This window comes from Brachybacterium sp. NPDC056505, from assembly GCF_042794925.1.
Lineage (GTDB): Bacteria > Actinomycetota > Actinomycetes > Actinomycetales > Dermabacteraceae > Brachybacterium > Brachybacterium kimchii.
On record NZ_JBHTSV010000020.1, the window covers coordinates 1 to 56517 of the forward strand.

Annotated in this window: 42 protein-coding genes and 2 tRNA genes; 24 read left to right on the forward strand and 20 right to left on the reverse strand. The window is 71.2% G+C overall.

From position 1 onward, the window contains the following. Positions 1 to 46 precede the first annotated feature (46 nt). The 3 genes from ACFQ53_RS11125 to ACFQ53_RS11135 are packed head-to-tail and all read right to left on the reverse strand — an operon-like array spanning position 47 to position 3410. Entirely contained in the window at positions 47 to 1771 is a 1725-nt protein-coding gene (locus ACFQ53_RS11125; protein ID WP_377859549.1) for an FAD-binding oxidoreductase, read from the reverse strand. Beyond that, positions 1771 to 2628: a lysophospholipid acyltransferase family protein gene (locus ACFQ53_RS11130; RefSeq protein ID WP_249478735.1), complete on the reverse strand. Its 858-nt coding sequence runs from the start codon at positions 2626 to 2628 to the stop codon at positions 1771 to 1773. The genes ACFQ53_RS11125 and ACFQ53_RS11130 overlap by 1 nt, the downstream gene beginning before the upstream one ends. 2 nt (positions 2629 to 2630) lie before the next feature. Further along, positions 2631 to 3410 (reverse strand): SDR family NAD(P)-dependent oxidoreductase, encoded by a 780-nt coding sequence (locus tag ACFQ53_RS11135; protein ID WP_377859557.1) that lies wholly within the window; start codon positions 3408 to 3410, stop codon positions 2631 to 2633. A 241-nt stretch (positions 3411 to 3651) separates the two neighbouring features. Here ACFQ53_RS11135 and ACFQ53_RS11140 point away from each other — a divergent pair, with 241 nt between their 5' ends. Both ACFQ53_RS11140 and ACFQ53_RS11145 read left to right on the forward strand, forming a co-directional pair. Then, complete coding sequence (locus ACFQ53_RS11140; protein ID WP_228357431.1) at positions 3652 to 5895, forward strand: HAD-IB family hydrolase; 2244 nt, start codon at positions 3652 to 3654, stop codon at positions 5893 to 5895. Between the two features lie 232 nt (positions 5896 to 6127). Next, the gene (locus ACFQ53_RS11145; RefSeq protein ID WP_377859561.1) at positions 6128 to 7246 is read left to right on the forward strand and encodes a hypothetical protein; all 1119 of its coding nucleotides are present in this window, start codon (positions 6128 to 6130) and stop codon (positions 7244 to 7246) included. Positions 7247 to 7396: 150 nt separating this feature from the next. On the opposite strand, the gene ppc is transcribed toward ACFQ53_RS11145, so the two are convergent. Then, a complete protein-coding gene (ppc, locus tag ACFQ53_RS11150; RefSeq protein WP_377859564.1) occupies positions 7397 to 10225 on the reverse strand; it encodes a phosphoenolpyruvate carboxylase in 2829 nt (942 codons plus the stop codon). Between the two features lie 781 nt (positions 10226 to 11006). On the opposite strand from ppc, the gene ACFQ53_RS11155 reads away from it, so the two are divergent. Beyond that, positions 11007 to 11432: a hypothetical protein gene (locus ACFQ53_RS11155; RefSeq protein ID WP_377859567.1), complete on the forward strand. Its 426-nt coding sequence runs from the start codon at positions 11007 to 11009 to the stop codon at positions 11430 to 11432. 544 nt (positions 11433 to 11976) lie between these two features. Here ACFQ53_RS11155 and ACFQ53_RS11160 read toward each other — a convergent pair. After that, a tRNA-Ser gene (locus ACFQ53_RS11160) sits at positions 11977 to 12065 on the reverse strand. A 162-nt stretch (positions 12066 to 12227) separates the two neighbouring features. Continuing rightward, a complete protein-coding gene (locus tag ACFQ53_RS11165; RefSeq protein ID WP_377859570.1) occupies positions 12228 to 12719 on the reverse strand; it encodes a peroxiredoxin in 492 nt (163 codons plus the stop codon). Positions 12720 to 12917: 198 nt separating this feature from the next. Here ACFQ53_RS11165 and ACFQ53_RS11170 point away from each other — a divergent pair, with 198 nt between their 5' ends. Continuing rightward, positions 12918 to 13640 (forward strand): alpha-ketoglutarate-dependent dioxygenase AlkB family protein, encoded by a 723-nt coding sequence (locus ACFQ53_RS11170; RefSeq protein WP_377859573.1) that lies wholly within the window; start codon positions 12918 to 12920, stop codon positions 13638 to 13640. Between the two features lie 95 nt (positions 13641 to 13735). Here the strand turns inward: ACFQ53_RS11170 and ACFQ53_RS11175 are convergent, their stop codons facing one another. Beyond that, on the reverse strand, positions 13736 to 14062 hold the full coding sequence (locus ACFQ53_RS11175; protein ID WP_249478725.1) for a helix-turn-helix transcriptional regulator: 327 nt from the start codon (positions 14060 to 14062) through the stop codon (positions 13736 to 13738). An 85-nt stretch (positions 14063 to 14147) separates the two neighbouring features. Between ACFQ53_RS11175 and ACFQ53_RS11180 the strand changes: the two genes are divergently transcribed. After that, positions 14148 to 15413, forward strand: a complete 1266-nt coding sequence (locus ACFQ53_RS11180) for a sodium:proton exchanger (protein ID WP_377859578.1) — start codon at positions 14148 to 14150, stop codon at positions 15411 to 15413. On the opposite strand, the gene ACFQ53_RS11185 is transcribed toward ACFQ53_RS11180, so the two are convergent. Together ACFQ53_RS11185 and ACFQ53_RS11190 are read right to left on the reverse strand one after the other, a co-directional pair. After that, a complete protein-coding gene (locus tag ACFQ53_RS11185) occupies positions 15376 to 16899 on the reverse strand; it encodes a lipase maturation factor family protein (protein ID WP_377859581.1) in 1524 nt (507 codons plus the stop codon). The two genes, ACFQ53_RS11180 and ACFQ53_RS11185, sit on opposite strands and share 38 nt — an antisense overlap. 117 nt (positions 16900 to 17016) lie before the next feature. Then, positions 17017 to 17739, reverse strand: a complete 723-nt coding sequence (locus ACFQ53_RS11190; RefSeq protein ID WP_377859584.1) for a M50 family metallopeptidase — start codon at positions 17737 to 17739, stop codon at positions 17017 to 17019. A gap of 278 nt (positions 17740 to 18017) precedes the next feature. Here ACFQ53_RS11190 and ACFQ53_RS11195 point away from each other — a divergent pair, with 278 nt between their 5' ends. The 3 genes from ACFQ53_RS11195 to ACFQ53_RS11205 all read left to right on the forward strand — a co-directional run bounded on the left by ACFQ53_RS11195 (position 18018) and on the right by ACFQ53_RS11205 (position 23889). Further along, complete coding sequence (locus ACFQ53_RS11195) at positions 18018 to 19562, forward strand: sodium:solute symporter (protein WP_377859587.1); 1545 nt, start codon at positions 18018 to 18020, stop codon at positions 19560 to 19562. 122 nt (positions 19563 to 19684) lie between these two features. Further along, positions 19685 to 22201, forward strand: a complete 2517-nt coding sequence (locus ACFQ53_RS11200; RefSeq protein ID WP_377859590.1) for an excinuclease ABC subunit UvrA — start codon at positions 19685 to 19687, stop codon at positions 22199 to 22201. Positions 22202 to 22446: 245 nt separating this feature from the next. Next, positions 22447 to 23889 (forward strand): sugar porter family MFS transporter, encoded by a 1443-nt coding sequence (locus tag ACFQ53_RS11205; protein WP_377859593.1) that lies wholly within the window; start codon positions 22447 to 22449, stop codon positions 23887 to 23889. A 94-nt stretch (positions 23890 to 23983) separates the two neighbouring features. Here the strand turns inward: ACFQ53_RS11205 and ACFQ53_RS11210 are convergent, their stop codons facing one another. The 9 genes from ACFQ53_RS11210 to ACFQ53_RS11250 form a co-directional block, all read right to left on the reverse strand. Beyond that, positions 23984 to 24856, reverse strand: a complete 873-nt coding sequence (locus ACFQ53_RS11210) for a Cof-type HAD-IIB family hydrolase (protein ID WP_377859595.1) — start codon at positions 24854 to 24856, stop codon at positions 23984 to 23986. A gap of 104 nt (positions 24857 to 24960) precedes the next feature. Next, positions 24961 to 25920 (reverse strand): phosphoglycerate dehydrogenase, encoded by a 960-nt coding sequence (locus ACFQ53_RS11215; protein WP_377859598.1) that lies wholly within the window; start codon positions 25918 to 25920, stop codon positions 24961 to 24963. Between the two features lie 59 nt (positions 25921 to 25979). Next, the gene (locus ACFQ53_RS11220; protein ID WP_377859601.1) at positions 25980 to 26654 is read right to left on the reverse strand and encodes a GntR family transcriptional regulator; all 675 of its coding nucleotides are present in this window, start codon (positions 26652 to 26654) and stop codon (positions 25980 to 25982) included. Positions 26655 to 26744: 90 nt separating this feature from the next. After that, positions 26745 to 27617 carry a dihydrodipicolinate synthase family protein gene (locus ACFQ53_RS11225; RefSeq protein WP_377859604.1) on the reverse strand — a complete coding sequence of 291 codons (873 nt, stop codon included), beginning with the start codon at positions 27615 to 27617 and terminating at the stop codon, positions 26745 to 26747. Continuing rightward, complete coding sequence (locus ACFQ53_RS11230; protein WP_377859607.1) at positions 27614 to 28714, reverse strand: Ldh family oxidoreductase; 1101 nt, start codon at positions 28712 to 28714, stop codon at positions 27614 to 27616. Before ACFQ53_RS11230 ends, ACFQ53_RS11225 begins: the two co-directional genes overlap by 4 nt. Continuing rightward, positions 28711 to 29973 (reverse strand): MFS transporter, encoded by a 1263-nt coding sequence (locus ACFQ53_RS11235; protein WP_377859609.1) that lies wholly within the window; start codon positions 29971 to 29973, stop codon positions 28711 to 28713. The genes ACFQ53_RS11230 and ACFQ53_RS11235 overlap by 4 nt, the downstream gene beginning before the upstream one ends. A 234-nt stretch (positions 29974 to 30207) precedes the next feature. Continuing rightward, positions 30208 to 31023 (reverse strand): amino acid ABC transporter ATP-binding protein, encoded by an 816-nt coding sequence (locus tag ACFQ53_RS11240; RefSeq protein ID WP_377859612.1) that lies wholly within the window; start codon positions 31021 to 31023, stop codon positions 30208 to 30210. Next, positions 31020 to 32585 (reverse strand): amino acid ABC transporter substrate-binding protein/permease, encoded by a 1566-nt coding sequence (locus ACFQ53_RS11245; RefSeq protein ID WP_377859615.1) that lies wholly within the window; start codon positions 32583 to 32585, stop codon positions 31020 to 31022. The genes ACFQ53_RS11240 and ACFQ53_RS11245 overlap by 4 nt, the downstream gene beginning before the upstream one ends. 172 nt (positions 32586 to 32757) lie before the next feature. Continuing rightward, positions 32758 to 35298, reverse strand: coding sequence for an ATP-dependent DNA ligase (locus ACFQ53_RS11250; protein ID WP_377859618.1), 2541 nt, complete (start codon positions 35296 to 35298; stop codon positions 32758 to 32760). Between the two features lie 104 nt (positions 35299 to 35402). Between ACFQ53_RS11250 and ACFQ53_RS11255 the strand changes: the two genes are divergently transcribed. The 10 genes from ACFQ53_RS11255 to ACFQ53_RS11300 all read left to right on the forward strand — a co-directional run bounded on the left by ACFQ53_RS11255 (position 35403) and on the right by ACFQ53_RS11300 (position 45989). Beyond that, a complete protein-coding gene (locus ACFQ53_RS11255; protein WP_377859621.1) occupies positions 35403 to 36413 on the forward strand; it encodes a Ku protein in 1011 nt (336 codons plus the stop codon). A 275-nt stretch (positions 36414 to 36688) separates the two neighbouring features. Beyond that, the gene (locus tag ACFQ53_RS11260) at positions 36689 to 37702 is read left to right on the forward strand and encodes a RimK family alpha-L-glutamate ligase (protein WP_377859624.1); all 1014 of its coding nucleotides are present in this window, start codon (positions 36689 to 36691) and stop codon (positions 37700 to 37702) included. After that, positions 37699 to 38610: a DUF1684 domain-containing protein gene (locus tag ACFQ53_RS11265; RefSeq protein WP_377859627.1), complete on the forward strand. Its 912-nt coding sequence runs from the start codon at positions 37699 to 37701 to the stop codon at positions 38608 to 38610. Before ACFQ53_RS11260 ends, ACFQ53_RS11265 begins: the two co-directional genes overlap by 4 nt. A gap of 143 nt (positions 38611 to 38753) precedes the next feature. Then, positions 38754 to 39884 carry an ABC transporter substrate-binding protein gene (locus tag ACFQ53_RS11270; protein ID WP_377859630.1) on the forward strand — a complete coding sequence of 377 codons (1131 nt, stop codon included), beginning with the start codon at positions 38754 to 38756 and terminating at the stop codon, positions 39882 to 39884. Next, positions 39881 to 40969 carry a FecCD family ABC transporter permease gene (locus ACFQ53_RS11275; protein WP_377859633.1) on the forward strand — a complete coding sequence of 363 codons (1089 nt, stop codon included), beginning with the start codon at positions 39881 to 39883 and terminating at the stop codon, positions 40967 to 40969. Before ACFQ53_RS11270 ends, ACFQ53_RS11275 begins: the two co-directional genes overlap by 4 nt. Continuing rightward, positions 40966 to 41778, forward strand: coding sequence for a heme ABC transporter ATP-binding protein (locus ACFQ53_RS11280; protein WP_377859636.1), 813 nt, complete (start codon positions 40966 to 40968; stop codon positions 41776 to 41778). The genes ACFQ53_RS11275 and ACFQ53_RS11280 overlap by 4 nt, the downstream gene beginning before the upstream one ends. After that, a complete protein-coding gene (locus ACFQ53_RS11285) occupies positions 41775 to 43031 on the forward strand; it encodes an alpha/beta hydrolase (protein WP_377859639.1) in 1257 nt (418 codons plus the stop codon). The genes ACFQ53_RS11280 and ACFQ53_RS11285 overlap by 4 nt, the downstream gene beginning before the upstream one ends. A gap of 113 nt (positions 43032 to 43144) precedes the next feature. After that, positions 43145 to 43768, forward strand: coding sequence for a biotin transporter BioY (locus tag ACFQ53_RS11290; RefSeq protein WP_377859642.1), 624 nt, complete (start codon positions 43145 to 43147; stop codon positions 43766 to 43768). Between the two features lie 233 nt (positions 43769 to 44001). Then, positions 44002 to 45054, forward strand: coding sequence for a CobW family GTP-binding protein (locus tag ACFQ53_RS11295; protein WP_377859645.1), 1053 nt, complete (start codon positions 44002 to 44004; stop codon positions 45052 to 45054). Positions 45055 to 45137: 83 nt separating this feature from the next. Next, the gene (locus ACFQ53_RS11300) at positions 45138 to 45989 is read left to right on the forward strand and encodes a helix-turn-helix transcriptional regulator (protein ID WP_377859648.1); all 852 of its coding nucleotides are present in this window, start codon (positions 45138 to 45140) and stop codon (positions 45987 to 45989) included. Here ACFQ53_RS11300 and ACFQ53_RS11305 read toward each other — a convergent pair. Further along, complete coding sequence (locus ACFQ53_RS11305; RefSeq protein WP_377859651.1) at positions 45899 to 47107, reverse strand: MFS transporter; 1209 nt, start codon at positions 47105 to 47107, stop codon at positions 45899 to 45901. The genes ACFQ53_RS11300 and ACFQ53_RS11305 overlap by 91 nt on opposite strands. A 143-nt stretch (positions 47108 to 47250) precedes the next feature. On the opposite strand from ACFQ53_RS11305, the gene ACFQ53_RS11310 reads away from it, so the two are divergent. From ACFQ53_RS11310 to ACFQ53_RS11335, 6 genes are all read left to right on the forward strand, one after another. Further along, on the forward strand, positions 47251 to 50640 hold the full coding sequence (locus ACFQ53_RS11310) for a GH92 family glycosyl hydrolase (RefSeq protein WP_377859654.1): 3390 nt from the start codon (positions 47251 to 47253) through the stop codon (positions 50638 to 50640). 215 nt (positions 50641 to 50855) lie between these two features. Further along, positions 50856 to 51656 carry a hypothetical protein gene (locus ACFQ53_RS11315; protein ID WP_377859657.1) on the forward strand — a complete coding sequence of 267 codons (801 nt, stop codon included), beginning with the start codon at positions 50856 to 50858 and terminating at the stop codon, positions 51654 to 51656. Positions 51657 to 51753: 97 nt separating this feature from the next. Beyond that, positions 51754 to 52617, forward strand: a complete 864-nt coding sequence (locus ACFQ53_RS11320) for a hypothetical protein (protein ID WP_377859660.1) — start codon at positions 51754 to 51756, stop codon at positions 52615 to 52617. Between the two features lie 301 nt (positions 52618 to 52918). After that, positions 52919 to 53827, forward strand: coding sequence for a hypothetical protein (locus ACFQ53_RS11325; RefSeq protein ID WP_377859662.1), 909 nt, complete (start codon positions 52919 to 52921; stop codon positions 53825 to 53827). A 339-nt stretch (positions 53828 to 54166) separates the two neighbouring features. Beyond that, a complete protein-coding gene (locus ACFQ53_RS11330; RefSeq protein ID WP_377859665.1) occupies positions 54167 to 55009 on the forward strand; it encodes a hypothetical protein in 843 nt (280 codons plus the stop codon). A 320-nt stretch (positions 55010 to 55329) separates the two neighbouring features. After that, entirely contained in the window at positions 55330 to 56211 is an 882-nt protein-coding gene (locus ACFQ53_RS11335; RefSeq protein WP_377859668.1) for a hypothetical protein, read from the forward strand. Positions 56212 to 56375: 164 nt separating this feature from the next. On the opposite strand, the gene ACFQ53_RS11340 is transcribed toward ACFQ53_RS11335, so the two are convergent. Next, positions 56376 to 56463, reverse strand: a tRNA-Ser gene (locus ACFQ53_RS11340). Between the last annotated feature and the right edge of the window lie 54 nt (positions 56464 to 56517).

A 56517-nucleotide genomic window follows, 5' to 3' on the forward strand; every position in this document is an offset into this window, starting at 1 on the left:
ACGGCGCATCATGCGCCGTCGGCCGCTCGTCATCGCGCCTCCGCCCTCAGGGGGTGACGACCTTGCCGGGGTTGAGGTTCCGGCCGGGGTCGTTCTGCGCGAAGAGGCCCTCGATGATGTGCTCGCCGAGCTCGCCGATGTCCTCGGTGAGCCAGGGCTGGTGCTCGGTGCCCACGGCGTGGTGGTGGGAGACCGTGGAGCCCAGGTCGACGAAGGCCTGCTGCACGGCGCGCTTGGCGTTGTAGTACTGCTCGAGCGCCTTGTCGGGGCTCGTGTACTTCAGGGCGAAGGTGAAGTAGAGGCAGGCGCCCGAGTGGTAGCTGTGGGACATGTGGCAGAACATGAAGCCGGGCAGTCCCTGCTTCCGCTGCGCCTCGTAGAACGCCTCGTAGACCTTCGCGTGGACCTCGTTGATGTTCGACCAGGTCGCGCCGGTGTCGCAGACGTCGCCGAACACCTGGTAGCTGAGCAGGAAGTCGCGCAGGTACGGGGTGTCGAACTTCTTCTGGTCGTAGATCGCACCCGGTCCGGCTCCGAGCGTGATGCCGCCCGCGCCCTTGACCAGCTTCTTCACGACGGACTTCTGGTGCTCGACGGTCTCCTTGGTGCCCTCGAAGCACACGTAGGAGATGCTCATCTCCTCGCTCGTGTCCCAGCCCTTGGAGCGCAGGTAGGCGAAGAGTCCGTCCTGCACCTTCGCGGCGACCTTGCCCTTGGTCGAGGTGGGCTCCTTGACCATGGCGAGGCTGAACTCGGTCTCGGGGCCGTCGGAGAGCCGCGTGAAGGTGGGCGAGACGTCGGTCGAGCGGGCGATCGCGTGCATGCCGCGGATGCCGTGCTCCCAGTCGGGGTACATGTAGGCGATGACCTGGCGCACCTGCGGCAGGCGGTGCACCTGCACGGTGAGCTCGGTGATGATGCCCATGCGGCCCTCGGAGCCCAGGATCATCTCGTGGACGCTCGGGCCGGAGTCGCGGCCGGGGATCGGGTTGGTGACGACGGTGCCCTCGGGGTGGACGACGCGCATGCCGCGCACGATGTCCTCGATGTCGCCGTACTTGTCGGACTGCATGCCCGAGGAGCGCGTCGCGGCCCAGCCGCCCAGCGTCGAGTAGGTGAAGGAGTCCGGGAAGTGGCCCATCGTCCAGCCCTCGGCGGCGAGCTGCTCCTCGAGGTCGGGCCCGTAGACGCCGGCCTGCACCCGCGCGAGACCCGCCGTGTCGTCGATCGAGAGCACCTGGCGCATGCGGCCCAGGTTCACGGTGAGCACGGGGCGCTGCTCGGCCGGGTCCGGGGTGACCGAGCCGGAGATGCAGGAGCCGCCGCCGTAGGGGATCAGCACGAGGTCCTTCTCGAGCGCCAGGCGCAGCAGGCCGGCGACCTCCTCCTCCGTGCCGGGGTAGACCACGGCGTCCACGAGGCGTTCGAAATCGCCCGAGCGCACGTGGAACAGGTCCGGGAGGGAGCGGCCGAAGGAGTGCAGCACGCGGTACTCGTCGTCCGTGCGCACGTTCGCCTCGCCCACGAGCCCCACGATCGCCTCGCGCTCGGCGTCGCCCAGGCGCCCCGCGGGCACCTCGTGATCGGAGAGCTCGGGGTCGTCGAACTGGGTGACCTGCTCGAGATCCACGCCGATCTTGTTCTTCGCCAGCGGCGCGAAGGCGGGCTTGTTGTCGAAGCGGAAGCGGACGTCGTCCATGCCCCAGCCCCACCACTTGTGCCGGGTGACGTCGGCCGCGGTGAGATCGGCTGCGGAATGCGATGCGGTCATCAGTGCTCCTCCCGGGGTCCCGTGCGGGGGCCCAGGATCTGCTCGTAGTTGCTGTCGTAGAGGTCGACCACGGCCGCGCGCACGCGCTCCATGTAGTCGACGACGGATTCGCCGTCGCGGGCCATCATCGGGTCGCCGAAGACGACGCCGACCGGCGGGCGGCCGGGCTTGGGCCAGCTGCGGCCCTTGGGCATCGCCTCGTGGCCGCCGACGAGGGCGGCCGGGATGATCGGGACGCCGACGCTCGAGGCGAGCGCCGCGGCACCGGGCTTGAACTCCCCCATGGTGCCGGTCTTCTGCCGCCCGCCCTCGGGGAACACGAGGATCGGGACGCCGCTGCGCAGCAGACGCCGGGAGAACCCGGAGTTCTTGCGCGAGCCGTCGCGGTCGATCGGGTAGGCGTTGAACAGGAGGCGCACGAACAGGCGCTTGTACCAGACGTGGAAGAAGTAGTCCGCGGCCACGCCCGTGGAGAGGTACCGGGCCTGCGCCCAGGGCAGCCCCTCGGCGAGCATGGGCGCATCGAGGTGGCTCGTGTGGTTGGCGACCAGGACGAACGGCCCGCGCACGGACTTCACGCGGCGCGCGGTCGTCACGGTCTGGGTGACGTTGGCGCGCACCAGGCCGCGGAACAGGCCGCGCTGGAGCACGAAGCGCAGGGCCGCGCGGGCGCGCGAGCGGTACTTGCGGGTGTCCTCGTCCAGAGGGTCCCAGCCGAGGCTGCGGAGGCGGGAGGAGAGGGACTGGTCGTGGCGCGGATTCTGCGCCGACCTGTCGGCCTTGGCGTGCTTGTCCGCCTTCGCGGGCTTCTCGGCCTTCGCGGGCTCGTCCGCCTTCTCCGGCTGGTTGCCTGCCATGCTCAGCGCTCCTTGCTGCGCCGGGAGCTGAGCAGCGAGCTGAGGCGGTGCACGAGCGGGCGCGGCAGCGAGCGCAGCAGCGCGGTGATGAGCTTCCAGCGGCCGCCGGGGATGCTCACGGCCTTCCCCTTGGCGACGTCCTTCAGGCCCTGCTCGGCGAGGTCGTCGGCGTCCAGCCAGAGGAACCCGGGGATCGAGGAGCCGCGGATGCCGGCGCGCTGGTGGAACTCGGTGCGCACCCAGCCTGGGGTGACGGCCGTGGACTGCACGCCGGTGCCCTCGAGCTGCACGCTCAGGGACTCGGAGTAGTTGGTCACCCAGGCCTTGATGGCCGTGTAGTTGTTCTGCGTGATGAAGGCGCTCACGGACGCGATGTTGATGATCCAGCCCTCGCCGCGCGCGCCCATTCCGCGCCCCGCGGCGCCGCCGAGCTTGAGGACGGCGCGCTGCATGACCTCGAAGCCGCGGTCGTGCTCGCTCAGGTCGGGATCCAGCAGCGAGGCGCGCACGGAGAACCCGGCGTTGTTCACGAGCACGTCGATCGCGGGGGCGGTGGTCGATTCGAGCCTGTCGGCGACCTTCTGCTGGTCGTCCCGATCGGCCAGATCGGCGACGAGGGTCTCGACCTCGACGCCGTGGCTCGTGCGCAGCTCGGCGGCGGCCTCCTGGAGGCGCGCGTCGTCGCGGGCCACGAGCACCAGGGCCACGCCGCGCCGGGCGAAGGCCCTGGCGAACGCCGCTCCGATGCCTGCGGTCCCACCGGTGATAAGGGCCCTGTGCATGCGGGCCACGATACATGGGCGCGGTGCTCCCACCGAGGCGGTCCGGGCCGTCGTGCGCGTCACGCGGCGGCGCGGACGACCTGTGGTGAAAGGCCCCATGCGCTACCGTCGGACGAGACCGTGCACGACGTCCGCCCGCGCCCCTGCGCGGTAGGGCACGCCCGCCGCGCCGGCGGGCGGAGGCCGGAAGACCCACCCGGCCGGGACGTCGGCCGCCCACCTGCATCTGAGGGAACACCGCATGTCCAACCCCACCCCGTCCCCCGAGCGCTCCGGCCCGCGCGAGATCCTGCTGACCGGTGTCACCGGCTTCCTCGGCCAGGCCGTCCTGCAGTCGCTCCTCGAGTACACCGATGACGTCCGCGTGACCGCCGTCGTGCGCGCGAAGGGGACGCTGACCGGTCGCAAGCGCCTCGAGGGCCTGCTGCGCAAGCCCGTGTTCTCCTCCTGGGCCGACCGCGTGGGCAAGGACACCGTGCGCGCGGCCTTCGACTCGCGCGTCGACGTGCTCGAGGGCGACCTCACCGCGATGCCGGCGCTCGACAAGAGCTACGACACGGTCATCCACTCCGCGTCCTCGGTGTCCTTCGACCCGCCGATAGACGACGCGTTCCGGACCAACGTCGGCGGCGCGCGCAACCTCTACCAGGCGCTCCTGGACTCCGGTCAGGACCCGCACGTCATCCACGTCTCCACCGCGTACGTCGGCGGCATCTCCAAGGGACTGCGCCGCGAGGGCCGGCTCGAGCACGGCGTCGACTGGAAGGCCGAGTTCGAGGCCTCCCAGGCGGCGCGCCAGCGCGTCGAGGCCGAGTCCCGTCGGCCCGAGAACCTGCGCACCCAGATGCGCATCGCCCGTCTGCGCGACGGCCGCATGGGACCCAAGGCCGTCGCCGCCGCCGCCGAGGAGGCGCGCAAGCAGTGGGTCGACGAGCGCCTCGTCGACTTCGGCCGCACGCGCGCGCAGTCCGTCGGCTGGACCGACATCTACACCTTCACCAAGGCGATGGCCGAGCGCGTCGCCGAGGAGATGTGGGCCGACGCCGGCCACCGCGTCTCCTTCGTGCGCCCCTCGATCATCGAGTCCGCGCTGCAACGCCCCTACCCCGGCTGGATCGACGGCTACAAGGTCGCCGACCCGCTGATCATGGCCTTCGGCCGCGGCCTCCTGCCCGAGTTCCCGGGCCTCGCCGACTCGATCCTCGACATCATCCCCGTCGACTTCGTGGTCAACGTGATCGTGGCGCTCGCGACCCAGGACGTCTCCCGCCGCGGCGACGACGCCTACTTCCAGGTCGCCTCCGGCGGCTCGAACCCGCTGCCCTTCCACGAGATGGTCGACGCCGTGCGCGGCTACTTCGTCGAGCACCCGCTGCAGGACGACGACGGCAAGGACATCGTCGTGCCCGACTGGACGTTCCCGTCCGTCGACCTCGTCGAGCAGCGCTTCCGGATGAAGGAGATCGCCACCAAGGCCGGTCAGACCGTCGTGTCCCGCCTGCCCGCGACCCGCCGCACCCGCGAGTGGACGACGACCCTGCACCGCAACGCCTCGGGCCTGACCACGCTGCGCAAGTACATCGAGCTCTACCGCCAGTACACGAAGACCGAGATGGTCTTCGACGACGCGAACACCCGCGCGCTGCGCGAGGAGCTGCCCGCCGAGTTCCTCTCGACCCACGACTTCGACATCACGAAGGTGGACTGGGTCGACTACTTCCGGAACCTCCACCTGCCCGCGGTCACGGAGCTCACCAAGGCGTACTCGCGCGGCCGCGCCGCCGTGCGCGCCCGCCAGAACCGCCCCGCGCCGGAGATGAAGGAGGCGAGCGACGCCCTCGCCGTCTTCGACCTGGACGGCACCGTGGTCGGCGCCAACATCATCCAGCAGTACCTCTCGGTGGTGCGCGCGACCAAGCCGGCCACCTCGTGGCCCGGGGAGATCGGCTCCCTGCTGCGCTCAGTGCCCTCCTACCTGCGGGCCGAGAAGCGCGACCGCTCCGAGCTGATCCGCCTGGTCAACCGCCGCTACAAGGGCTACCGCCGCGAGGAACTCGAGCAGCTGCTCTCCGGCAGCCTGGGCCGCTCGATCCGCTCCTCGATCCGCCCCGAGGCACTCGAGCTCATCGAGCAGCACCGCCGCGCGGGCCACCGCACCGTGCTGGTCACCGGGGCCCTCGACGTGCTCGTCGAGCCGCTCGCCGGTCTGTTCGACGACATCGTCGCCACCCGCATGGACGTCACCTCCGACGGCGTGATGAGCGGCTACCTCGCCACTCCCCCGGTGGTCGACGAGGCCCGCGCCAACTGGCTGCGCAAGTACGCCGACGAGCACGGCGCCGACCTCAAGAAGTCCTACGGCTACGGCGACTCCCATGCCGACGCCTCCTGGCTCGAGCTCGTCGGCACGCCCTCGGCGGTCTCCCCCGACCTGGGCCTCTACTCCGTCGCCAAGAAGAAGCGCTGGTCCATCCTCGAGTGGTGAGGCCGGGCGGGAGCGCCACCAGCGCGGCCAGCGCGGCCAGCGCGGCAGATTCCGAAGATATGACCGTGGCGAGCCAAATCCAGGTCGATGTGGCTCGCCACGGTCATTTCTTCTGTCCGCCATGCGCCGAGGCTGTGCGCTGACCGCTGCTCGCCGTTCCTCCCCATCGATGCTCTTCCACATTCCCGCTGAGGCCGCGCGATCCTCTGTGGTCGTCCACTACGGTCTGCGGATGGCCAGACGACGCGCTCCCGTACTCCCTGCAGGCGTCGTCCTGCCGCGTGGCGACTGGCTCGAGCTCGGAGTCCACACCAGGCGGCTCGCCTCCGACGAGTTCCGCCGCATCGTCCCCGGTTACTTCACGCTGGCGCGCGCTCCGGCATCGCTCTCCGAGATCTGCCGCGTCCTCCAAGCCAGCGTCTTCCCGTCCAGCCCTGTGACACACTCGACGGCCGCACTCCTGCAGGGCATCCCCCTGCCCAGCCAGCTGGAGGACGGCGTGGGACTGCTCAGCGCAGGGGCCGGGTTCGATGAGCGCGGTCGACCCGAGATCCCCTCGGCCATCAGCCCTGACCGGATCACGGATCCCTTCGCGGGTGTCGACGGACGCGGGGCCGGCTTCCCCCGGGTCCACCTCGCGGTGCCGCCGGGCACGTCCGGGCGCGCGCCCGGCGCGGCCGTCGTCGTCCATCGCACGGGTGGTATGAGCACCGTGGAGCGCGACGGGATCCTCATGGCCAGTCCGCTCGAGACTCTCCGCCAGCTGGGCGAGGTCCTGCCGGTCTGGGACCTGACAGCGGCGATCGACGCGTCCATCGGTCCCGGCGGCGTGCTCGAGCACCTCGGGATCGACGGAGTGCGGGAGTTCGCACTCTCCTCCGCTTGCGAGCACAAGCCCGGTGCGCCGGTCCCGCGCAGGGCAGCGGACCTCGCGCGCCCCTGCGTGGAATCGGTCGGCGAGACGCACATGCGCCTCATCGTCGCCGGCGCCGGCTTTCCCGAGCCCGTTCCGAACTTCGTGCGGGTGATCCCGGCGACCGGTCGTGCACGTCGACTCGACGGGGCTCTGCCGACGTGGATGATCGGGCTCGAATACGACGGGTCGTGGCGGAGGAGGTCCGCCCGTCAATGGGAGGAGGACCGCACCCGCGCGGACGATCTCGCCTCGGTGGGGTGGGAGCTGCGCAGGTTCACGCATCGCGACCGCCGGAATCCCACCGAGGCCCTCCTCAAGCTCCGCACCGCTCTCAGGCGGAAAGGAGCTCCGGTCCCCACGACGCGTCGGATCCGATCCTTCGCAATCGCCCTGCGACGGCTCCGGCCCGCACTGCTCTACGGACCGAGGACCTGAGAGCCGGCGCGGACGGGCACAGCGCGAGGTACGGATGTGCGCGCCCGAAGACGCGCGCTCGAAAATATGAGGGTGGCGAGCCAAAATGCGTCGGTTTTGGCTCGTCACCCTCACATCTTCACCGGGGTGCGCCGCTGTGCGACCCCCGACTCAGCCCGTGTTCTTCATCCCCGCGGCGATGCCGTTGATCGTGGTGAGCAGGGCGCGCTGGAGCTCCTCGGAGGGCTCCTCGCCGCTCTCGGCCACCGCGCGGAAGCGCTGCAGCATCGCGACCTGCATGTAGTTGATCGGGTCGAGGTAGCGGTCGCGCACGGCGAGGGTCCGCTTGAGGATCGGCTGCCCGTCCAGGAGGTCGAGCACGCCGGTGAGGCGCTCGACCTCGGCGACGGACAGCTCGTACTCCTCACGGATCCGCTCGAACAGCGGCCACAGGTTCTCCGGCACGAGCGAGTGCACGTAGTGGGCGGCGATGTCCATGTCGGTCTTCGCGAGCGTCATCTCGATGTTGCTGATGACGGTGCGGAAGAAGTGCCAGCTGCCCAGCATCTCGTGCAGGTCGTCCTCGAAGCCGACCTCGCGGGCCGCCTTGAGGCCCGAGCCGACGCCGAACCAGCCGGGGACGATCTGGCGGGACTGCGTCCAGCCGAACACCCACGGGATCGCGCGCAGGCCGTCGAGTCCCTTCTCCGAGGTGGTGCGCTTCGAGGGCCGCGAGCCGATCTTGAGGTCGCCCAGCTGCTCCACGGGCGTGGAGGTCACGAAGTACTCGGGCAGGTCCGGATCGTCCGCGAGGGTGCGGTAGCGGGCGAACGCCGCATCGGAGACGTGCTCCATCACCGCGCCGAAGCGCTCGAGCTGCTCGGGGGTGGTGCGCGGCTCGGTGTGCAGCGCCGTGGCCTGCAGGACCGCCGCGATCGTGAGATCGAGGTTCTCCCGCGCGAGCACCGGCAGCGTGTACTTGTCGGAGATGACCTCGCCCTGCTCGGTGAACTTGATGGTGCCGTCGAGCACGCCGTAGGGCTGCGCGAGGATCGCGTCGTACGTCGGACCGCCGCCGCGGCCGACGGAGCCGCCGCGCCCGTGGAAGAGGCGCAGGGTGACGCCGTGCCGTGCGGCGACGTCGCGCAGGGTGCGCTGGGCCTGGTGGATCTCCCACTGCGAGGTCACCACTCCGGACTCCTTGTTGGAGTCCGAGTAGCCCAGCATGATCTCCTGCCGGTCGCCGCGCAGCCGCACGATCTCGCGGTAGGCGGGATTGCTCAGCAGCTCCTCGAGGATCTCGCCGGCGTGGCGCAGCTCCTCGACGGTCTCCAGCAGAGGCGCGAAGTCGAGGTCCGCGCGCTTGTCGTCGGCGCTCGAGAGGTCGATGACGCCCGCCTCGCGGGCCAGCAGCGCGACGCCGAAGATGTCGTCGGCCCCATGGGTCATGGAGACGATGTACGTCTGGATGACGTCGGTGCCGTAGCGCTTGTGGGCGTTGCGGATCTCGGTGAACACGCGGTAGGTGCCGGCGGTCGAGTCGTCGAGGATCGAGTCCTCCTCGGCGAGGGAGGCCCCGTACATCGGCCGACGGCTCGTGAGCTCCGAGCCCAGCACCTGGCCGCGCTCGGCGCGGCTGAGCTCGCCGTAGGGACGGTCGAGCTCGCCGAGGCGGTCGAACATCGCGGCGAGCACGTCGTGGTGCTTCTCGGAGTGCTCGCGCACGTCGAGCGTGGCGAGGGTGAGGCGGATGCCGGCCAGCAGGTTCAGGGCGACGGCGATCGCCCCGTCGGCCGCGCGGCGGCCCTTGTGGCGGGACAGGGCGTCGCGCACCACCTGGACGTCGTCCAGGAGCTCGTCGGCCGAGAGGTAGTCGCGGCCGTGCACGTGGGCGGAGCCGTCGCGCATGCGCTCGCGGGTGTGCTCGAGCTTGGTGCGGATGGCGCCGAGCTTGAGCCGGAAGGGCTCGGCGGCGTACATCCGCTGCTGCTCCTCGTCGACGGAGCCGCCGGCCTCGACGTCGGCGTGGATCGAGGCCTGCAGGGCGTCGTCCTCGCCGATCAGGGTCGAGGACTCGGAGAGATCGGCGATGAGGTCGGTGACGATCTGCACCGACACGTCGATGGCGGCCTCCGCCTGAAGTCCGAGCACCTCGCGGGTGACGTCGGCCGTGACGTACGGGTTGCCGTCGCGGTCACCGCCCATCCAGGTGCCGAAGCGCAGGGGGACGGCGCGCTCGGGGAGGTCGGCGCCGTGGGCGCGCAGCTCCTCGCGCAGGTCGTCGATGAGACCCGGCATGGTGTGGCGGTAGATGCCGCGCAGGTAGTAGAGCGCGTTGCGGGACTCGTCCTGCGGGGTCGGCTGGGTGCTGCGCAACTCGTCGGTCTGCCAGAGCATCTCGATGAGCTCGGCGAGGTGACGGTCCTGGCGGCGGCGCTCGGGCGTGCCCTCCTCCGTCTCCTCGGCCAGCAGGTCCGAGACGTTGCGCAGCTTGGTGAGCACCGCGCGGCGCGAGGCCTCGGTGGGGTGAGCGGTGAAGACGAGCTCGATGTCGAGCGAGTCGACGGCCTGCTGCAGCGCCTCGGCCCCCAGGGTCTCGTGGATCTCCGCGACGGTGCGCGGGATCCAGGACTCGCTGGTCGGGTTCTCGTCGATCGCGCGGACCCGGTACAGCTGCTCGGCGGCGTTCGCGAGCAGGAAGTACTCGGTGAAGGCGCGGGTCAGCTCGGTCGCCTGCGTGTGCGGCAGCTCGGCCAGGCGCTTCTGGATGGCCTGCGCCTCCGCGGCGTCGCCGGAGCGCTTGGCCTCCTTGGTCTGTCGGCGCACGTCCTCGACGAGGTCCAGCAGGCCCTGGCCGTGCTGGTCGGCGAGCGTGCGCCCCAGCAGCGTGGACAGCCTGCGGACGGTCGCGCGCAACGGCGCATCGATGTGCGGATCATCGCTGACAACGGGGAACTCGCTGGTCAGCGTGGGAATATGGATGCCACCTGTGTCGGACACCAGGCCTCCTGCTCCTGCCTCGGCGCACGCCCGACGACAGCAGCCGACGGCCGTGTCGGCTCTGAACGGTCTGGGTAAGAGTACAGGCGCGTCCCGACAGGCGAGCAGTCGTCTCATCCGACGGGGCCGGGAGCGCCCGGACCGTACCCGACGGGCCAGGCGGACGTGCGTGGAGACCGGTGAGTCCGTCGGCGAGCCGGCCGCTCGCCCCGCGACGAAGCGAGGACCACCCCGTCTGACCGTCTCTTCGCCCCAGAAGCAATAGCGCTTCAGCTACCCGCACACGTGGGGCTGCGGATCTCGTTGATCTCCTGGATCGAGCGGACCTACCACCGGCGACGTCGTCAGGCACGCCCTGGTCGATTGGCCCCATCGAGGACGAGACCACCATGGACCAGACGATCAGTCTGGCGGCCTGCCCCCAGCTGACACCCGATCTCGCATGAGTCCCAGCCGGCGCAAGGGCAGCACGGAAATGGCTGACTTCCCGCCCGCAGGCACGAGGCGCCAAGAGGGACACTTCGGGCGGTGGCAGAACCACTCTTCAACCGTGCTATGGTCCACGCCACATGACAGCCGAGGGGGTTGAGTTCGATGCGAGGCAGGGTGGCCGTAGGGGCCATAACGCACTTTTCGCCGTGGCTTTGATGCCATTTTCGGCTTCAGCCGAGGGCACCGACAGCCACGAAAGCGACTCGACCATTTCCCCGCAAGAGGTCCCACCTTCGAAGACCAGTCGACTCATTAGCACGAAACGCGATCGTGTGCGGGTGACGCAACGATGATGCGACGGACAGGTAGGATATCGCTGCAGCTGATTGCGGCCACAGCGTGCACTCTCGCCCTGACGAACTGCGGCGATCGAGGACAGGATCAGCCGGATCCCCTCGCGATTGCCGATGTTTCCGGCAAGAGCATTGCGGAGGTGTCCGACCATGTACCATCCGACGCCACGCTCTTGGTGCAGCAACCGTCGATCGAGTCAAAGGACGCACCGCTCTACGATTCCTCCCAGCAGACATCGACGCGTTGGATTGTCCTCGCGGGCTGCAGCGACCAGAAGGATCTGGACAGTTCTGATTCCGTCGAAGTCTCGGTGATCCCGCAAGATGACTATGACAAGTCGATGAAGTCGCACGTGGCATCGGGTGACCTCGCAGACACCGTCACGTGCGACGGGCGCAAATATCATTCGGATCCTGCCTGATCAGCGCGCAACCATCCTGGCGGGCGCACGCCGTTGCGTATCCGGCGCTTGAGGCCAGGATGGTTTAGCAAGACCGACCCCAGTCGAGGCGGGGGCGCGGATTCTCGCGGCCGCGCGTGCTTGCCGCGGCGGCCGCCGCCCGGACGGACTCGTCGTCGACCACGGCGCTCGCGTCGCCGGTCAGACCGCTCTCAGCGCTCTCGTCCCCGGATGCACGGGTCTCAGTTCCACTTCGTGCCATCGCTCGATCATCGCGCGACGAATCTCGAGTGCGACGAGAACTGTCACTCCAGCAGACCCGTGGGTTCCAGGGGCCGCAGGAGGCCGTCGACGTCCGCGCGAGAGACGCGAACAGTGCAGCGCACCGCACGCTTCGGTGAGATGCGGTCGGCCGGCACCCGCCAGACAGGTCGGGTCGCGCCGGATCCCTGTCAATTTGAAGCAGGTCAGCGAGGGGTCATGAGCGCTGTCGCGAATCTCGTCGGGCACGACAAAAGGGCCACTGATCGGACGTTTCGCCTGATCAGCGGCCCTTTTCGACCGGCGGAGACGAGAGGATTTGAACCTCCGAGGCGGTTTTTGCCGCCTACTCCCTTAGCAGGGGAGCGCATTCGGCCGCTCTGCCACGTCTCCTCGCGCACCGGGTGCGCGGTGCGCGACCTGCGGCGTTGATCAGGAACGGATCGAGATCAGCGCTGCGTGCACGCAACGCCGTTCATCGTAGCGGAGGGCGTACGGGCCAGCAAAAGGGCCGACGGCGGATCGGGCGCATGTCACGTCCGCCGGCGCCCGACCTCAGAGCCCGAGCTTCGCCTGCAGGTCGGCGATCTGCTTGGGCGTGCCCACGCGGTACTTCACGTAGGTCAGCCGCCCCTCGGCATCGATCGCGAACGTGGAGCGGATGACGCCCTCGACGATCTTGCCGTACATGTTCTTCTCGCCGAAGGCGCCGTAGGAGCGCAGCACGTCCTTCGACTCGTCGCTCGCGAGCGTGTACGGCAGGCCCTGCTTCGCCGCGAAGGTCTTCAGGTCCTCGATGGCGTCCGGCGAGATGCCGACCACCCGGTATCCCTGGCCGGTGAACATGTCGTGGTGGTCGCGCAGGTCGCAGGCCTCCTTCGTGCACAGGGACGTGTTCGCCGCCGGGTAGAACCAGATCAGGGCGGGCGTGCCCCGGAGGTCGGTGAGGCTCACGCGGCCGCCGTCGGCGGTGGGCAGATCGAAGGCGGGGGCCATGTCGCCCACGGCGAGCTTCACGGGGCCGCCTGCGGCGGGGGTCGTCGGCATGAGGGCGTCTCTCCTGGGTGGTCGGGCCGACGGGTGGCACCGCCCTCGTGGACGGGCGGCGCGGGCGGCGTCGGCGGGGTCGCTCTGGTCCCGCCACTGTACGGAACCGGCGGGTGGCACGACGGGCGCGGAGGCGCCGTCGGTCCGGACCGAGGGGACCGGCGAACGCCGTCGGCCCGGTCTGCGAGGATCGGCTCCATGGATGCGCAGCACGAGGACGGCTCCCTCTTCGGTGACGATCTGCTCCCCCGCCCTGCGAGGGTGCTCGGACCGGGAGCGGTCTGGGTGCCGGGCTTCCTGCGCCTGGACCAGCAGGCGTGGATCTCCGCGCGCTTCGAGGAATGGGCCGAGGGCCCCGTGCCGCCGCGCTCCCCGAAGGTGCGCGGGCACGAGATGAGCGTGCGGACGGTGTGCCTCGGCTGGCACTGGCGGCCCTACGCCTATTCGCGGGAGGCGGTCGACGTGAACGGCAACCGTGTGCTGCCGTTCCCGGACTGGATGACCCGACTGGGCCGTTCGGCGATCGCGGCGGCCGCGGAGCACGATCCCGAGCTCGCCGACGCACCCACGCAGCCGGGCATCCCCGACCGCCTCTACTCCCCCGATACGGCCCTGGTGAACCACTACACCGCCGCGGCGAAGATGGGCATGCACCAGGACAAGGACGAGCGCTCGCTCGCGCCCGTGGTCTCGCTGTCGATCGGCGACGCGTGCACGTTCCGTTTCGGCAACACCGAGGCGCGCACGAAGCCGTACGAGGACATCACGCTCGAGTCCGGGGACCTGTTCGTCTTCGGCGGTCCCGCGCGCCTCGCCTTCCACGGTGTCACCAGGATCCAGCCGGGCACGGCGCCCGCGGGCTGCGGGGTGACGGAGGGCAGGCTGAACATCACGCTGCGGGAGACCGGGCTCGAGGGCTGAAGGCTCCCGTCGGCCCCGTTCTCCACCGCTCTGTTCTTCGGCGCTCCGCTCCCCCTGCCGCGCCGAGCCGTCCCGACCCGCGCCGACCGCCCCACCTACTCGCGGACCGGATCCGGGGCGAGGGTCCCGTCGGGGGCGATGTGCTCGAACATCTGCTGCACGACCATCACCACGTGGGGGTCGTCGACCGTGTAGAAGAGGCGGCGGCCGTCGCGCCGCGCGGAGACCAGGCCGGCCAGGCGCATCTTGCTGAGGTGCTGGCTGGCGGTGGCGACGGTGATGCCCGCCTCGTGGGCGAGGGCGCTGACGTCGAGCTCGCCGGCAACGGCGAGGGCGACGAGGTGCAGGCGCGTGGGAGAGCTGAGGAGCGCGAAGGTGCGCGCCACGGTCTCCAGCTGCTGCCTCGTCGGTTCAATGCCCATTAATTCATTGTGTCACCGTTCTGCGTCTCACCATGCACGATTCGACACTTGCATACCTGCCTAAACGTCTGACAGTGTGTCGGGCGTGCTGAGATCGATCCGCCCCGCGCTGCTGTGCTTCCTCGTCGCCGTGCCCGCGCTCGTGGTGCGCCTGGGCGGCATCGAGACCCCCTCACTGGTGGGGCTGCTCATCTTCGGCGGAGCCGTGGTCGCCGCGGCATTCGTGCTCGCGTGGGCGGCCGAGGCCGCCGAGGTCGACATCAGCGGCGGGCTCGCGGTCGCGATCCTCGCGATCATCGCGGTGCTCCCCGAGTACGCCGTGGACCTCTACTTCGCCTTCCGTGCGGGCTCCGAGCCGGACTACGTGCAGTTCGCCGCCGCGAACATGACCGGCTCCAACCGCCTGCTGCTGGGGCTCGGCTGGCCTGTGGTGGTGCTGGTGAGCGTCGCGATCGCCTCGCGCCGTTCGGGGCGCACCGTGCGCGAGGTCGTCCTGGATCCCTCACATCGCCTCGAGCTGGGCTTCCTGCTGATCGCCTCCCTGCTCGCCTTCGTGATGCCGCTGACCGCGACCATCAGCTGGATCATCGGTGTGATCCTGCTGGCCTGGTTCGTGTTCTACGTGGTGCGGATCGCGCGCGGCGGGGCCGAGGAGGAGCCCGATCTGGTGGGCACCGCCGCCCGCATCGGCGCGCTTCCCCAGCGCACCCGACGCCCCGTGGTGATCGCCCTCTTCGTCGTCTCCGCGCTGATCATCCTCGCCTGCGCGGAGCCGTTCGCCGAGGCCCTCGTCGCCTCCGGCAGCACGCTCGGGATCGACCAGTTCCTGCTCGTGCAGTGGCTCGCGCCGCTCGCCTCCGAGGCGCCCGAGTTCATCGTCGCGATCATCTTCGCGACCCGCGGGAAGGCCGCGGCGGCCCTGGGCATGCTGATCTCCGCCAAGGTCAACCAGTGGACGATGCTCGTGGGCAGCCTGCCCATCGCCTACGCGCTGGGAGGCGGCAGCGGCACCCTGGCCCTGGACCCTCGCCAGGTCGAGGAGATCCTGCTGACCGCCGCGCAGACCATGATGGGCGTCGCCCTGCTGCTGGGCCTGCGCTTCCCCCGCTGGGGCGCGATCGCGCTGCTCGCCCTGTTCGCCGTGCAGTTCGCGGTGCCCGGGACTCACGGCCGCCTCATCCTCTCCGCGGTCTATCTCGCGGTCGCGCTCGCCCTGTTCGTCCTGCACCGCCGCGGGATCCTGCCCGCGCTCACCGCCCCCTTCCGCCGGGACCCCGAGGGGCCCCACGGGGTCTCGGACGACGAGGGCCCGGTCATCCGCGCCGGTCGCCTCGACCCTGCCGGGCGATGACCCCGAGGTCCGTGCGGACCCACCAGTCGCCGCTCGCGCGGCGCTCCGCGCGGCTCGCGTAGCGGTAGTCGAACAGCCGCACCCGCAGGCCCGTCGGCGCCGTCCCGTCGAAGGGATCCTCGCGCAGCAGGCGTCGGATCTGCGGATCGCCCTCGAGCAGCTTCGTCAGCAGCGCGACGAACCAGGGGTCGGCGCCGGGTCGCAGGGCGAGGAACCACATCAGCCAGTCCAGTCGCAGGTGGTAGGGCGCGAACTGTCGGGAGCGCCGTGCGAGGGGGCCCGGTTTGCCGGGGAAGAGGTAGGGGTGCCACTCCTCCTCGCCCGCGGCATCGGGGTCCTCGGCGAGGGTCCCCTCGATCTCGACCTCGTGGCGCCGCGTCGTCATCGACCCGAACGCGCCGTAGGCGTTGACGAGGTGCCACCGGTTGAAGCTCGCGTTCATGAGCTGATGCGAGGAGAAGAGGTTCTTCAGCGGCTTCCGGCTGAGGGCCACGAGCCCCGCGAAGACCGCGAGCACCAGCACGTGCCACCACAGGGGCGAGGAGGCGAGGACGCCGCCGTCGGACGCTCCGCTCCCCTCCCCGGGGCCGTGGGGCAGGCCCCACCCGGGCCAGGGGCCGCCCGTGATCCAGCGCAGGAACGGATCGCTGATCGCACTGAAGGCGACGAGGATCGTGAGCAGGTTCAGCCAGGCGAAGTTCCCGGTGAGCATGAGGAAGAGCTGGGTGAGGATCACCAGGCCCGCACCGATCGAGGCGAGCGGCTGCGGGAGCAGGATCAGCCAGACCGCGCCCAGCTGCACCACGTGGCTGCCCAGGGTCTCGAGCCGGTGCCACCAGCGGGGCATGAGGTGCGCCCGTCGGCTCAGCGGGCCCGGCATGGGCTGGGTGAGGTGATGGAAGTCCATCGCGGTGAGGTCGCGCCAGGCGGGATCGCCGCGCATCTTGATCATCCCGGCGCCGAACTCGAGGCGCAGCAGCATCCAGCGCAGGAACAGCAGGATCAGCAGGGGCGGGGCGACCGCGTCGGACCCGAGGAAGCCGACGACCGCGCCGCACTCCAGCAGCATCGACTCCCAGCCGAAGCCGTAGAAGACCTGGCCCACGGAGTGGATGGACAGATAGAGCCCCCACATCACGAGGAAGACGGGGATCGTGGTCCAGGCGGGGCCGAGCTGCGGGAGGCCGAGCACGCACGCCGCGCCGAGGAGCATCCCGATCGCGCACATGATCCGCAGCAGGCGATCGCTGTAGGGGGTGCGCGAGAAGCGGAAGAGCGTGGGTCCCCCGCGGATGCCGCGCTGCTCGAGCCGGGCGAGGTACCGCGGGGCGGGCAGCAGGCCGCGCTCCCCCAGCAGCGCCGGGAACTGCCTCCAGGTGGAGGCGAAGGCGATCACGAACACGAGGGCGACGCCGCGCATGATCACCTCGCGGGCGATCGTGTACTCGCGGGCGTCGAGCAGCGAGAGCCAGGCGTGCAGATCCATCGAAGTCACCTCGGTGCCATCATCCGCCCCTCGTGCCAGGGCGTCGAGGGCGAGCCGACAGGCCGAGGGCCGCCGCGCCGAGCGGCCGCCGTGCCGAGCGACCGTCGGGCCGACGCATCACCCCAGCGCGCGCAGCAGCACCGCCCCGGCCCACCATGAGCACAGCGCGAGGACCAGCACGTAGCCGGCGTTCCACGCCCCTGCGGGCACGCCCGTGAGCTGGGCGAGCTGCTGGGGATCGTCCTGGCGACGACCACCGGTCATCACGGTCCCGAGGTGCCGCCAGGCGCCGAGCAGGAGCAGCACGCCGAGGGCCAGGACGAGAGCGCCCGGTCCGAGCGCCCCTCCCCACCACCACACGGTGCCCACGATCAGGGCGCTCACCAGGACCGTCGCGACCGTGTGCAGCGAGCGGGAGAACACCAGCGACACAACGAGCAGCACGAGCGCGACGGCGAGCGCCGTGCGCGCCCAGCCGCCGAAGGCGATCTGGATGAGCAGCGCCCCCACCAGGGCGGGCATCGGGTACCCGGCCCAGGCGGAGAGCACGCGGCCCGGTCCCGTCGGCCGCCCCACGGTCACCGCGTGGCCGGACATGTCCCCGCTGACCACGAAGCCGGTGAAGCGCCTGCCCACGAGGATGCCGACGCCCGCGTGCCCGAGCTCGTGCACGACCGTCACCGCGAGGCGCGCGAAGCGCCAGACGGTCGGGACCGCGACGGCGGCGAGGGCCACGGCGATCGCGGCGAGCGACCACCAGCCCTGCTCGGGCGGGGTCGCGCGCAGGCTGCGCTGCCACGCCCCGGAGAGGGCCTCGGAGAGAGCGGTGCCGATGTCCACGCCCGCCAGCATCCCAGGCGCAGCTGGGACCGGGCCGAGGCGCGGACGGCGCGCCGACCGGTGTCGCGACACCGCGGCGGGCCGACGGGCCCTGCGGCAGACTGGCCGTCGAGAGACGGGTCACCCCCGCCGGACAGCTCTCGCGCCCACGCCGTCGGCACGCTATCGTCACCGGCGCGGCAGGACATCAGACGTCTGATGACAGAGGTGGTCCCGCCGTGCACGATCAGCGTCGATCGCCCCGTGCGGCACGGGGCCCGAGACCCTGGAGGGATTCCGTGGAGACCACCGGACTGGGCGCCCTGAACTGGGCGGTCATCATCATCTATCTGCTCGCGATGCTGGGCGTGGGCGTGTACTTCACGCGCCGCGCCTCCAAGAGCACCGACTCCTACTTCCGCGCCCAGGGGCGGATCCCGGCGTGGGCGGCGGGCTTCAGCATCTACGCGACCACGCTCTCGGCGATCACCTACATGTCCACGCCCGAGCAGGCGTACCTCAGCGACTGGTCGTACGCCGCCGGCAACCTCGCGATCTTCGCGATCGTGCCGGTCCTGATCTGGTTCTACATCCCGTTCTTCCGCAAGCTCAACGTGGTCACGGCGTACGACTACCTCGAGGAGCGCTTCAGCCCGGCGATGCGCCTGATCGGCTCGCTGATGTTCGTGCTCTTCCACATCGGCCGGATCGCGGTCGTCATCTACCTGCCCACGCTCGCGATCTCCTCGGTCACCGAGATCAACCCGGTGCTGGTGGCGGCCCTCGTCGGCATGCTCTCGATCATCTACACGTTCCTGGGCGGCATCGAGGGCGTGATCTGGGCCGACGTCATCCAGGGGATCATCCTGCTGCTGGGCGCCGTCGTGATCATCGGCTGCGGCCTGTTCTCGATCGACGGCGGCCTCGGGACCGTGGCGAGCGACGCCGTCGCGGACGACAAGCTGATCTCCGGCAAGGACTGGGACCTGGGCGGGATGCTGGGCGCCTCGATCCCGATCATCTTCATCGGCTCGGTGTTCACGAACCTCTACCAGTACACGGGCAGCCAGGACGTGGTCCAGCGGTACCAGACCACCGCGAGCAGCCGGGAGACGGCCCGTTCACTGCTGACCAACGGCGTGCTCTCGCTCGTCACGATCCCGCTGTTCTACGGCATGGGCACCCTGCTGTACAGCTACTTCAAGCACACGAGCCCGCTGCCGGACTCGGTGAACACCTCCGCGATCGTCCCCTACTTCGTGGTGCACGTGCTGCCCGCCGGCGTCTCGGGCGTGGTGCTCGCGGCGATCTTCGCGGCGGCCCAGTCCACGCTGTCCTCCTCGCTCAACTCGATCTCGGCCTGCCTCACGGTCGACGTGTGGGACCGCTTCCTGGTGCGCCGCGGTGCGAGGAGGTCGTCCGTCGGCCTCGCCCGCGCCATCATCATCGTCGCCGGGATCATCGGCACGGGCGCGGCGCTCTACCTCGCGAGCACCGATCAGGCGGAGACCTGGAACCTGTTCCTCTCGATCCTGGGGCTGTTCGGCACCCCGATCGCCGCGGTCTTCGCCCTGGGCATCTTCACCCGGCGCGCGAACGCCGTGGGCGTCATCGCGGGACTGGTCGTCGGCTCGATCGCCGCCTGGATCGTCCAGGACTCGGGCTCGACCCCGTTCATGGTCGCGTGCTTCGCCTTCGTGGGCACCGTGGTCGTGGGCTACCTGGTCTCGCTCGTCTGGAGGGCGATCCGCCCCGGCGGCGGCGACGGGCACGACATCCGGCCGCTCACCATCTTCGGCACCAGGAGCACCTACGTGCGCCGCACCCAGGACGCGAGAGGGTGAGGCGCGAGAGGGTGAGGCGCGAGAGGGTGAGGCGGCAGCGCGAGGGCGCGAGGGCGCAGCTGGGGGCCGACGGGTCCTGCTGACCTCGTCCGCGCCGGCGGCGGGGCCGATAGCGTGATCCGGTGAGCCCTCACCGGATCCCCCGCCCCAGCAACATCGAGGTGCGCGGCGCGCGCGTGCACAACCTCCGGGACGTCGACGTCGACGTGCCGCTGGACTCCCTGGTCGCGATCGCCGGGGTCTCGGGCTCCGGCAAGTCCTCCCTCGCCCTCGGCGTGCTCTACGCGGAGGGGTCGCGCCGGTACGTCGAAGCGCTCTCGACCTACACCCGTCGGCGCATGTCCCAGGCCCCGCGCGCCGCGGTCGACTCCGTGACCCACGTGCCCGCGGCGCTCGCCCTGCGCCAGCGGCCGGCGGTGCCCGGAGTGCGCTCGACCTTCGGGACCTCCACCGAGCTGCTGAACGTGCTGCGGCTGATGTTCTCGCGCCTGGCCTCGCACCTGTGCCCGAACGGCCACCGGGTCCCGCCGACGATCGACGTCGCCGCCGAGGTCCCGTTCTCCTGCCCCGTCTGCGGCACCGCGGTGCACGCCCCGGGCGCGGAGTCGCTCGCCTTCAACTCCGAGGGCGCGTGCCCGCGCTGCGAGGGCATCGGCACGGTCCGCGAGGTCGACGACGCGGCGCTCGTGCCCGACCCCACCAAGACCCTCGACGAGGGAGCCGTCGCCCCCTGGCAGATGTTCGGCTTCAACGTCCAGCCCGACATCGCCCGCGAGTTCGGGGTGCGCACGGACGTGCCCTTCCGGGATCTCACCGAGGGCGAGCGCGAGATCGTGCTGGACGGCCCCGAGGAGAAGAAGCACATCACGGTGACGTCGAAGAAGGGCGTGCACGACCTCGACTTCACGTTCCGCAACGCCCGCCTCACCGTCACCGAGGAGCTGCGCCGCGCCGACACGGAGAAGCGCCTGGCCCGCGTGAGCCGCTTCCTCGTGGAGACCGTGTGTCCCGACTGCGAGGGGACGCGTCTGTCCCCCGCCGCGCGCGCTCCCCGCATCGGCGAGCTCGATCTCGCCGACGCCACCGCCCTCACCCTGGACGGCCTCCTGGCCTGGGCCCCGACCGTGACCGACCCGCTGCCCTCCGACATGCATCCGATGGCCCGCGAGCTCGTCTCCCAGCTCACGGGCATGGCCGACCGGCTCGTGCAGCTGGGCCTCGGCTACCTCTCCCTGGACCGCGCGGGCTCCTCGCTCTCCACGGGCGAGCGCCAACGCGTCCAGCTCGCCAGGGCGGTGCGCAACCGCACCACGGGCGTGCTCTACGTGCTCGACGAGCCCAGCATCGGGCTGCACCCCTCGAACATCGACGGACTGCTCGCGCTGATCGGGGACCTCCTGGCGGACGGCAACTCCGTGCTCCTCGTCGACCACGACGTGCAGGTGCTGCGCGAGGCGGACCACCTGATCGAGATCGGGCCGGGGTCCGGTCGCGAGGGCGGCGAGATCACCGCGAGCGGGAGCATCCGGCAGGTGATCGACTCCGGGGCCTCCCGCCTCGCCGGCTTCCTCGACGGCAGCGCCGACGTGGTGATCCGCGAGCAGGCGTCCCCCGCGGAGACGTTCGCCCGGGGGACCATCGCCATGACCACGAGCGCCCTGCACACGGTGCAGCCGCTGTCGGTGCGCATCCCGCTCGGCCGGCTCACCGCGGTCACCGGGGTCTCGGGCTCTGGCAAGACCACGATGGTGCTCGAATCCCTGGTCCCCGCGCTGCGGGCGGCGACGACGAGCGGGGCCGGCCTCCCCGGCCACGTGCGCACGCTGGATGCCGCCGGGATCCGCCGCGTCCACCAGATCGACGCGACCCCGATCGGCGTGAACATCCGCTCGACCGTCGCCACCTACAGCGGGGTCCTGGACGACCTGCGCCGCGCCTTCGCGCGCACCGCCGAGGCGAAGGAGGCGGGCCTGGGCGCGGGCGACTTCTCGTACAACACGGGGTCGCTGCGCTGCCCGCGCTGCGAGGGCACCGGGCGCGTGGTCCTGGACGTGCAGTTCCTGCCCGACGTCGACATCGACTGCCCGGAGTGCGAGGGCACACGGTACGCGCCGGCGGCGGAGTCCTATCCTCGCGCCGGGGTCTCCCTCCCCCGCCTGATGGGCCTCACGGTCCGGGAGGCGATCGAGGCGGTGGGCGACATCCCCGCGGTGCGCAGGCGCCTGCAGGCCCTCATCGACCTGGGTCTGGGGTACCTGACACTCGGCGAGGACACCCCAGCGCTCTCCGGCGGCGAGGCGCAGCGTCTCAAGCTCTCGGCGCACATCGACCGCGGGCAGACCGACGCCCTCTTCGTGTTCGACGAGCCCAGCGTCGGCCTGCATCCTCTGGACGTGCGCACTCTGCTGCACGTGCTCGACCGCCTGGTGGGCAACGGCGCGACCGTGGTGGTGATCGAGCACGACCTCGACATGATCGCCAACGCCGATCACGTGATCGACATGGGGCCCGGCGGCGGAGCGGCCGGCGGCAGGATCGTCGCGACCGGCGCCCCGCAGGAGCTGGCCGAGGATCCCGGCACCGCGACCGGTCGCTTCCTGCGCTCGCACCTGGAGCACCGAGCCGGCACGGGCGGCTGACGCGGCTCCCCGGGTGACTGCCGCGTCACGCCGCGGGAGCGCGCGGGCCCTCGCGGACCCGCACGGACGGTCGGATTCCGGACATCTCGCCCTCGCCAGCTCCTCCGGCGCCACGGGCGCGCCGGTCGAGGAGTACAGTCCCGGCCGTGTCGAATTCACCGGAGAATGCAAGCGGCCCCGTCCCGGATCCCACAGGGCGCCCCGATCATGCCTCGACCCCCGACGGGGCGCCGCCCGGAGGCGGCGTGCTGGCCGCACTCGACGCGCGGGACGTCAAGGGCCTCTACCTGTACCTCGCGGTGCTCGCGACGATCGGCGGGTTCCTCTTCGGCTTCGACTCCTCGAACATCGGCTCCGCGCTCGTGTTCCTGCCCTTCGACCTGGGGTCCTGGGGCACGGGCATCACCGTCGCCGGCGCCTCCCTCGGATCCTTCGTGGGCGCGCTGCTCGCGGGCCCGCTGACGGACCGCTTCGGCCGCAAGTCGCTGCTGCTCGTGGACTCCGCGCTGTTCGCGGTGGGCTCGATCATCTCGGCGCTCGCCCCGGAGGCGACCACCCTGATCATCGGCCGCATCATCATCGGCCTGGCGATCGGCGCGGACTCCGCGATCGCGACCGCCTACATCGCCGAGTTCGCCCCGAAGAAGCGCCGCGGCTCCCTCGCCGTCATCCAGCAGTGGATGATCACGATCGGCATCCTCGGCGCGTACGTCATCGCCGTGCTGCTGCTCAAGGCGTTCCCCGACTCCGCGGTCACCGTGGACTGGCGGATCATGCTGGGCGTCGGCTTCATCCCCGCGATCCTCTCGCTGCTGCTGCGCGCTCGGATGCCCGAGTCCCCGCGCTGGCTGCTCGAGCGCGGGCGCGAGTCCGACGTGCTGACCGCCATGCGCAAGCTCGACATCCAGACCACCGCCGAGCAGGTCCACGCGGAGGCCCTCGCCGTCCAGGAGCGCGTGCGCCGCCTGGCGAACACGACCCTGTGGACGCCCGCCGTGCGGCGCGCCCTGGTCGTGGTCTGCGTGTTCTTCGTCTTCCAGCAGATCACCGGCATCAACGTCGCCTTCTACTACGGTCCCGAGCTGCTGGGCCCGTACTTCGGCACCGACGCCGGGAACCCCGTCGACGCCGAGATCGCCGGCGTGATGGCCGCGGGAGTGCTCGCGATCGTCAACGTGCTGGCGACCTACTTCGCCTTCCGCTGGATCGACAAGCTGGGCCGTCGCAAGCTCTCCATCGGCGGCTTCGGCTTCATGATCGTCTTCCTCGTGATCGGCGCGATCGGCAACGCGACCCTCACAGGCACCGCGCAGCTGGTGGTCCTCATGATCACCTTCGCGCTGTTCATCTCGAGCTTCGCGATCGGCGTGGGCGGCACCGGATGGCTGCTGCAGGGCGAGATCTTCCCGACCGCCGTGCGCGGGCGCGCCGCCGCGATCGCGGCCGCCGTCAACTGGCTCGCGAACTTCGTGCTGGTCGTGGCGTTCCCGCCGCTGCGCGACGGCCTGGGCCTCAGCTGGGTGATGATCATCTTCGCGGTGCTGTGCCTGCTGGGCGTCCTGTTCGTGCACCGCTTCCTGCCGGAGACCAACGGCAAGGGGGCCGACGAGTCGATCCTCCTGTTCGAGGGCCCCGTCAATCGCGAGGATCCCTCGCAGCCGTCGACGGCGCCGGCCGCGCTGCGCTGAGGCGCGGCACGGGCCGGCCCCGCGGGCGAGCCTCCCCGGCAGCGGGCGCCGCCGGCAGCAGGCATCACCGCCGGCACGACGGCCCCGCCGGGGATCAGCCCAGCAGGCGCTCGAGCACGCGCACCACGCCGTGCTCGGCGTTGCTGGGCGCGGCGTACCTCGCGGCGGCGGTGATGCGCGGGTGGGCGTTGGCCATCGCGAACGACCACTCGGCGACGTCGTACATGGCGAGATCGTTGAGGTAGTCGCCGAACACGGCGGTCTGCGCGGCCGTGATCCCGAGCGCCGCCTGGAGCGCGAGGATCCCGCGGCCCTTGTCCGCCTCGGGATTCATGACATCGATCCAGTGCGCGCCCGAGACGACCACCTGGTGGGTCTCGGCCAGGTCGGAGAACTCGGCGGAGGTGGCCTCGGCGTCGGCGAAGTCATGGATCGCGAGCTTGAGAACGTCGCCCTGCACGTCGTCGAGATCGGGGACGATCTCGAGCCGGTGGTAGTACTTCCGGGCCTCGGCGAGGAATGCCTCGTCGTCCCGCTCGACGTACGCGGTCTCGACCCCGCAGACCACGAGGCCGAGGTCCAGGCCGCCCGCGACGAGCTCCCGCACGCGGGCGATGACGCGCGCGGCCGTCGGCGCGTCGACCGTCGTGGTCGCGACGACCTCTCCGTCGTGGACGACGAGCGTCCCGTTCTCGGCGACGTAGGTCTCGATGCCCGGAGCGGTGCCGTTCTCGGCGCCGAAGGTCGCGCGCAGCGTCGCGAGCTGGCGTCCGCTCGCGGGCACGAACTCGATGCCCGCCGCCCGCATGCGCTCCTGCAGCGCCCAGAAGTCGCCGGGCACCTCGCCCTCGGGCGTCAGCAGCGTGCCGTCCATGTCGGCGACGACAAGGCGGATGTCGTGCGGGCCGTCCTGGATCTCGGACCAGGGCTGGGCGGGCGAGGTGGCGGCAGTGGGAGTGCTAGGCACGGGATCGCTTTCTGCGGAGGCCGGAAGTGCATTCACGGAGTCGACCTCCGCTGTTCAGACCGTAGAGGACCCTCGCTGGGTGCCGCAGCAGTCTCCCGCCCACCTCACAGGGCGTTCGCCGGCTCGCGACCGCTCACGAGGTCGATGATCGCCTGGGCATTCGCCTTCGAGATCGCGCCGTAGGCCTCCCTCGACTCCGCGGCCATGTGGTTGGTCGCCAGCACGCGCGAGTGGCGCGTGAGCGGGTGTCCAGCGGGCAGCGGCTCCGTGGAGAAGACATCCAATGCGGCTCCGGCGAGCTCTCCGCTCTCGAGCGCGGCCAGCAGGGCGTCCTCGTTCACGAGGGCGCCCCGCGCCGTGTTGACCAGGACGGCGCCGTCCCGCAGGGAGCGCAGGAAGCCCGCATCGACTGTGCCCACGGTCTGCGGCAGGACAGGCAGGTGAAGGGAGAGGACCTCGCTGCGCGCCAGGAGCTCCTCGCGGGCCACGAGCTCGACCCCCAGTCGACGGGCGGACTCCTCATCCGGGAACGGATCGTGTGCGATCACTGTCCCGCCGAAGGCGACGAGCTTCTGCGCCACGAGTTGCGCGATCCTGCCGAAGCCCAGCAGACCGACGGTCAGCGCGGAAATCTCCCGGCCGGGGAATCGGCTCCAGTCCCCCTCGTTCGCGGCGCGCTGGCCCTGAGCAAGGTTCCGCAGTGCGGCGATCATCAGGCCCACCGTGAACTCGGAGACGGCGCCCGCGTTCCCGCCTGGGACGTTGGTCACGACTATGCCCCGCGCCCGCGCGGACTCGAGATCGATGTTGTCGACCCCGACGCCCTGCTTGCACAGGATCCGCAGCGAGGGCAGGGCATCCATCTGCGTGTCAGTCCACTCCTCGAGTCCGACCACGGCGGCGACCGCCTCGGCACCCAGGGTGCGGACCTCGTGCTCCGTCAGCGGGCGGTCGTGGGGATTGAGGACGATCCGGAACCCTGCGTCTGCGAGCGCGCGGGCACCCTCGGCGGAGACGTTCTCGTAATCGGAGGGGCAGGCCAGGACGATGGGGGCTGTGCTCATGGGGTGAAGGCTCCTTCGTAGACGGTGCGCCCTTGGACTGTCACCGCCCCGGGCCCCGGTCAGGAACCATCGGAGTGTGCCCAGACCTGTTCGAGCGCAGTGATGATGCGTCGACGCGAGCCGTCGAGGTGCTTCTCGAGCACGTCGACGGCTCGGCGCTCATCTCCCGAGGCGATGACCTCTAGAAGAGTCGAATGGTCCACGACGACGGGCTCGAGGTCGCCGTCGATGCTGTTGGTGATGGCGAGGATGCAGGCGAAGAGCGGCTCGATCTGCTCCCACAGCGCGAGCAGTCGCCGATTTCCCGAGGTCTCGTAGAGGGCGCGATGGAAGGCGAGGTCGCTCGTCGCGAAAGCGTCGACGTCGCCGGTGCTGCCCCGCATGGTCTCCACACTCCGATGCAGCGGGCCCAAGCCGCCCTCCGCTCGGGCGCGGCACACCTCGGTGACCGCGACGGTCTCCAGGCCGCGGCGGACGGCATACAGGTCGCGAATCCCGTCGGGCCCCAGCCCGATGACCCGAAGACCTCTGCGTCCCACCGGCTCGATCAGCTGCTCGATCGAGAGGATGCGCAGTGCATCTCGCACGGGTCCGCGGCTGACGTCGAACTCCTCTGCGACTCGGTCCTCCACGAGGTGCGTCCCTGCAGGGATGCTCCCTCGCACGATCCGATCTCTCAACGTCTCGGCGAGCCGAACTCCGATGGGGACGCTGCGCAGCCGGTTCTGGTGCATGGGTGCCTCTCCGCTCGACGGTCCGGACTACCGTAGCCCGTCGCACGAAGGCATCATCACCGGCCCTGCCCTCTCGCCCAGGCCTCCGCGTCACGAGAGCCGCGAGAACGACCTGACGAGGTCGGCGAGCTCCGGCTCGGGTCGGTCCAGGGCCATACGGCTGGTCCCGGCGTCGACGCCGCGCGCCGCCAGCCCCGCCTTCATCCGCTCCGGGTCGCCCCGGATCAGTTCGACAGCACGGTCGACGCCGGACTGCAACGACTTCAGCTCGTCGTCAGCGGCGCCCGCGGAGAGCGCCTCCGCGACGGCCACGAACGGTTCGGGCAGCACCGAGGCGACGCCGGAGATCACACCGTCGATCCCACGCGAGGTCACGCGCGCGATCTCAGCGTCCGATCCGGTCAGCAGCTGGAAGTCCGCCGGAACGGACTTGCGCAGGGAGGCGACGTGCTCGAGCGTCTCTCCGCTGACCTTCGCACCGATGATCCCGGGAATCTGTGCGATCTGGGCGAGCTGATCACTTCCGACTGCGTTCCCCGTCCTCGCCGTGAAGAGGTAGGCGAAGACATCGAGTCCCTCGGCGGCGGCCGCCGCCTCGCGGAAGAAGTCGACGACGGCCGTCGTGCTCGCGGGCAGATAGTAGGGAGTCAGGACCGCGACGGCGCGTGCACCGGCGCCACGGGCGTCATCGATCAATTCGCGGACCTGGTGGATGCTCGGTGCTCCCACGTGCACCACCACCCGGCGGTCCGCGAGCACCTCGAGGCTCAGTCCGGCGAGCGATCGGCGCTCCTCGCGGGAGAGCGAAGGAAACTCGCCCGTCGTTCCCAGGACGAAGGAGCCGTCGACGCCGGAGTCCCGGATGAACTCCAAGATCCTGCGCGAGGCATCGAGGTCGACGGCACCGTCGGCGGTGAAGCCCACCGGGGCGGCCGTGAGGATGGTCGGTCGGGTCGTGGTCATGGAGTCTCCTCAGATGTGGACGTGGAGGGGTCGGTTCCGCGCTCGAGTGCCTCGAGCGCGCGGCGGGTCTCGCCGGGAAGCGTCACCGTGCCGTCGGCACGCCGCCGAGCTTTTCGCTCGACGTCGCCGGGAACGAGCGCACCGTCGGCACGGATCGCACCCGAGAGGCGCGTGGTGCGTTCGGCATACTCGTCACCGCGATCGCTGAATGCGGCGACGTCGAGCGCGATGATCGTGACGCCCCCGGTGCGGCGCCCGCCCTCGTCCGCACCGCGGACCTGAGCGAGGCCGTTCAGCTGCGGTGCGGCGGCATCGGCCTGGGCGAGACCCCCGAGCAGCGCTGCGGACAGAGCGAGGCCGTATCCCTTGTGACCGGACCCGGGGCCCCCGAGCGGAGTCAGCGTGCCACCGTCGAGGAAGTCCTGCGGAGACATGGATGGCGCGCCGTGGCGGTCCAGGAGCGCGCCCTCCGGGACGTCCTCGCCGCGTGCGAGGGCTGCGTGGACTTTGCCCTCGGGAATCACGGACATCGCGGCATCGAAGATGATCGGCGCGTCCGCACCGGGGTAACCCATCGCCCACGGATTGGTGTTGAGGAAGGGAAAGCCGGTGGAGCTCCCGAAAGGAGCCATGGAGCCGATGCCGGGGCCAGCTGCCGCAGCGACGATGATCGAGACGAGTCCAAGGTCGGCGAGCCGCTCCGCGTACTCGCCGAGGCGGCCGATGTGGGTCGCATCCCGGATGGCGACGGTGGCGACTCCGTGCTCACGTGCGGACCGGGCGGCGACGTCGACGGCCGTGGCCGCCGAGAAGTGCCCGAAGCCATGGTGCGCATCGAGGACCGTTGCTGCTCCCGACCGGTTGACGACTGTGGGGCGACCCGCTGGATCGATGCTGCCCTCATCGATTTCCCTCGCGTACTGCGCCATGCGCAGGACGCCGTGGCTCGCGTGGCCGGACTGCTCCGCGCTCACCAGGTGGAGGGAGACCTCGGCGGCGACGTCTGCCGGGCTCCCGAGGTTCTCGAGTATTCGTCGCAAACGGTCCTGGAGCTCATCGACATCCAGTTCCACGGCCCGGCGGTCGTCGTCCGTCATGCGCCCACGGCCTGCGGCGAGGTCGAGCGCAGCGGCTCGATCTTCGGCATCACGAACGCATAGTTTGCGGCCCCGAGCAGGGCGACGACTCCTGCGATGACCAACGGGATCGCGAAGGACGACGTCACACCGGTGATCACACCGATCAGGATCGGCGAGACGATGCCCGCGCAGTTGCTCGCGGCGTTCTGGATTCCTCCCAGTGAACCCACATGAGCGTTGACCGGGGCGACGTCGGCGGGCAGACACCATACCGAGGCTGCCGCGAAGGTCGAGGAGAAGTAGGACAGCGAGAGCGCGAGCAGCGCGGTCGACACCGTCGGTGACAGCACCGCGAGCATGATCACCGAGGTGCCCAGCAGCCCACCGACGAGGCAGATCTTGCGAGCGCGGCTCACCGGCACCCCTCGTCGGACGAGTCGATCGGAGACGAGCCCGCCGGTCCATCCGCCGAGCATCGATGCGATCCCGGGGATCATTCCGATGAAACCGAACTTCAGCAGGCTGAGGTCGTAGGTGCGCACAAGATACGTGGGGAACCAGGTGATGAAGAAGTAGGCCACGAAGTTGATGCAGAAGAAGCCGATCATCATCGACCAGACCATCCGGTGGCGGAAAAGAGAGCGCCAGGGCACGGTCTGCTGGGAATCAGCATCCCTGTTGGCCTCCTCCTGGTCGGCTTCGATGTACTCGAGCTCCTCGCGGCGCAGCCAGCGCGAGGCTCGCGGATCGCGGTACAGGAACCACCAGGCGATCGCGTACATGATCGCGACCGCACCCGTCACGTAGAAGGCGCTGCGCCAACCCGCCCACGTGATCAGCAGGGCGACGAGCGGGATGCACAGCGTGGACCCGATCGGGTTGCCGTTGTTGAAGGTCGCGGAGGCAAAACTCCGCTCTGAGCGGGGGAACCACCGGGACACCACTTGGGCCGAGGCAGGGAATGCAGGGCTCTCGCCGATACCGAGGATCAGGCGCAGCACGATCAGGGAGACGAGACCCCAGGCGAACCCCATCAGTACGGTCACGAGGCCGAAGCAGAGCGCGGACGCACCGATCATCACGCGGGGCCCGATGCGTCCGGCCAGATAGCCGCTGGGCAGTTGGAATGTCGCGTAGGTCCAGAAGAAAGCAGACAGCGCGACGCCCGTTGCAGCCTCTGCCAACCCCAGGTCGTGCTGGATGTCAGGGAGGGCGACGCTGATCGTCGCTCGATCCAGGTAGTTCACCGAGACGCCGAGCGTCACGAGAGCGAGCACCGCATATCGGTATACGCCGGCTTTCGGGCGCCCCGCTCGGCGCGCACCGCGCGCATCGTCTTCCGTGGCCACGGATGCCATACCGGTCACTCCCTTGTTCGTCGGTACCCCGTTCGTTAACGGTAAACGGTAGACGGTGAGTGTGCAAGAGGCACCGGACGCACCGCGGCCCCCGCACCGGTGGGTGCGGGGGCCGCGCTCGTGCACCGGGTCGGTGCGGAGGTCGCCGTGTGCTCAGAGCACCTTGGCCAGGAAGTCCTTGAGCCGCTCGCTCTGCGGATCGCCGAAGATCTCCTCGGGCGTCCCGGCCTCGACGATCACGCCGCCGTCCATGAAGATCGTGCGGTTGGAGACCTCGCGGGCGAAGCCCATCTCGTGGGTCACCAGGATCATGGTCATCCCGTTCTCCGCGAGGTCGCGGATCACCTGGAGCACCTCGCCCACCATCTCGGGGTCGAGCGCGCTCGTGGCCTCGTCGAAGAGCATCACCTCGGGCTCCATGGCGAGCGCTCGCGCGATCGCGACGCGCTGCTTCTGCCCGCCGGAGAGCGAGGCCGGCTTGGCGTCGGCCTTCTCGGCGAGCCCCACCCGGTCCAGGAGGGTGCGGGCGCGCTGCTCGGCCTCCTTCGCGGAGCACTTGGCCAGCTGGATCGGCGCGAGGGTGATGTTCTCGAGGACGGTCATGTGCGGGAAGAGGTTGAAGTGCTGGAAGACCATGCCGATCCTCTGGCGCACCTCGTCGATCTTCACCTTCCGCCCCGAGAGGTCGGCGCCGTCGATCACGATCGACCCGCCCGTGGGGTCCTCGAGACGGTTCAGGCAGCGCAGGAAGGTGGACTTGCCCGACCCCGAGGGGCCGATGATCGCGACCACCTCGCGCTCCTTCACCGTGAGGTCGATGCCGGTGAGCACCTCGTTGTCGCCGAAGCTCTTGCGCAGCCCCTCGACGACGATCTTCTCGGGACGCTCGCCCGGATCCTTCGTCGCGCCGGAGGCACCCGCGCCGTCGCGGGCGCCCGTCTGCCCGCTCGGACTCGTCTGCTCGCTCATACCGCGTACTTCCTCTCGAGTCGCTGCGACAGCAGGGTGAGCACCGTGATCACCGCGAAGTACAGGAACGCCACCACGACCAGCACCTGCGAGGACATGTAGGTCGTCGCGATGATCTGCCGGGACTGGTAGGTGAGCTCTGCGAGCCCGATGACGCTCAGCAGCGAGGTGTCCTTCAGCGTGATGATGCCCTGGTTCACGAAGGTCGGGATCATGATCCGGAAGGCCTGCGGGAGCACGACCTTCTGCATGGTCTTGCGGTGGCCCAGGCCCAGCGATCGGGCGGCCTCCGTCTGCCCGGAGTCGACGGCCTGGATGCCGCCGCGGATGATCTCGGTCATGTAGGCGCCGGTGTTGAGCGTCAGCGTGATCGCACCGGCGACGAACGGCCCCATCTTGAGCTCGGGGAACATCTGCGGGATCGCGAAGAAGATGAAGAACGCCTGCACCAGGATCGGTGTCCCGCGGAAGACGTACACGTAGGCGGTCGCGACCCAGCGGAAGGGAGCGAAGCGCGCGAGGCGGGCGAAGCCGAAGATGATGCCGAGCACGAAGGCCAGCACGAGCGCGACCACGGTGGACAGGAACGTGAGCCAGACGCCGTTCAGCAGCTGCGGCCAGTAGTCCGTGATCACCGTGAGCACGGAGCGGTCGGGCTTCTGCGCCTGCTCGCCGCCGCCGTCGCTGCCCTGGGCACCGACGTACTTCTCGACGATCTTGTCGTACTCGCCGCTCTTCTTGAGGTTCTTCAGCCCCGCGTTGAACTTCTCGCGGAACTCCGCGTTCTTGCCCTTGTTCACGGCGGCGCCGAAGTCGCCGCCGCCCTGCGGGTCACCGACCTGCTTGAAGCCGGATCCCTGGGTGATGCCGTAGGCGATCACCGGGTAGTCGTCGAAGTAGCCGACCGCGTGCCCGGACTTCACCGCGTCGACCACGTCGGTGGTCTCCTGGTAGGTGTCGACCGTGTAGCCGTACTTGTCCTTGTTCTCCTCGGCGAAGTCCTTGCCGGTGGTGCCGTTCTTCACCGCGACCGTCTCGCCCTTCAGCTCGTCGAGGGAAGAGATGTCGCTGCTCTCGGGCACCGCGAACTGCACGCCGCCCACGAAGTAGGTGTCAGTGAAGTCGAAGGATTCCTTGCGCTCGTCCGTGATGGTCATGCCCGCCATCACGGCGTCGACCTGGTTCGAGGACAGCGCCTGGACCGCCGCGTCGAAGCCGAGCGGGCGGATCTCGACCTCGAAACCCTGGTCCTTCGCGATCGCGTGGAGCAGGTCGATGTCGATGCCCTCGAGGTCGCCGTCGGAGCCGGTGTACTCGAAGGGCGCGTAGGTGGTGTCGGTGCCGACGACGTACTTCTCCTTCGGCTCCGCGTGGGCGGGCTGCGCGCTCACCGCGGCGGTGAGCGCGGCCATGAGCAGGACCGCGAGCAGTGCGATCCAGCGCAGCGCGGGGGGCCGGGCTCCGGCGGGCGGAGGCGCGAGGGCGGCCGACGCGGTGCGCGGCGGAGCCGCTTCGGGTGACGCAGGCGGGATGCCTGGGGCGGGCGGGGAAAGGGGCGACACCGGTTCCTCCTCGGACCTCGCTGCGCCGCCCGGGCATCGGTGCCCCGTGGGGGCCCGCACGACTGCGAGCCCGACGAAGGCGGCACGTGCGATGTTGTCGTGACGTGTCGTACAGCACGTGCACCATAGCAAGGCGTGCGCAGGAACCCTTTCGCAGGATCCCTCGGAGGGATCAGGACTCCCAGCGCACCTCGGCGGCGTCCTTGTCGGGACGCCACCCCCTCCACACGGGCTGGCGCAGCCTGTCGTCGGGGGTGCGCTCGGCATGGCGCACCTCGCCCACGAGGTCGGCGCGCACCCAGTGGGCGTCGCGGGCGTCGGCACTCGGGACGCCGCCCACCGGCGGCGTCTTCCGCGCGCGCGAGCGGAGGCGCTCTCGCGCGTGCTCGAGGTCGTCCTCGCTGAACCCGGTGCCCACGCGACCGACGTAGTGCAGATTCCCGTCCTCGTCCGGGACGGCCAGCAGCAGGGAGCCGATCCCGCCTGCGCGTGCGCCCCGGCCTTCGCGCCACCCCACGACGACGACCTCCTGGTGATGGGCGTTCTTGATCTTGATCCAGGTGCGGGCACGGCGCCCGGGCTGGTAGACGCTCGATTCCTTCTTCGCCATCACGCCCTCGAGCTGGAGCTCCTGGGAGACGGCGATCGCGTGGTCGACGTCCCCATGGTCCGCGTGCGGGAGCTTCACGTGCTCGGTGGGGTCGACGGCCGCGAAGAGGGCCTCGCGCCGTTCCCTGTACGGCGTGCGCAGCAGCGACCTGCCGTCGGCCTCGAGCAGGTCGAAGACCATCAGGTGGACCTCCGTCTCCTTCTGCGCCCGCTCCACGTCGCGCCGGGACGTCAGTCCCAGACGTCGCTGGAGGCGCGAGAACGAGGGCCGGTCATGGGAGTCCAGGGCGACGATCTCACCGTCCAGGACGATGCGTCCCGTCCCGGAGCCGGCGCCGCCCACCGCGTCGGCCAGCTCCCCGAGCTCGGGGAAGGCGGCGGTGACGTCCTTGCCGCCGCGGCTGGTCAGGCGCACACCGGTCGGGGTGATCGTGGCGGTCGCGCGCACACCGTCCCATTTCATCTCGAAGGCCCAGTCGTCCTCGTCGATGTCCTCGCGCGCGCCGAGCGTCGCGAGCATCGGGCTGATCCGCTCGTCGGCGTCGGTCTCCTCGTGGGCACCGGCCGATCCCTCCTCGGGCTGGTCCTTCATGAGGTGCAGGAGCCAGTCGGCCTTCGCCTTCTCCTTCGCGGCCGCGGTCCTGGCACCGCGGCCCATGCCTCCCGTGTGGATGAACGCGAAGCGGCGCGGCACGCCTCCGAGCCCTCCGTCCTCGCGTCCGCGGCAGACGGCGATGACCTCGCGCCCCTCGCGCCACTTCTCGATCTCGACGAGGCCGCTGTCCCAGATGGTCACCTCTCCCCCGCCGTACTCGTCCTCCGGGATGCTCCCCTCGAACGTGCCGTACTCGAGCGGATGGTCCTCCGTCTGCACCGCCAGCCGATTCACGTCCGCCTCGAGCGGCGGTCCCTTGGGGACGGCCCAGGAGACGAGCACCCCGTCGTGCTGGAGCCGGAAGTCCCAGTGCAGGCTCGAGGCGTGGTGCTCCTGGATCACGAACATCGGGTCCTCCGCCTCGAGCGCGCGCCGCGCGGCATCGGCCCGCCCCTGCGGCCCTTCCCCTGCCGCGTCGGGGACGGGCTCCGGGGTGCGGCGCACGTCGCGCTTGGAGCGGTAGGTGCGCAGCCGATCGTCCGCGGCCCCGGCCGACGCCTCGTCGTCGGCCGACGCCTCTCCACCGGCCGACGAGTCGTGCTGCTCGAGGCCGAGCGCCGCGAGGGGATCGGTGCCGTCCTCGATGCGCGCGAGGACCTCCTCGAAGCCGAGCTGGGCGAGCGAGGAGTCCTCGATCTCGTCCCAGGTGCGGGGCGCGGCGACCGTGGGACGCTCCCTGCCGCGCAGGGAGTACGGGCACACCGTGGTCTTGTGCCCGTTGTTCTGCGACCAGTCGACCAGGACCTTCCCTCGGCGCAGGGATCTCTTCATGTCGCTGACCACATGGTCGGGGTGCTCGTCCTCGAGGACTCGCGCGAGACGGTGCGCGACCTCGGCGACCTCGTCGGCGGCGGAGGTCCCGTCCAGCGGGGCGTAGAGGTGGATCCCCTTCGAGCCGGAGGTCACGGGATAGGAGTCGAGTCCCATCTCGTCCAGGAGCTCGCGGCACCACAGCGCCACCTGGGCGCAGTCGCCGACATCGGCGCCCTCTCCCGGATCGAGATCGAGCACGAGCCGGTCGGGGCGGGCCGGCTCGCCCTCGGCGTCGAACCGCCACTGGGGGGTGTGGATCTCGAGGGCCGCGAGCTGGGCGAGCCACACCAGCACGGCCGGCTCGTCCACCAGGGGGTAGGTGGAGATGCCGTCGTGGTGCTCGAGGTCCGCTCGCGGCACCCAGTCGGGCGCGGAGTCCTCGAGGTCCTTGCGGAAGAAGACCTTGCCCGGATTCTCAGCGGTGCCGACCCCGTCGACCCATCGCTTCCGCGTCGCCGGTCGACGGGCGGCCTGCGGCACCATCACCCCGGCGGCACGCCGGTAGTAGTCGATGACCTCGCCCTTGGTGGTCCCGGTCGAGGGATACATGACCTTGTCGAGGTGCGTGAGCCGCAGCGTGCGGCCGTCGACCTCCACCTTCTGCTCTCGTGCGGACTTCTGCTCCCGTGCCGACATGGCTCCACTGTTGCGCGGATCACCCGCCCTGTCACGGGCGAGCCCGGCCGCCGCTGCGCGAGGGGCCTCTGGCCGTGGGCGCCCGGGAGTGCTGTGATGGTGCGATGCGCGCGATATGGAGCGGTGAGATCACGTTCGGGCTCGTGAACGTGCCGGTGAAGCTGTACAGCGCCACCCGGTCGCACGACGTCTCCTTCCATCAGGTGCACGACGAGGACGACGGGCGCATCAGGTACGAGCGGCGCTGCGAGGTCTGCGGCCGTGTGATCGACTACGACCACATCGAGAAGGCCTATGCGGAGGGCGACAAGACCGTCGTCCTCACCGACGAGGAGCTCGATGCCCTCCCGGCGGAGGAGGACGACGAGATCGACGTCGTGCAGTTCATCCCGCGGGAGCAGGTCGATCCGCTCCTGCTGGGCACGGCCTACGTGCTCGAGCCGGTCGGCAGATCGCCGAAGTCGTACCTGCTGCTGCGCCGGACGCTCGAGCACAGCGAGCGCACCGCGATCGTCACCTTCACGCTGCGCACGAAGACGCGCCTGGGGGTGCTGCGCTCCCGCGGGCGCCTGCTGACGCTCCAGACCATGCGCTGGCCCGAGGACGTGCAGGACATGGACTTCCCCGCCGCCCGCAAACGGCCGAAGATCTCCGAGAAGGAGCTGGACATGGCCGGTGCTCTCGTCGACCAGTTCAGCGGCGACTTCGACCCCGAGAAGTACTCCGACGAGTACCAGGAGCAGCTGCACGAGCTCATCGAGGACAAGCTCGAGCAGGGGGAGTCCGTGGACACCGACGAGACCTTCGGCCGCGAGCGGGAGGAGCACGCCGAGAAGGAGCAGGGCGGCAAGGTCATCAGCCTGATGGACGCGCTCGAGCGCAGCCTCCAGAAGCGCGGGTCCACGGGATCGGAGGGCTCGTCGTCGGGAGCGAAGAAGTCCACCGGCGGAACGAAGAAGTCCACTGGCGGTTCGAAGAAGCCCGCCGGGGCCTCGAAGAAGTCCGCCGCAGGGTCGAAGAAGCCCGCAGGTGGATCGAAAAAGTCGGCAGGGACGTCGAAGACGTCCTCCTCGAAGAGCGCATCGGCCTCCGGGAAGAAACGGAAGTCCTCGTGATCGGTGGCGCGGTGCGCCACGCGAGGAACCCCACATTCTTCAACCCCTGCGCTCTGCTTATGGCACCCATAAGCTAAGTTCGGAGAACACGATCACTGCCGCCCCGGCACGTCCGGGCGCGGGCAGGCGCATCCACGCACCGATCGTGTGCGCGTGGACCGGGGCGTCCGCAGATGACGCGGGATGTCCGTGATCCACCGCGCGACCCGAGGGAGGGCTAGCGTCGGCCCACCCGTTGCTCCGGCAGGTCCAGAGCTCGACGTCCAGGAGGCCCGATGTCCGACCCCGCATTCCCGACCGCATCCGCGGCCCCGTCCCTGCCCGTGGTGCCGGCCGCTCCGGCGGTCCACGTGCTGCACGACAACCCGGAGTGGATCGCCCCGTTCACCGCGGCCTTCGAGGCCGTCGGCGTGCCGCTGATCGAGTGGCCGCTCGACGGCGGGGTGCTCGATCTCGACGCCGAACCTCCTCAGGGCGTGTTCTGGTCCCGTCTGAGCGCCTCGTCCCATACCCGCGGCGCCCCGCACGCGAAGGACGTCGCGCGCGGCGCCCTCACCTGGCTCGAGTCCTGGGGGCGGCGGGTGGTGGGAGGCTCCCGCGTCGCCGACCTCGAGGTCTCGAAGATCCAGCAGCACGCGGCGCTGCGCCACGCGGGCTTCGACGTGCCGCGCACGATCGCCGTGCACGACCGCGGCTCGCTCGCCGATGCCGCACGCACCCTTCCCACACCCTTCATCACCAAGCACGACCAGGGCGGCAAGGGCCTGGGGGTGCGCCGCTTCGAGGACCACGAGTCCTTCGAGGAGTACGTGCGGAGCGCGGACTTCGAGGAGAGCGCCGACGGCATCACCCTGCTGCAGGAGCTGCTGGTGGCCCCCGAGCCCGTGATCACGCGCGCGGAGTTCGTTGGCGGCCGCTTCGTGTACGCGGTGCGCGTGGACACCTCCGGCGGATTCGAGCTCTGCCCGGCCGACGCCTGCGCCCTGCCCGGGACCCCGACGCCCCCGAGCTTCCGGCTCGATCGGTCGATCACCGCGAGCACGCCCCTGATCCGGCGCTACGAGGAGCTGCTGGCGGACCTCGGGATCGAGATCGCGGGCATCGAGTTCCTCACCACGACCGATGGCCGCACCGTCACCTACGACCTCAACACGAACTCCAACTACAACGCGGAGGTCGAGCGCGAAGCGCCGACGCCCGCGGTGCGGCAGGTCGCGCGCTGGTTCGGGGAGCTCCTGGACGCCGAGCGCGGCACGGTGCCGCTGGACGTCGTGCGGGGCGCCGCATGAGCGCCGCACCCAGGACCGCCGCGCGGACCGCATCCGGGCCCGCCGCCACCGCGGCCTTCACCGAGGAGTGGACCGCCTGGCACGAGGCGCACGAGAGCTCGCGCACGGAGCCGCTCGGGATCCTCGCCGCCACCGGGCTGCACTGGCTGGGCCGCACGCGACTGCGCGCGCCCGGCGTCCCGGGCGCCTGGTCCGTCGGCCCCCAGGGCCCGCTGGTCGAGCTCGCCGAGGGCGAGGTCCTCACGGCAGGGGACGAGGAGCTGCGCGGCACCCGGCAGCTCGCACCGCTCATGCACGACGGCACCGTCCTGCTGCGCTTCGTCGATCGGTCGGCGGGCCAGGGCGACGGCGGCGCGGGCGGCGGGGACGCGGGCGCCGAGGGCGTCGACGGGCTCGCGGAGGTCTCGCGGCGCGGCAGTGGCGTCATGCTGCGACCCCGCCGCGCGGACAGCCCCTACCTCGCCTCCTTCACCGGGACGAAGGCCTATCCGGCCGACCCGCAGTGGGCGATCGACGCTCGCTTCGTCGCCGATCCTGCGCCCACCGCACGCCGGGTCGAGGCCGTGCTGCCGGGCATCCAGCACACCTTCTCGAGCCCGGGCCGTCTCGAGTTCGAGCGCGACGGGCGCACCCACCGCCTCACGGCCTTCGCGGGCGCGGACGGCTCGCTGACTGTCCTGTTCCGCGACGCGACCAGCGGGATCACGACCTATGCGGCGAGCAGATCCCTCACGGTCCCCGCCCCATCGGCCGACGGCTCCGCGGTGATCGACTTCAATCGCGCGGTGAACCTCCCGTGCGCCTACACCGATTTCTCGACCTGCCCGGTGCCTCCGCGGGAGAACACGCTCCCCTTCTGCGTGGACGCCGGGGAGAAGGTGCCCGCCGCCCGCGCGAGCGCAGCGTGAGCGAGCCGTCGGCCCGGCGGCGGCCGGGGATGTGACCCCTGCCGCCGCCGGGTGACGCTCTCCTCCTCTCGTGATCTAGTAGACCCTGCACGCCTACTTAGGCATGCCTGAGTATCCGCCTAGTTCACCCGAAGGACCGTTCTGTGACCTCGTCGCGCCCGCTCCCCCGCACCTCCTCCCACGAGACCTCCGTCCGTCGTCCGCTCGCACGGCGCTCCCTGCTCGGGATCGCCCCGTCGGCCGCGGTCCTCGCCGCGCTCACCGCATGCGGTGCGGGCAGCCAGTCCGCCGAGGACGCAGCCTCGGACGGCGGCTCCTCCGACGGCGGCTCCGGCTCCGCGGCCGGCGGCGCGCAGGGCGCTCCGTCGGACCTGCCCGAGGGCTGGACCTGGGTGGAGGGCACGGATCTGCCCTCGGCGTCGGCGACCCCGGAGCTGCCGGTGACGGTCACCGACGGCACGGGCGAGAAGGTCGAGGTCAAGGACATCTCGAAGATCATCGTCGGCGGCGAGGACGTCGCCGACATCCTCGCGGCGCTGGGCCTGCAGAAGAACATCTATGCGGCCCCCACGAACTCCGTCGCCCAGGCCGCCCTCGATGCGCCCGAGCACTACGAGTTCAGCCAGAAGACCGGCGTCGAGGGCCTGCTCAGCGTCAAGGGGACCCTCTTCATCGGCAACAACGTCAAGCGCCACGGCAAGCCCGCGGCCCAGTTCCGGGAAGCCGGCGTGGACGCCGTCGTGGTCGACGACCAGCAGCCCATCGCCGACAAGATCCGCGCCGTCGCCGAGTACGTGGGGGCGAAGGACGCGGGCGAGGAGCTCGCGAGCACCGTCGAGGACCAGCTCGACCAGGCCGCGTCCGACGCGAAGGGCACCGGCATCGACGGCCTGCGCATCCTCGCGGTGACCTCGAGCGGCGCGGGCGGCGCGAACGCCGTGGTCGGCACCGGCACGGCCGCCGCAGACATCATCGAGGCCGCGGGCGCGACGAGCGTCGGCGTCGAGGAGGGCCTGCGCGGCTACTCCGTGAAGTACAGCGACGAGGGTCTGCTGGACACGAAGCCCGACGTCATCCTCACGGGCGACGGCGATCTCGAGGAGTGGGGCGGGCTCGAGGGCTTCCTCTCCGCCTTCCCGACCCTTGCGCAGACTCCCGCGGGCACCTCGAACACGTTCTTCCTCATGCCCAGCGAGCAGATCAAGGTCAGCGGCGTGGGCGTCGGCGCCGGTGCGATCGCGCTGGTGAAGGCCCTCGCCGCCGTCGCGAAGTGACCGCCGCCGAGGACACCGCCGGGTCCGCTCCCCGCCGCGCGGCGCGCGAGCGGACCCGGCGCCTGCCGCTCGCGATCGGCCTCCCGATCGGCGGCGCGGTGCTGCTGGTCGCGATCGTCGTCTCGATCGGGACGGGCCCCATCCAGCTCAGTCCGAGCACGGTCCTCGGCGTCGTCTGGCACGAGATCCTCGGGCAGGGCGCCGCGCGCCCGCCGCTCGAGACCACCGTCGTGATGGACCTGCGGATGCCGCGCATGCTGTTCGGGGCGCTCTCCGGAGCGGCGCTCGCGGTCTCCGGCGCGGCGCTGCAGAGCCTGTTCCGCAACCCGCTGGCCGATCCCGGCATCATCGGCGTCAGCGGCGGCGCCTCCACGGGCGCGGTCGCCGCGATCGTCCTGCTGCCTCCGCTGACCGGTGCGGCGGTCGCCTGGGTGGTGCCCGCCGCGGCCTTCGCGGGCGGCATCCTCGCCACGACCCTCATCTACGCGCTCGCCCGCCCGGGGATGGACTCCGGCACCGCGCGGCTGCTCCTCGTGGGCATCGCGATCGGCTCCGCCTTCGCGGCCGTCACCGGGTTCCTCACCTTCGCGGCCGACGACGACGATCTGCAGACCGTGGTGTTCTGGCAGATGGGCTCGCTGGGCGATCTGGACTGGATGAAGCTCGCGATCGGCACGCCCATGATCCTCATCGGCGTGGTGGTGATGATCCTGCTCTCGCGCCGCCTGGACCTGCTCACGCTCGGCGACCGCCAGGCCCACCACCTGGGCCTGGACGTGTCCACGACCAGGAAGATCGTCATCGGGACCACCGCGCTGCTCACGGGCACGAGCGTCGCCTTCGCGGGCACGATCGGCTTCATCGGCCTCGTCGTCCCGCACATCGTGCGCCTCATCTGCGGCCCCGCGCACCGCGGGGTGCTGCCGATGTCGGCCGTGATCGGTGCGCTGCTGATCGTCGTCGCGGACACGCTCTCGCGCACCGTCGCCCCTCCCGCCGAGGTGCCGATCGGCCTGTTCACGGCGATCATGGGCGCCCCGTTCTTCCTCATGCTCGTGCTGCGCTCGCGGACGGTGCGGCTGTGAGCGCACAGACGGGGACGCGCGCCGGCACGTCCGCGGCCGGGGCGCCCGCGACCGAGCCGTGGATCCGCGTCGAGCAGGCCGGCTTCGCCATCGGGGGCGCGGTGCTGCTGCGGGACGTCGAGTTCTCGGCGAGCGGAGGCGAGCTCGTGGCGCTCGTCGGCCCCAACGGTGCCGGGAAGTCGACGCTCCTCTCCCTGCTCTCGGGCGATCAGCGGCCCACGAGCGGCCAGGTACTCCTGGACGGCACGCCGACGGCGGACTGGCCGGCCAAGGCCCTGGCCCGGCACCGTTCGGTGATGACCCAGCACCACAGCCAGGCCTTCTCCTTCACCGTGCGCGAGGCAGCGGCGATGGGCCGCGCCCCGCATCCCATCGGCCCGGACGACGACGCCCTCATCGAGCGCTGCCTGCGCGAGGCGGACGTCGACACCCTCGCCGGGCGGGACGTCACGACGCTCTCGGGCGGCGAGCTCGCGCGGACCGTGTTCGCCCGCGTCCTCGCCCAGGACGCCCAGGTGGTGCTGCTCGACGAGCCGACGGCCGCTCTGGACCTCCATCACCAGGAGGTGCTCATGGCCCGGGCGCGCGAGCTCGCGCAGGAGGGCCGCTGCGTGCTCGTGGTCCTCCACGACCTCACCCTCGCCGCGCGCTGCAGCGACCGCATCGCCATGTTCGACGGCGGGCGCCTGGTCGCGCTCGGCATCCCCGAGGACGTGCTCACCCCCGACCGGATCCGCGAGGTCTACCGCCACGAGGTCGCCGTGCTCGAGCATCCGACCTCCGGCCGGCCCCTGGTGGTGCCGCTGTGAACGCGCAGGAGCCGGCGCCCCGTCCCGCCGGCGACGCCCAGCGCTCCGATCTCGCGGCCCTGCTGTCCGGGCCCGGGTGGGAGCCGCTCCCGCGGCCGACGAACGCCCCCGTCCAGCGCGTGCGCGTCGTGCGCGCCGAGCACCATCCCGCGGCGTCCGCGCCCGGCGGCGCGGCCGTCGAGGTCCTCGCACGCGAGGACGATCGCGCGATCGTCCGCCTGCAGCACCGAGCGCCCGGCGCACGGGCGGTGGCCGTGCAGATCAACGGCTGGTGGCACCCCGATCCCCCCGACGGCCTCGACCTCATCGCCCAGGGGGACGGATGGTTCACGGGCGTGCTCTCCGTTCGCGACGACCTCTGCGCCACGATCTCCTTCCTCGAGCACCACGGGGACAGCGAAGCGTCGGCCGAGCCGCCGTGGTGGAGCGACGGCCTCAAGGGGAAGCGTCCCGGGGCGCCGTCGCGACCGCAGGCGCGGCCTGCCGGCTCCCTGGTCCTGGACCTGGTCCGTGACCGGGTCGTCGACTCGCACGCTCCCTCCAGCGTCCCCGTGCACGAGCTGGCGACGGCCGAGGGCGAGCCGCGCACGCGCTGGTGCACGATCGGCGTAGACAGCGGGAACGGCGAGGAGGGCGGGGACGACGCGCTCCCGCCGTCGGGCCTGCCCCTGCTCGTCGTCACCGACGGGGAGGCGCATCTCGATCGCCTGGACACCCCGGGCGTGCTCGCCGAGGCCGTCCGGGCCGGCGAGCTGCCGCCGCTGCGCGCCGTGTTCATCGACGCGTGGCCCGAGCGCGCCCGGGACCTGGGCGTGCCCGGCGGACAGGCCGCATGGATCGCGGACACGCTGGTGCCGCGTCTGCGTCCCGCCCCCGATCCGTGGCGCACCGTGGTCGCAGGATCGAGCTTCGGGGGTCTGACCTCGCTCTTCGCCCTCGCTCGGGCGCCGCACAGGATCGGTGCCACGATCGCGCAGTCGGTCTCCCTCTGGCGCTATCCGCACCTGGCACTCGCGGCTCCCCTGCGCGCAGCGCTCCGCAGCACGGACCCCGGGAGCGTGCGCATCCGTCTCCACGCCGGACATTTCGAGGGGACGATGGGCGAGGCGGCGCGCGAGCTCGCGGACGCCGCGTCCGACGGGACCGGTGCCACGATCCCTGTGCGCCTGCATCGCGGAGGCCACGACTGGGCCTGGTGGCAGCCCGCGATGGTCGAGGAGCTCGCTGCCCTGCTCGCGCCCGCCCGCCCCTGACCGCGCCTGATCGCACCTGACCGCGCCCGCGGCCCCGCGTGAACGCAAGGCCCGCGTGAGGGGCCGGTCGCACTACCATGGCCGCTCGTCCGTTTCCCGGAAGAAGGAGTCCCGTGACCGCCGCAGCCCTCTCCCCCCGGCACCCCGTCCTCGCCGATGCTCTGAACCGGCATCGCTCGCTGGGGGTCGATGCCGCACTGGTCGTCGCCGGAGCCGCGATCGTCGCCCTGCTGGCCCAGGTCGAGATCCCGCTGCCCGTCGTCCCGATCACGGGCCAGACCCTGGGCGTGCTCCTCGTGGGCGCGGCACTCGGCGCGCGCCGCGGAGCCGCCGCGCTGACCGCGTACATGGTCGCCGGCCTTGCCGGAGCCCCGGTGTTCGCGGGCTTCAGCGGCTCCCTCGCCGCCGTGATGACCCCGAGCTTCGGGTTCATCCTGGGCTTCATCCCCGCCGCGTACCTCGCGGGCTGGTTCGCCGAGCGCTCGTGGGACCGCCGCTCCTGGAAGGCCTTCGCCGGCTTCGCCGCCGCGAGCGTCGTGCCCTTCCTCGTGGGTGTGCCCTACATGGCCTGGATCCTGAACGCCGTGATGGGCGCGGGCGCCGACCTCGGCCAGATCCTGGCCCTGGGCGTCACGCCCTTCATCGCGGGCGGCGTCGTGAAGGCCGCGATCGCCGCGGTCGCGATCCCGCTCGCCTGGCGCGGCGTGCGCGCGATCGACCGTTCGCAGCGCGACTGATCATCTCCGCGTCGCGGCCCTGCGCCGCGCTGGATTCCGAGGCCCCGCGGGTTCGCCCGCGGGGCCTCGTGCGTCTCAGGGCCCTCCGTCTTGTTGATAATGTTTCTCAGCGAAGAGCGGTCGCGCCGGTCCGCACGCACCCGCACCTGCGGACGCGGCCCCGTCCCGACCCGCATCGCACCCGCACCACACCACCCGCTCCACTCCGCCCACCCCGCACCAGGAGGACGCCCGTGCCCGTCGGCCCGTCGGCCCTGCAGCCCGTTCCCGTGATCGCCCTGACCGGGCACCTCGGAGCGGGGAAGACGACGGTGCTCAACGCGCTGCTGGCGGCGCCGGGTGCGCGCCTCGGCGTGATCGTCAACGACCTCGGCGAGATCAACGTGGACGCGGCGATGGTCACCGGCCAGGTCGACGACGTCGCCTCGATCGCAGGCGGCTGCCTGTGCTGCCTGCCGGACTCGACACCGCTGGACGATGCCCTGGAGAGCCTGTCCCGACCCCGCCTGGCCCTCGACGCCATCGTCATCGAGGCGAGCGGAGCCGCCGAGCCGCTCGCGCTGGGGCGCATGATCCGCTTCTCCTCCGCCGAGCGCACGCGACTGGCGGGCGTGGTTGAGGTGGTCGACGCCGAGACGTGCTTCGAGACCGTCGACCCCGGTGGGGACGGACCGCACCCGCTCCCCGCGCCCGCCCGGTACGCCGCCCCCTCGCTCGTGCTCCTCACCAAGACCGACCTGCTGCCCGAGCAGCTCGCCGCACGGCGGATCGAGGCGATCACGGCCCGCGTCCGCGAGCGCAGCGAGGACGCGCACGTCCTGGCCGTCCCCCACGGCGGGCTCGACCCGGCGCTGCTCCTGGACGTCGCCCGGTCGGAGGACCCGCCAGACCAGCTTCCGCTCGCCGCGCTCGCGCGGGAGGAGCACGCCCGGCACGTCCACGAGCACGCGGATGCCGTCACGGTGCATGCCCAGGGCCCGGTGGAGCCGTCGGCCCTGGCCGATCTGCTCGAGGACCCGCCCGAGGGGGTCTTCCGCCTCAAGGGCATCATCGCCGTCGCCGGGCCCCGCGGTCCGCGGCGCTTCGCACTGAACCTCGTGGGCCGACGGATGCATGTGGCGACGGCGCCGCCGGAGAGCGAGCATCCCGAGGGACTGGTCGCGATCGGCATGCACCTCGACGAGGCAGTGGTCCGCGCCCGGCTCGCCGCCGCGCTCGCCCCGTGCGCGCATCCCGGCGCCGCGGGCATGCGCCGCCTCCTGCGGCTCAAGCGGCTCAGCGCCTGAGCGGCGCCGACGATGGGAGCCGGGGAGGGACGAGGGCCGGGGCCCCGGGGAATTCTCGCCGCCTCCCCCTCGTTCGTCATGCCATGGACGTGTCCGATGGTTCGACGGCGGAAGCCTGGGTCCTCGCCGCCTCGCGCACGGTGCGGCTCGCCCCGAGCGAGGTCCTGCCTCCTCACCGCACCTCCCTGTGGATGCTCGTGCGCGAGGGCGCAGTCGAGGTCGCCGGACGCACGGGGCCCCAGCGCCTGGAGCGCGGGGACGCCGCCTACCTCCACCATGCCCGCCTCCACCCCGTCCGCGCCCTGTCCGCCACCTCCCTCGCCGTCGCCGACCTCCGCCGCCTCGGGAGGAACCCACCGGCCGCCCCGCTGATCGCACGCGACTTCGCCGCCCGTCAGAACGGCGCCGTCGCCCTCCTGGACCTGTGCCCGATGCGACCGGAGACGGCCGCCGTCCGACCGCGGATGACTACCGCATACGGCGAGATCCTCGGTTCGGCGATGCTCACCGAGGCCGGCGGCGCCGTGCCGTCGACCGCGGCGGACCCGATCGTCCACCGCGCGGCGGGAGCGATGGACAGCGACCCGCTCCACGGCTGGACGCTCGCCGAGATCGCCGCCCTCGCGCACGTGGGCACGACCGTCCTCGTGGAGCGCTTCCGGCGCGCCACGGGACTCAGCCCGATGCAGTACCTGCGTCGGCTGCGCCTCGAGCAGGCCATGGGCGAGCTGGGCCGGACCGACGCCCCGCTCGCACGCGTCGCGAGCACGGCGGGATACGGGTCCGTCGAGGCCTTCGTGCGGGCCTTCCGCGCGCACACGGGCTGCACGCCGGGCCGCTGGCGTCAGTCGATCCGGGGCCGCACCGGGAGCACGGTGAACACGAGCGCGGCGAGCACGGCCGCGACCGCGCCGAGCCGCAGCGCCGCCGGATAGCCCGCGCCGTCGACGAGGGCGCCACCGAGCACCGCACCCACCGTGATGGCCGTCTGGAATGCCGTGACCTGCAGCGAGACCGCAGCCTCCGCACGGTGCGGCTCGACCGCCGTCACCCACAGCTGGGTGGTCACGGGGATCATGTTGAAACCGACGCCCCAGGCGACCGTTCCGAGGACGAGCAGCGGCGCATGGTCGGCGGAGGCCACCGTGCACAGGGACACCGCAAGGATCGCCGGGGCCGCCGCCGTGGCCCAGCGCAGCCAGCGCGAGAGGTATCCGCCGGCGATGTTCCCGACCAGTCCGCCGATGCCCCAGGCGAGCAGGATCATCGCGACGGACGCGGGCGCGACCTCGGCGATCGCGAGGCGGATGTAGGGGTAAGCCGTGAAGTTCGCGAGCGCCGCGAGGCCCACGCCCACGATCCCGGCCATCAGGAGCCTGCTGCGCAGCACCTGCTTCATCATCGCGATCCCCGCTCCGGGCAGCGCCGGGACCGGTGGCAGCACGGCGCGCAGCACGAGGGCGGAGAGCACGCTGACGGCGGCGATGATCGCGAACACGGCGCGCCACCCCACCAGGTCGCCGAGCACCGAGGCCAGCGGCACGCCCACGATGGTCGCCGCGCTCGTGCCGAGAGCGAGGGCGGTCGAGATCAGAGCGGGCCGCCCCGTCACGCGCACGCCGATGGAGAAGGTGAAGGACCAGTACCCCGCGATCGCGATCCCGAGCAGCACCCGGGCCAGCAGCACGAGAGGGAGCCCCGGTGCGACGACCACCACGAGGTTCGAGACCGTCGCGAGGGCGAGCAGGGCGAGCAGCACGGCGCGGCGCTCGGCGCGGGGAAGGATCGCGGCGATCGTCGGGGCGGTGAACGCGCCCGCGAGGGCCGTCGCGGCCACGGCCAGTCCCGCGCGCCCCTCGGTGACGCGGAGGTCCGACGCCATCTGCGGGAGCACCCCGGCGGGCACGAACTCCGAGCCGACGAGCGCGGCGGTGCCCGTCGAGAGCGCGAGCGCCGTGATCAGGGCGCGCCGCCCCGAGACCCGGGGCTCGGCCTCGGCTCGGGGTTCGAGGGGCTCGGTGACATCACGGCGGTCATGGGTCGAACAGGTCATGTCCCGAGAATCCCCGAGCGCGCGTCGCCCGGGCTGACCGCACGGCCGCAAGGGCTGACCGCGGGACCGGAGTCCTCCTCGGCGCGCCGACCAGCGCGTGGGAGGACGCAGGCAGGAGGGTGTGACCTGCGTAGCATGGCGGGATGATCCTCACCCCCGGAGGCGGGCCCGTCGGCGGCCCCACCAGTCGCGACGCCGCAGGTCTCCTCGCCCCCGAGGCGGTGCGTGCGCAGTTCCCCGCCGGCGAGCGCAGCGAGGCCCCCTTCCCGTTCACCGACCGCGACCTCGACCCCGTGCTCCACGTGGTCGCGCCCGGCGAGCGCCTGCACGTCTTCGTGTATCCGGAGCTCGACGACGCGCTCACCTGGGGCGCGACGCATGTGGCGGTGGACCTGGAGCTCTCCGACGGCACCCGCCTCTCCGAGCTCGCCGCGCCCGATCAGTACGGGACCGCGATCGACGCCGCCGCGCAGGGCGCGGCGAAGATCCTGTACGCCGACCAGTGGAACGACGTGCAGGTCGATCTCTCCCGCGCCGTCGGCCGCACGGTCGTCGGCGTCGTGGTCGTGGCCGACCCGCCCGCCGCATCCGCCGATGCCGCTGCCGGCACCGAGAGCGAGGCCGATGCCGAGGGCAGGGCCGACGATCCGACCGCACCCGCCCTCACCGCCTGGTTCGACCCGCCGCGCATCGAGCCGATCCCCTCCGACCCGCCCGTCGACGATCCCGTGGCCTGGGTGGACACCCGCCGCGGCACGAACGCCTCGGGCGACTTCTCTCGCGGGAACAACCTGCCGATCACGGCCTGGCCGAACGGCTTCGCGTTCTTCGCGCCGATGACCGATGCACGCTCCCTGCGATGGCCGTACCAGTACCAGCGCGCGAACGACGAGCAGAACCGTCCGCGGCTGCAGGGGCTCGCCGTCTCGCACCAGCCGAGTCCGTGGATGGGCGACCGCAATCAGCTGATCATGATGCCGCTCACGGGGTCCGACGCGACTCCCGCCGGGCGCTCCCGCGCCTTCACCCACGAGGACGAGACCGCCCGGCCCGACCTCTACGCGGTCGCCCTCGAGGACGGCACGCGACTGCGCCTCGCCCCGAGCGACCACGGCGCCGTGCTCGAGGTGACCTTCCCCGAGGCGGGCCGCCGCCGCGGCCTGCTCCTCGAGGGGGCCGACGAGAGCACGCGCCTCGATCTCGCGGGCGCGGTGTTCGACGGGACCTTCGCGGGCTGGGTCGACAACGGCACCGACGGCGAGGAGCGCTCCGCGGGTCGCTCGCGGATGTTCGTCGCCGGAACCCTCGACCCGCTGCCCGAGCACGTCGGGCCCGCCGACGGGGACCTCGCGAGCGCGCGCGTCGCGACCTTCGCCGACGACGTCCGCACGGTGACCGTGCGCCTGGCGACCAGCTTCATCGGCGTCGAGCAGGCCCGGCACACCCTCGACCTCGAGCTCGCGGGCCGCGACCTGCGCACGATCCAGCGCGCGGCCCGTGCCGCATGGACCGAGCGCCTCGGGGTGATCAGCGTCGAGGGCGCGGCGGCCCCGCAGCGCCGCACCCTGTACGGGAGCCTCTACCGCCTGAACCTCTACCCGAACTCCCAGCACGAGAACACGGGCTCGGCCCGCGATCCCCGGCCGATGCACGCCTCGCCGGTGGCGCCCACGCGCGGCGAGGTCACCGACACGCGCACGAACGCCCAGGTCATCGCCGGTGAGCTGTTCGTCAACCATGGCTTCTGGGACACCTACCGCACCTGCTGGCCGGCCTTCGCGCTGCTGTACCCGCAGCTCGCAGCACGGCTCGTCGACGGCTTCGTCCAGCACTACCGCGAGGGCGGCTGGATCCCGCGCTGGTCCTCCCCCGGCTATGCGGACTGCATGACCGGCACGAGCTCCGACGTCGCCTTCGCCGACGCGCAGGTCAAGGGCGTCGGCCTGCGCGATCCGCTCGCGACCTACGAGGCGGGCCTGCGCAATGCGACCGTCGCCTCCCCGGATCCGCTGGTGGGCCGCAAGGGCGCGGAGCGGGCGATGTTCACCGGGTACGTCGACTCAGGCACCCCCGAGTCCGTCTCCTGGACGCTCGAAGCCCACATCAACGACCAGGGCCTCGCCCACCAGGCGAGACTCCTCGCCGAGGCCCCCGAGACCTCCGAGGCCTCGGCGGACTCCGGGTCGCACGAGCTGTCCGAGCAGCGGCGCCGCGCCCTGCGCGAGGAGGCCGACTACCTCGAGGCGCGCAGCGCCGGCTACGCGCTGCTGTTCGATCCGGCAATCGGCTTCTTCCAGGGCCGACGGTCCGACGGCGCCTTCGCGCAGAGCCCCGAGCAGTTCGACCCTCGCGACTGGGGCGGCGACTTCACGGAGACCGACGGCTGGAACTTCGCCTTCCACGTGCCGCACGACGGCGAGGGTCTGGCTGCGCTCTACGGGGGCCGTGACCAGCTCCGCGCGAAGCTCGAGGAGTTCTTCGCGACGCCCGAGACGGGCCGACGCCCCGGCACCTACGGCAGCGTCATCCACGAGATGCACGAGGCGCGTGCGGTGCGCATGGGCCAGTTCGGCATGTCCAACCAGCCCAGCCATCACATCCCGTTCCTGTTCCACCACGCCGGCGCGCCCCATCGCGCGCAGGAGGTGGTGCGGGAGGTGCACCGGCGCCTGTTCACCGGTGAGCAGATCGGGCAGGGGTACCCGGGCGACGAGGACAACGGCGAGATGAGCGCCTGGTGGCTGCTGACGGCGCTCGGGCTCTACCCGCTGCAGCTCGGCACCGACGTGTACCACCTGGTCGCACCGCTGTTCGACGTCGCGCACGTGCGGCCGCTGGGCGGCGAGGAGTTCACGATCCGCGCCGAGGACCAGGCGATGGACCACCCGTACATCCAGGCGGTGCGGCGCGAGGGCACGCTGCGCTCGACCTCCTTCCTCCGCCACGGCGACCTGCGCGGCGAGATCCGCGTGAAGCTGGGCGCCGAGCCGGGACCGTCCGATGCCCCGCCCGACTCCCCGACGCTGCCCGGCGAGGCCCCACGCCCTCTCGTCGACCTGCTCGCTCGGGACCCGGAGAATCCGCTCCTGGACGACGACTCCCGCACGGAGACCCTGCTCGAGCCCGTCGACGGCGAGATCATCATCGACCTTCCGCCGACGGCTCCGTCGCCGGGTCGCCCCGTCCCGCGCTTCCTCACACTCACCTCCGGTGCCCACGAGGGTCAGGATCCGTCCTCGTGGCGCCTCGAGGTGCGCGAGGACGACGAGGAACCCGGAACCGAGGAGGCGTCGGCGGATGCTCCGGGAGACGGGGACGCTCGAGCGTCCGCGGCCTGGCGGGTCGTCGACGAGCGCTCGGGCGAGACGTTCCGGTGGCGCCGACAGACCCGCCCCTTCGCCCTGCCCGACGTGCGAGGCGCCGACGGTTCGCCCCTCTCGGGTCCCGTGCGCTTCCGGCTGGTACTCACGGGCGTGCGCTCCCCCATCGCTCTCGCGCAGATCGAGCTGCTGGCCCCTGCGCCGCTGCGCTGAGGTCCAGCGCCGCGGCGTCGGCCCCGCCGTCGACTCCTTCCGCGCGACACGCCGAGCACAAAAGAAAGTTTCTTACGTTGACCGGCCGGTTTCCGGAATGTTCACTCGCTCGGTCTTGACCCTCGGTCACGCTTTGGCAAAGGGTTGGTCATGGAAGCGGCGGCACGGGCGGATCGCCCCCGTCGACACCGGACCAGCACGAGGAGTTGAGTTCCTTGTCCATCGACACCACGCAGCACGACATCAGTCGCGGATCCTTCCTCCGCGGGGCACTCGCGGCAGCCGGCGGCATCGCCGGGATCGGCGCGGCCACGGCAGCGGGCGCCGCCCCCGCCGGGGCGTCGCCCGCGAAGGCCGACGGCGACTTCACGGTTCCCGCGAGCTGGGACCAGACCGTGTTCGGCACCGGCCTCGGGAACGGCAAGAAGGTCTACATCGACGGCCTCAGCGTCCTCTACCAGGAGGGCACGCCCACCACCCTGAGCGCGAAGGAGGTCGAGGCCCAGTTCGCCGACACCCTCCCCCGCGGCGCGAAGGAGGGCGAGATGTTCACGGCGAAGTCCACGGGACCGCTCGACCTCGACGGGGGGTCGATCCTCGTGCGCCTCACCGGGGACAAGGGCACGCGGGTCGACGCCGAGGCGTACCTCGTGCGCACGGCGAACCCGAAGGCCCACGGCGTGATCACGAAGATCGACGTCCCCCACGTCACGCCCCTCTACCTCCCGCAGAAGGCGCACCTGGCATGGAGCACGACGCGGATCGACGATCCCGCCTCGGTCTCGACCAAGGAGGCCCGCGAGCAGCTCGGGAACGCCCTCGCCTGGTGCTACCAGACGAACGGGGAGCCGCAGGTCGACACGAAGGACGTCAAGGTCTTCGACGACGGCGTGCACATCACCGGCTACGCGCGCTGGATCCCGGACATCGGCCTGGGCTTCCAGCCCTACTACGGCATCGCGCTGCCGACGGCATCCGGCTGGAGCTACCTGTTCAGCAGGCTGCCCGGCAAGTGATCCACGGGCGGGCGCCACGACGGCAGCCCGTCAACCTTCCCCACCTCCCACACAATCCGGCGACACGCATTCGGACCAGCTCAAGGAGCTGAGGACCATGTCCATCACCCGGAGCACCACCACCCACCACACCATCAGCCGCGGCGCCTTCCCGCGCGGCGCGGTCCTCGCGGCCGGCGGCGCGGTCGGCACGGCCGGCCTGGCGACCGCCACCGGCAGCCGATCCGGAGGACTCGCGAGCGCATCAGCGGCCGGGGGCTCCTCCCCCGTGCCCCCGTTCTTCGAGGGCAGCGTGTTCGGCGACGCCCTGCACGATCGCGCGGACGGCTACATCGCGAGCTTCGAGGACCTCTACCCGGAGAACGAGAACGTCGAGGGGAGGACGGGCCGCGTGACCTCGCTCAACGCGAAGGAGCTCGCCGGCATCATGAGCATCCGGATGTTCGAGCCCGCGGACAACGAAAGCGGCGAGACATTCACCCCGAAGGTCGCCGAGGGCATCGGTCTCGACGAGGCCACGGCCGTGCGCTTCGTCGGCGACCAGGGGTCGGAGCGCGTCGGCAGCGCACGCCTGACGCGCACCGCGAACGACCGCTCCAGCGGCGTCCTGCTCACCATGACGCCGCGCGGCCATGAGCCGTTCGAGTACCCGGCCGGCGCCCGCCTGTGCTGGACCAGATTCCTGGACGCGAAGTCGCCGAAGGGCGTCTCCACCGCGGCGGCGACGGAGATGCTCGAGAACGCGTACGGCTTCAGCTTCGCCGAGGAGGGCATCCGCCCCGTCAGCACACGCTCCGTGAAGGTCTTCGACGACGGCCTGCACATCCGGGGCGAGGCCCGCTACGGCACGAGCGGTCCGTGGACCACGTGGCTCGGCGTCGCACTCCCGGCCGACCCCGGCGCCGCACACCTGGGCGAGGACGGCTGGAGCTACCTGTTCGGCATGGTCCCGAAGGACTGACGACCCCGCCGGCACCCCGCATCGCGCGACTCTCCGGCGCCACGCACGACCGACCGGGCGCCCCTTCCCTGCGGGAGGGGCGCCCGTGTCGCGTCGCATATGTAAGTCACTTCGATGCGACACGCCGAGCGTGGAACTCATTTTGCACCTCTGGCCTGCGAGAACCGACTCAGGCCCACATTGAGGGGTTGACGGCAGTAAAGCACAGGTAAAGGGTTGGTCACGTTCATGGCACAGCGCAGCGCCGGACCACCCGGCGGGCGCGGCCGACGCTCTTCCCCATTCCCGGAGAGGTCCCACCATGTCCACCCAGCCCACTCGGAACACCCCGTCCCCGCCCATCACCCCGCGTACAAGCCACGCCGCGACCGGCGTCCATGGCGCCCCCAGCATTCCCCGCAGCTCGCTCCTGCGCTCGGGCCTCGCCCTCGGCGCCGGAGCCGTGGGCGCCGCGATCGTCGGCAGCGGCGCCGTCGGCACCCATGCGATCGGGTCCGACGCGGGAGCAGCCCCCATCGGACCCGCGCCCCTGGCGCCGGCCGCCCGACCCTCCCTCCCGGAGGATTGGACGGACACGGTGCTCACCCAGGACCTCCCCTCCGAGCAGGACGGCTACATCGCGTGCTTCACGACGCTCTACATCGACGGCCCCGTGAAGTCGGTCAGCGCGAAGCGCATCGCCGGGACCGACGGCATCGTGAACTTCATGCCGCAGGGCACCGGCAGCCAGTCCGAGGGCTTCACGCCGCACGTCTCCGGGCCGGCGCGTCTGGACGGAGGCCCGGTGGCCCTTCTCCTCCTCGGCGATGCCGGCAGCGAGGTCTGGGCCGAGGCCCAGCTGGTGCGCACCGCGAATCCCGGAGCCCGCGCCCTGCTGCTGCACGTGCTCGGCCCCTCGGGCTGGTCGATCGCTCTGCCGAAGGGGACCCCGATCGTCGGCGACCTCATCCAGAAGGACTCCCCCGGACTGGTGTCGAAGAAGGATGCGCGCGGCGCACTCGCCGACGGCGTCTCGATGAGCTTCCACCCCGACGGCGACAACCCGGCCCGCATGGATCACGTGCAGGTCCTGGACGGCGGCCAGCACATCACCGGCGGCGTGAGCCATCCGGTGAGCGGGGACCGCGTGCACCACGACTGGTACGGCGCGGCGGTCGGCGGCGACGGCGGCTGGTTCTACCTCTGCGCGCAGCTGCCGGACGAGAGCTGAGGCGTCGCCCCAGCGCGTCATCCCGCACGCGCCGCCCCTCCCTCGAGCGCGCGGGCACCCGACCACTCGGGCGCCCGCGCGCTCCGCTGCGGCACCCGTCGTGGGACACCCTGAGCCCTCCGGCGAGCCACGCAGCAGACACGTTCCGACGCAAGTCTGTTCGATGCGACACGCCGAGCATGGAACTAATTTTGTATCTCTGACCTGCAACGACGCGGATTCCACCGCGAGGCGGGTTGACGAGAGTCAAGCCCTAGTAAAGGGTTGGTCATGTTCACGACGCGGGTCGCACCCGGCCCGGCCGATGATTCCATCCCCCACAACATGAGAGGCATGGTCATGCCCACCGAACTCCGCACCCGCGCCATCTCCCGCGGCACCTTCCTCCGCTCGGGCCTCGCTCTCGCAGGCGGCGTCCTGGGCGCCACCGCACTCGGCAGCGGACCGCTCGGCGCGACGGACGCCGAGGCCGCCACGTCGGGCGCGGGCGCATCCGCCGCACAGGCGAAGGCCGCATCGCCCGTCCAGCTGCCCACGAGCTGGAAGAGCACCGCCTTCACCGCACCCCTGCCCTCCACGCACGACGGATACATCTCGAGCTGGACGGCGCTGTACGGGGCTGGCCCGCTCACATCGCTGAGCGCGAAGAAGGTCGCACAGGCGGACGGCATCTCGAACTTCCTGCCCTACGGCGAGTACGAGCAGAAGGAGCGCTTCACCCCGCACGTCGCAGGCACCGTCCGCCTCGACGGCGGCCCCGTGCGGATCCGCTTCGTCGGGAACAAGGGCAGGAAGTTCACGGCCGAGGTGCGCCTGGTGCGCTCCGCGGACCCGAAGTCGCCGGCACTGCTGCTGCACGTGCTCGGCAAGAGCGCGACCTCGCTCGTGCTGCCGAAGGGGACGCCGATCGTCTGGGGCACTCCCCCGGCCGCGTCGCTGTCGAAGGTGAAGACGGCCGACGCCCGCGAGGTGCTGGAGCAAGGCGTCGGCTTCAGCTTCGGCGAGGACGGCCCGAACCCCGCGCACGCGAGCGGCGCGACCGTGCTCGACGGCGGTCGGCACATCGTGGGGAGCGTCCGCTTCCCGACGCACGCCACCCGCGTGACGCGCCGGTGGTTCGGCACCGCGGTGCGCGCGGACGGCGGCTGGACCTACCTGGTCGCCGAGCTGCCGAAGAGCTGACGGCCCCGCCGCAGACCGCCGAGGCGCCCACGCGCCCGGCCCGTGATCGTCGTGCCCGGTTCCTGCCCACCGTCGGGGGGCGAGAGGGAGGAGCCGGGCACGACTCTTCCCCGTGGCGCCTCCTTACGCAGAAGTAAGCTCGTTTCGCCACGGTGATTGCAAAACAAATTTCTTACCTATGGCCTGCAGGTTTACTCTGTGGCCCTGATCCACCCCTTGACGCCCGGTCAAGCATTGGTAAAGCCTGAGTCATGCACAGGGCGGGTCTCCGGAACCGAGGATCCGCCGCACCGGAGTCGGAGACCGAGGAGTGGTTCTCGATGACCACCATCCGCAGCACGCGACACAGCAGCACCCGATCCAGCACCACAGGCCGCGCCGGCACGCGATCCGTCGTCACGCGAGGCACGTTCCTGCGCTCCGCGATCGTGGCGACCGGCGGCCTCGTGGGCCTGGGAGGCCTCGCGACCTCCGCACAGGCCGCGGGGACCGCCGGCGCGACCCCCGCCGGCGAGACCGGGGACCTCGAGCTCCCGGAGTCGTGGGAGGACACGGTGTACTTCGAGCCCCTCCCCTCCGAGGACAAGGGCTACATCGCGAGCTTCACGACGCTCTACGGCCACACGCCCGTGGACCTCACGAAGAAGGAGCTCGAGGAGGTCGACGGCATCGTCAACTTCCGCGCCTACGGCGACGACGACGGGAGCGGCCCCACATACACGCCGTCGGCGAGCTCGGGCGTCTCCGTCGGCGGCGATCCCGTCGAGATCCTGTTCACCGGCTCCGACAACTCGGAGCTCATGGCCGAGGCCCACTACGTGCTCGGCACAGACCCGGAGAATCCCGGGATCCTGCTGCACGTGCTCGGCACGAAGCACTGGTCGATCCGCCTCCCGGAGCACACCGACTTCGCCTGGGACCTGGTCCAGGTCGACTCGCCGGCGCTGGTCACCCAGGACGATGCGGAGCAGACGCTCTGGAACGCGGTCTCCATGGGCTACGCCGAGGAGGACGACGGCGACTTCGAGACGACGATCAAGCACGTGAAGAGCGTCGACGGCGGGGACGGCATCTCCGGCTGGACCCTCACCAACGGCGCCACGGATCCGGAATGGACCCTGTGGTACGGCACCGCGATCGGCGGCGACGGCGGCTGGTCGTACCTGTTCGGCAAGGTGCGCACGGACGGTGCGCTGCACTGAGCACATCGACCGGCGGGCACTGATCTTCCGACCGGCATCGAGGGGGACTGCCGATCTCGGAAGCGGAGCGGCCCCGCCGCCCATCACGGGCGGCGGGGCCGCTTCATGTCCCGCGAACGATCTCGCACGGGATCCGCGCACGATGCCCCGAGACATCACCACGGCGGAGGGAGCGGGATTCGAACCCGCGGTACAGGGTCACTGCACAGTGGTTTTCAAGACCACCACATTCGGCCGCTCTGTCATCCCTCCAGTGGGTTCCGGTGCTGGTCACGGGCATTTCCGTACCGTCGCCGGGTCCCGGCC

Excerpts from the sequence above, each read along its gene's own strand:
- ACFQ53_RS11240 (WP_377859612.1), bottom strand. The coding sequence starts at position 31,023 with ATGAGCGAGCAGACGAGTCCGAGCGGGCAGACGGGCGCCCGCGACGGC.
- ACFQ53_RS11225 (WP_377859604.1), bottom strand. The coding sequence starts at position 27,617 with ATGACCACGACCCGACCGACCATCCTCACGGCCGCCCCGGTGGGCTTC.
- ACFQ53_RS11330 (WP_377859665.1), top strand. The coding sequence starts at position 54,167 with ATGCCCACCGAACTCCGCACCCGCGCCATCTCCCGCGGCACCTTCCTC.
- ACFQ53_RS11145 (WP_377859561.1), top strand. The coding sequence starts at position 6,128 with ATGGCCAGACGACGCGCTCCCGTACTCCCTGCAGGCGTCGTCCTGCCG.
- ACFQ53_RS11260 (WP_377859624.1), top strand. The coding sequence starts at position 36,689 with ATGTCCGACCCCGCATTCCCGACCGCATCCGCGGCCCCGTCCCTGCCC.
- ACFQ53_RS11215 (WP_377859598.1), bottom strand. The coding sequence starts at position 25,920 with ATGAGCACAGCCCCCATCGTCCTGGCCTGCCCCTCCGATTACGAGAAC.
- ACFQ53_RS11140 (WP_228357431.1), top strand. The coding sequence starts at position 3,652 with ATGTCCAACCCCACCCCGTCCCCCGAGCGCTCCGGCCCGCGCGAGATC.
- ACFQ53_RS11310 (WP_377859654.1), top strand. The coding sequence starts at position 47,251 with ATGATCCTCACCCCCGGAGGCGGGCCCGTCGGCGGCCCCACCAGTCGC.
- ACFQ53_RS11335 (WP_377859668.1), top strand. The coding sequence starts at position 55,330 with ATGACCACCATCCGCAGCACGCGACACAGCAGCACCCGATCCAGCACC.
- ACFQ53_RS11255 (WP_377859621.1), top strand. The coding sequence starts at position 35,403 with ATGCGCGCGATATGGAGCGGTGAGATCACGTTCGGGCTCGTGAACGTG.
- ACFQ53_RS11135 (WP_377859557.1), bottom strand. The coding sequence starts at position 3,410 with ATGCACAGGGCCCTTATCACCGGTGGGACCGCAGGCATCGGAGCGGCG.
- ACFQ53_RS11300 (WP_377859648.1), top strand. The coding sequence starts at position 45,138 with ATGGACGTGTCCGATGGTTCGACGGCGGAAGCCTGGGTCCTCGCCGCC.
- ACFQ53_RS11125 (WP_377859549.1), bottom strand. The coding sequence starts at position 1,771 with ATGACCGCATCGCATTCCGCAGCCGATCTCACCGCGGCCGACGTCACC.
- ACFQ53_RS11175 (WP_249478725.1), bottom strand. The coding sequence starts at position 14,062 with ATGGGCATTGAACCGACGAGGCAGCAGCTGGAGACCGTGGCGCGCACC.
- ACFQ53_RS11165 (WP_377859570.1), bottom strand. The coding sequence starts at position 12,719 with ATGCCGACGACCCCCGCCGCAGGCGGCCCCGTGAAGCTCGCCGTGGGC.
- ACFQ53_RS11155 (WP_377859567.1), top strand. The coding sequence starts at position 11,007 with ATGATGCGACGGACAGGTAGGATATCGCTGCAGCTGATTGCGGCCACA.
- ACFQ53_RS11170 (WP_377859573.1), top strand. The coding sequence starts at position 12,918 with ATGGATGCGCAGCACGAGGACGGCTCCCTCTTCGGTGACGATCTGCTC.
- ACFQ53_RS11185 (WP_377859581.1), bottom strand. The coding sequence starts at position 16,899 with ATGGATCTGCACGCCTGGCTCTCGCTGCTCGACGCCCGCGAGTACACG.
- ACFQ53_RS11325 (WP_377859662.1), top strand. The coding sequence starts at position 52,919 with ATGTCCACCCAGCCCACTCGGAACACCCCGTCCCCGCCCATCACCCCG.
- ACFQ53_RS11220 (WP_377859601.1), bottom strand. The coding sequence starts at position 26,654 with ATGCACCAGAACCGGCTGCGCAGCGTCCCCATCGGAGTTCGGCTCGCC.
- ACFQ53_RS11305 (WP_377859651.1), bottom strand. The coding sequence starts at position 47,107 with ATGACCTGTTCGACCCATGACCGCCGTGATGTCACCGAGCCCCTCGAA.
- ACFQ53_RS11265 (WP_377859627.1), top strand. The coding sequence starts at position 37,699 with ATGAGCGCCGCACCCAGGACCGCCGCGCGGACCGCATCCGGGCCCGCC.
- ACFQ53_RS11250 (WP_377859618.1), bottom strand. The coding sequence starts at position 35,298 with ATGTCGGCACGGGAGCAGAAGTCCGCACGAGAGCAGAAGGTGGAGGTC.
- ACFQ53_RS11230 (WP_377859607.1), bottom strand. The coding sequence starts at position 28,714 with ATGACGGACGACGACCGCCGGGCCGTGGAACTGGATGTCGATGAGCTC.
- ACFQ53_RS11320 (WP_377859660.1), top strand. The coding sequence starts at position 51,754 with ATGTCCATCACCCGGAGCACCACCACCCACCACACCATCAGCCGCGGC.
- ACFQ53_RS11130 (WP_249478735.1), bottom strand. The coding sequence starts at position 2,628 with ATGGCAGGCAACCAGCCGGAGAAGGCGGACGAGCCCGCGAAGGCCGAG.